Source organism: Acinetobacter sp. (genome assembly GCF_050285345.1).
Classification (GTDB): Bacteria; Pseudomonadota; Gammaproteobacteria; order Pseudomonadales; family Moraxellaceae; genus Acinetobacter.
This window is the reverse complement of record NZ_JBLZXR010000037.1, coordinates 1-48,854: the sequence shown is the minus strand read 5'-3', so window position 1 is coordinate 48,854 and position 48,854 is coordinate 1. Positions and strand designations below refer to the sequence as shown.

The 48,854-nt window shown below is 41.1% G+C and carries 47 protein-coding genes; 30 read left to right on the top strand and 17 right to left on the bottom strand.

Annotation, left to right across the window (positions count from 1 at the left end):
* Positions 1–278 precede the first annotated feature (278 nt).
* Positions 279–1,511, top strand: a complete 1,233-nt coding sequence (locus ACN6OV_RS03780) for a GH3 family domain-containing protein (protein ID WP_427949761.1) — start codon at positions 279–281, stop codon at positions 1,509–1,511.
* Positions 1,512–1,573: 62 nt separating this feature from the next.
* Here the strand turns inward: ACN6OV_RS03780 and rlmKL are convergent, their stop codons facing one another.
* The gene (gene rlmKL, locus ACN6OV_RS03775; protein ID WP_427949759.1) at positions 1,574–3,778 is read right to left on the bottom strand and encodes a bifunctional 23S rRNA (guanine(2069)-N(7))-methyltransferase RlmK/23S rRNA (guanine(2445)-N(2))-methyltransferase RlmL; all 2,205 of its coding nucleotides are present in this window, start codon (positions 3,776–3,778) and stop codon (positions 1,574–1,576) included.
* A gap of 488 nt (positions 3,779–4,266) precedes the next feature.
* Here rlmKL and ACN6OV_RS03770 point away from each other — a divergent pair, with 488 nt between their 5' ends.
* The 4 genes from ACN6OV_RS03770 (at position 4,267) to ACN6OV_RS03755 (ending at position 9,337) form a co-directional block, all read left to right on the top strand.
* Positions 4,267–5,283 (top strand): aspartate carbamoyltransferase catalytic subunit, encoded by a 1,017-nt coding sequence (locus tag ACN6OV_RS03770; protein WP_427949757.1) that lies wholly within the window; start codon positions 4,267–4,269, stop codon positions 5,281–5,283.
* 9 nt (positions 5,284–5,292) lie between these two features.
* A complete protein-coding gene (locus ACN6OV_RS03765) occupies positions 5,293–6,528 on the top strand; it encodes a dihydroorotase (protein WP_427949755.1) in 1,236 nt (411 codons plus the stop codon).
* 189 nt (positions 6,529–6,717) lie between these two features.
* Positions 6,718–8,190: an OmpA family protein gene (locus tag ACN6OV_RS03760; RefSeq protein WP_427949754.1), complete on the top strand. Its 1,473-nt coding sequence runs from the start codon at positions 6,718–6,720 to the stop codon at positions 8,188–8,190.
* A 118-nt stretch (positions 8,191–8,308) separates the two neighbouring features.
* Positions 8,309–9,337 carry a DUF1311 domain-containing protein gene (locus ACN6OV_RS03755; RefSeq protein ID WP_427949752.1) on the top strand — a complete coding sequence of 343 codons (1,029 nt, stop codon included), beginning with the start codon at positions 8,309–8,311 and terminating at the stop codon, positions 9,335–9,337.
* A gap of 77 nt (positions 9,338–9,414) precedes the next feature.
* Here the strand turns inward: ACN6OV_RS03755 and ACN6OV_RS03750 are convergent, their stop codons facing one another.
* From ACN6OV_RS03750 to ACN6OV_RS03730, 5 genes are read right to left on the bottom strand one after another with little or no spacing between them, the layout of a single operon-like run.
* Complete coding sequence (locus ACN6OV_RS03750; protein WP_427949751.1) at positions 9,415–10,317, bottom strand: hydroxymethylglutaryl-CoA lyase; 903 nt, start codon at positions 10,315–10,317, stop codon at positions 9,415–9,417.
* Positions 10,314–12,305 (bottom strand): acetyl/propionyl/methylcrotonyl-CoA carboxylase subunit alpha, encoded by a 1,992-nt coding sequence (locus ACN6OV_RS03745; RefSeq protein ID WP_427949749.1) that lies wholly within the window; start codon positions 12,303–12,305, stop codon positions 10,314–10,316. Before ACN6OV_RS03745 ends, ACN6OV_RS03750 begins: the two co-directional genes overlap by 4 nt.
* Before the next feature lie 20 nt (positions 12,306–12,325).
* Positions 12,326–13,120, bottom strand: coding sequence for an enoyl-CoA hydratase/isomerase family protein (locus tag ACN6OV_RS03740; RefSeq protein WP_427949747.1), 795 nt, complete (start codon positions 13,118–13,120; stop codon positions 12,326–12,328).
* 10 nt (positions 13,121–13,130) lie between these two features.
* Positions 13,131–14,732 (bottom strand): carboxyl transferase domain-containing protein, encoded by a 1,602-nt coding sequence (locus ACN6OV_RS03735; protein ID WP_427949745.1) that lies wholly within the window; start codon positions 14,730–14,732, stop codon positions 13,131–13,133.
* Between the two features lie 36 nt (positions 14,733–14,768).
* A complete protein-coding gene (locus ACN6OV_RS03730; protein ID WP_184118293.1) occupies positions 14,769–15,941 on the bottom strand; it encodes an isovaleryl-CoA dehydrogenase in 1,173 nt (390 codons plus the stop codon).
* A gap of 148 nt (positions 15,942–16,089) precedes the next feature.
* On the opposite strand from ACN6OV_RS03730, the gene ACN6OV_RS03725 reads away from it, so the two are divergent.
* The 5 genes from ACN6OV_RS03725 to ACN6OV_RS03705 all read left to right on the top strand — a co-directional run bounded on the left by ACN6OV_RS03725 (position 16,090) and on the right by ACN6OV_RS03705 (position 21,216).
* Positions 16,090–16,716: a TetR/AcrR family transcriptional regulator gene (locus ACN6OV_RS03725; RefSeq protein WP_004982268.1), complete on the top strand. Its 627-nt coding sequence runs from the start codon at positions 16,090–16,092 to the stop codon at positions 16,714–16,716.
* Between the two features lie 100 nt (positions 16,717–16,816).
* Complete coding sequence (locus tag ACN6OV_RS03720) at positions 16,817–18,505, top strand: AMP-binding protein (RefSeq protein WP_427949742.1); 1,689 nt, start codon at positions 16,817–16,819, stop codon at positions 18,503–18,505.
* 68 nt (positions 18,506–18,573) lie between these two features.
* Positions 18,574–19,566, top strand: a complete 993-nt coding sequence (bioB, locus tag ACN6OV_RS03715; protein ID WP_427949740.1) for a biotin synthase BioB — start codon at positions 18,574–18,576, stop codon at positions 19,564–19,566.
* Between the two features lie 69 nt (positions 19,567–19,635).
* Positions 19,636–20,310 carry a class I SAM-dependent methyltransferase gene (locus ACN6OV_RS03710; RefSeq protein ID WP_427949738.1) on the top strand — a complete coding sequence of 225 codons (675 nt, stop codon included), beginning with the start codon at positions 19,636–19,638 and terminating at the stop codon, positions 20,308–20,310.
* A 132-nt stretch (positions 20,311–20,442) separates the two neighbouring features.
* Positions 20,443–21,216: a Rossmann-like and DUF2520 domain-containing protein gene (locus ACN6OV_RS03705; protein ID WP_427949736.1), complete on the top strand. Its 774-nt coding sequence runs from the start codon at positions 20,443–20,445 to the stop codon at positions 21,214–21,216.
* 73 nt (positions 21,217–21,289) lie between these two features.
* Here ACN6OV_RS03705 and trmB read toward each other — a convergent pair whose 3' ends face one another.
* Positions 21,290–22,006, bottom strand: a complete 717-nt coding sequence (trmB, locus tag ACN6OV_RS03700) for a tRNA (guanosine(46)-N7)-methyltransferase TrmB (protein ID WP_427949766.1) — start codon at positions 22,004–22,006, stop codon at positions 21,290–21,292.
* Positions 22,007–22,397: 391 nt separating this feature from the next.
* Here trmB and ACN6OV_RS03695 point away from each other — a divergent pair, with 391 nt between their 5' ends.
* Complete coding sequence (locus tag ACN6OV_RS03695; RefSeq protein WP_427949735.1) at positions 22,398–23,009, top strand: glutathione binding-like protein; 612 nt, start codon at positions 22,398–22,400, stop codon at positions 23,007–23,009.
* Positions 23,010–23,172: 163 nt separating this feature from the next.
* A complete protein-coding gene (locus ACN6OV_RS03690) occupies positions 23,173–23,754 on the top strand; it encodes an NAD(P)H-dependent oxidoreductase (protein ID WP_427949733.1) in 582 nt (193 codons plus the stop codon).
* Positions 23,755–23,833: 79 nt separating this feature from the next.
* On the opposite strand, the gene ACN6OV_RS03685 is transcribed toward ACN6OV_RS03690, so the two are convergent.
* The 6 genes from ACN6OV_RS03685 to ACN6OV_RS03660 all read right to left on the bottom strand — a co-directional run bounded on the left by ACN6OV_RS03685 (position 23,834) and on the right by ACN6OV_RS03660 (position 27,567).
* The gene (locus ACN6OV_RS03685) at positions 23,834–24,559 is read right to left on the bottom strand and encodes a hypothetical protein (RefSeq protein ID WP_427949732.1); all 726 of its coding nucleotides are present in this window, start codon (positions 24,557–24,559) and stop codon (positions 23,834–23,836) included.
* Between the two features lie 167 nt (positions 24,560–24,726).
* Positions 24,727–25,512 (bottom strand): thiazole synthase, encoded by a 786-nt coding sequence (locus tag ACN6OV_RS03680; protein ID WP_427949731.1) that lies wholly within the window; start codon positions 25,510–25,512, stop codon positions 24,727–24,729.
* A gap of 12 nt (positions 25,513–25,524) precedes the next feature.
* Positions 25,525–25,722 carry a sulfur carrier protein ThiS gene (gene thiS, locus ACN6OV_RS03675; RefSeq protein WP_427949730.1) on the bottom strand — a complete coding sequence of 66 codons (198 nt, stop codon included), beginning with the start codon at positions 25,720–25,722 and terminating at the stop codon, positions 25,525–25,527.
* 80 nt (positions 25,723–25,802) lie between these two features.
* Positions 25,803–26,168, bottom strand: coding sequence for a DUF423 domain-containing protein (locus ACN6OV_RS03670; protein WP_427949728.1), 366 nt, complete (start codon positions 26,166–26,168; stop codon positions 25,803–25,805).
* Positions 26,169–26,320: 152 nt separating this feature from the next.
* On the bottom strand, positions 26,321–27,190 hold the full coding sequence (rpoH, locus tag ACN6OV_RS03665) for an RNA polymerase sigma factor RpoH (protein WP_427949726.1): 870 nt from the start codon (positions 27,188–27,190) through the stop codon (positions 26,321–26,323).
* A gap of 143 nt (positions 27,191–27,333) precedes the next feature.
* Positions 27,334–27,567 carry a sulfurtransferase TusA family protein gene (locus ACN6OV_RS03660; protein WP_427949725.1) on the bottom strand — a complete coding sequence of 78 codons (234 nt, stop codon included), beginning with the start codon at positions 27,565–27,567 and terminating at the stop codon, positions 27,334–27,336.
* Between the two features lie 375 nt (positions 27,568–27,942).
* Here ACN6OV_RS03660 and ACN6OV_RS03655 point away from each other — a divergent pair, with 375 nt between their 5' ends.
* Together ACN6OV_RS03655 and rhlB are read left to right on the top strand one after the other, a co-directional pair.
* On the top strand, positions 27,943–28,155 hold the full coding sequence (locus tag ACN6OV_RS03655) for a cold-shock protein (RefSeq protein ID WP_005014923.1): 213 nt from the start codon (positions 27,943–27,945) through the stop codon (positions 28,153–28,155).
* A gap of 99 nt (positions 28,156–28,254) precedes the next feature.
* Positions 28,255–29,406, top strand: a complete 1,152-nt coding sequence (gene rhlB, locus ACN6OV_RS03650; RefSeq protein ID WP_427949723.1) for an ATP-dependent RNA helicase RhlB — start codon at positions 28,255–28,257, stop codon at positions 29,404–29,406.
* 98 nt (positions 29,407–29,504) lie between these two features.
* On the opposite strand, the gene ACN6OV_RS03645 is transcribed toward rhlB, so the two are convergent.
* Entirely contained in the window at positions 29,505–29,885 is a 381-nt protein-coding gene (locus ACN6OV_RS03645; protein ID WP_427949764.1) for a hypothetical protein, read from the bottom strand.
* 222 nt (positions 29,886–30,107) lie between these two features.
* Here ACN6OV_RS03645 and ACN6OV_RS03640 point away from each other — a divergent pair, with 222 nt between their 5' ends.
* The 13 genes from ACN6OV_RS03640 (at position 30,108) to ACN6OV_RS03580 (ending at position 43,063) form a co-directional block, all read left to right on the top strand.
* Complete coding sequence (locus tag ACN6OV_RS03640) at positions 30,108–30,698, top strand: nitroreductase family protein (RefSeq protein ID WP_427949721.1); 591 nt, start codon at positions 30,108–30,110, stop codon at positions 30,696–30,698.
* Between the two features lie 39 nt (positions 30,699–30,737).
* Complete coding sequence (locus ACN6OV_RS03635) at positions 30,738–31,811, top strand: NAD(P)H-dependent glycerol-3-phosphate dehydrogenase (protein ID WP_427949719.1); 1,074 nt, start codon at positions 30,738–30,740, stop codon at positions 31,809–31,811.
* Positions 31,812–31,888: 77 nt separating this feature from the next.
* On the top strand, positions 31,889–32,344 hold the full coding sequence (locus ACN6OV_RS03630) for a SixA phosphatase family protein (RefSeq protein ID WP_427949718.1): 456 nt from the start codon (positions 31,889–31,891) through the stop codon (positions 32,342–32,344).
* Between the two features lie 29 nt (positions 32,345–32,373).
* Complete coding sequence (gene gspL, locus ACN6OV_RS03625) at positions 32,374–33,513, top strand: type II secretion system protein GspL (protein WP_427949716.1); 1,140 nt, start codon at positions 32,374–32,376, stop codon at positions 33,511–33,513.
* On the top strand, positions 33,513–33,992 hold the full coding sequence (gene gspM / locus ACN6OV_RS03620) for a type II secretion system protein GspM (protein WP_427949714.1): 480 nt from the start codon (positions 33,513–33,515) through the stop codon (positions 33,990–33,992). The genes gspL and gspM overlap by 1 nt, the downstream gene beginning before the upstream one ends.
* Positions 33,993–34,082: 90 nt before the next feature.
* Entirely contained in the window at positions 34,083–35,084 is a 1,002-nt protein-coding gene (locus ACN6OV_RS03615) for a quinone-dependent dihydroorotate dehydrogenase (protein ID WP_427949713.1), read from the top strand.
* A 5-nt stretch (positions 35,085–35,089) separates the two neighbouring features.
* Complete coding sequence (locus ACN6OV_RS03610) at positions 35,090–35,677, top strand: CvpA family protein (protein WP_427949711.1); 588 nt, start codon at positions 35,090–35,092, stop codon at positions 35,675–35,677.
* Between the two features lie 24 nt (positions 35,678–35,701).
* On the top strand, positions 35,702–37,240 hold the full coding sequence (gene purF, locus ACN6OV_RS03605; protein WP_427949710.1) for an amidophosphoribosyltransferase: 1,539 nt from the start codon (positions 35,702–35,704) through the stop codon (positions 37,238–37,240).
* A 91-nt stretch (positions 37,241–37,331) separates the two neighbouring features.
* Positions 37,332–39,221: a M48 family metalloprotease gene (locus ACN6OV_RS03600; protein ID WP_427949708.1), complete on the top strand. Its 1,890-nt coding sequence runs from the start codon at positions 37,332–37,334 to the stop codon at positions 39,219–39,221.
* Between the two features lie 164 nt (positions 39,222–39,385).
* Entirely contained in the window at positions 39,386–40,024 is a 639-nt protein-coding gene (locus ACN6OV_RS03595; protein WP_427949706.1) for a hypothetical protein, read from the top strand.
* Positions 40,025–40,054: 30 nt separating this feature from the next.
* The gene (locus ACN6OV_RS03590; RefSeq protein WP_427949762.1) at positions 40,055–41,026 is read left to right on the top strand and encodes a 2-hydroxyacid dehydrogenase; all 972 of its coding nucleotides are present in this window, start codon (positions 40,055–40,057) and stop codon (positions 41,024–41,026) included.
* A gap of 86 nt (positions 41,027–41,112) precedes the next feature.
* Positions 41,113–42,552, top strand: coding sequence for a M48 family metalloprotease (locus ACN6OV_RS03585; RefSeq protein WP_427949704.1), 1,440 nt, complete (start codon positions 41,113–41,115; stop codon positions 42,550–42,552).
* 151 nt (positions 42,553–42,703) lie between these two features.
* Positions 42,704–43,063 carry a hypothetical protein gene (locus ACN6OV_RS03580; protein ID WP_427949703.1) on the top strand — a complete coding sequence of 120 codons (360 nt, stop codon included), beginning with the start codon at positions 42,704–42,706 and terminating at the stop codon, positions 43,061–43,063.
* A gap of 255 nt (positions 43,064–43,318) precedes the next feature.
* On the opposite strand, the gene ACN6OV_RS03575 is transcribed toward ACN6OV_RS03580, so the two are convergent.
* Entirely contained in the window at positions 43,319–43,765 is a 447-nt protein-coding gene (locus tag ACN6OV_RS03575) for a GatB/YqeY domain-containing protein (protein WP_078193617.1), read from the bottom strand.
* 39 nt (positions 43,766–43,804) lie between these two features.
* Entirely contained in the window at positions 43,805–44,020 is a 216-nt protein-coding gene (gene rpsU, locus ACN6OV_RS03570; protein WP_001136722.1) for a 30S ribosomal protein S21, read from the bottom strand.
* A gap of 146 nt (positions 44,021–44,166) precedes the next feature.
* Here rpsU and tsaD point away from each other — a divergent pair, with 146 nt between their 5' ends.
* Positions 44,167–45,183, top strand: a complete 1,017-nt coding sequence (gene tsaD, locus ACN6OV_RS03565) for a tRNA (adenosine(37)-N6)-threonylcarbamoyltransferase complex transferase subunit TsaD (RefSeq protein WP_427949701.1) — start codon at positions 44,167–44,169, stop codon at positions 45,181–45,183.
* A 110-nt stretch (positions 45,184–45,293) separates the two neighbouring features.
* On the opposite strand, the gene ACN6OV_RS03560 is transcribed toward tsaD, so the two are convergent.
* Complete coding sequence (locus ACN6OV_RS03560; RefSeq protein ID WP_427949700.1) at positions 45,294–46,166, bottom strand: ATP-binding protein; 873 nt, start codon at positions 46,164–46,166, stop codon at positions 45,294–45,296.
* A gap of 190 nt (positions 46,167–46,356) precedes the next feature.
* Here ACN6OV_RS03560 and ACN6OV_RS03555 point away from each other — a divergent pair, with 190 nt between their 5' ends.
* Together ACN6OV_RS03555 and ACN6OV_RS03550 are read left to right on the top strand one after the other, a co-directional pair.
* On the top strand, positions 46,357–47,868 hold the full coding sequence (locus tag ACN6OV_RS03555) for a DUF3336 domain-containing protein (protein ID WP_427949698.1): 1,512 nt from the start codon (positions 46,357–46,359) through the stop codon (positions 47,866–47,868).
* Positions 47,846–48,670 (top strand): protein kinase domain-containing protein, encoded by an 825-nt coding sequence (locus ACN6OV_RS03550; protein WP_427949697.1) that lies wholly within the window; start codon positions 47,846–47,848, stop codon positions 48,668–48,670. The genes ACN6OV_RS03555 and ACN6OV_RS03550 overlap by 23 nt, the downstream gene beginning before the upstream one ends.
* Positions 48,671–48,854: the final 184 nt, after the last annotated feature.

Sequence of the window (48,854 nt, the reverse complement as noted above, 5' to 3'; positions counted from 1 at the left end):
GAGAACCTAATGAGTTAGCAACTGAGTTGTGGAATATCATTAGATAAAATTAAGTATAAATCTGCTAGTCTAGAGCCATAATAAAAATAGGGAATAATAATGATGGAATTTAGATGGCTTAGAAAGATCAAAAAACTAGCTTCTAACCTATATCGGTATACAAATAATGTTACCGTTCAAAAGCTTAACAGCATGTATGTGATCGATCAAACTTATGATGCCAATAATCAGGTATGTATTTCGTACATGACGGCAGATTTTTATTTAAGGGTGGCATCATGAAAATCTTTTTATTATCTGCACATCAAGTGCTTGATTTTACTTGTCATAAAACGTATCAGCGCTACATACAGCAAGCCAATCAACTGGAAAAAGTACAACGAAATAAGTTGAAAGTTTTTTTAGGTCAGCATATTTCACAAAATTTAAGTTATGAGCAATTTACCAAGAAATTTCCTTTAACGCGTTATGGCGATTGGAAAAGTAAAATTGAGCAAGCTCACAGTACAGGTAAAAATACCCTAGGGCCTAGCAAGATTATACGTTTCCAACTGAGCAGTGCTTCCAGTGAAGCGATTCAATTTATTCCCTATACTCAATTATTTTTAGATGAATTAGACGCAGCAATTGGCTTTTGGCTGAGCCATGTATATTGTGAGTATCCACAGCTTAAAAAGTCGACCCACTATTGGGCTGTTCCTTGGTTGGCTGAAAGTCAGTCTAAATTTTTAGAAAATAGTTCCCTGAATGATAAGCGTGGATTACGAAATTTATCTAAAGGAGTTTTGAACAAAATTACCCAGTCAGTTCCATCAGAAATTGCGCTGGCATCTTCAGTCGATGATGCTCTGTTTGCAACGGCGACTTATTTGGTGGCAGATAAGCGTCTTGGGATGATTGCTGTGTGGAGTCCAACGACTGCCTTGCAGTTACTGGATATGATTCAGCAGTTTCAAGATGAAATAGTCCAAGTGCTCAAATCAGGAAAATGGATGCGTGAAGGGCTTAATTTTCTGGACGTGCCAAAATCGTGTGAGCAGTGCTACAAATTACAACAGCTCAATTTAACTGAGCCAAGTGCATGGAAAAAACTTTGGCCTAAATTAAGTCTAATTTCAACTTGGGATACTGCCAGTGCCCCGCAATGGATAGAGCAGTTGCAACAACGTATTGACGGTGTAGCCTTTGCAGAAAAAGGGTTATGGACAACTGAAGGGGTGGTGACGATTCCATTTACAGATCGTTTTCCTTTAAGTTATCAGTCTCACTTCTATGAGTTTTTACTACAAGAAAGCAATCAAGTTGTGCCGTCATGGCAGCTCAAGTTGGGCGATATTGTCAGTCCAGTCATTACTACCGGTTCAGGTCTAATTCGTTATGTGATGGACGATGAACTCGAAGTGACAGATTTTTATCAACAAATTCCATGTTTTCAATTGTTGGAACGGAAAATGACAGTTAATCTTGCAGAAGAAAACTTAATTACAATGCAGCGCTGTGGCCAATTGTAGAAATGAAGCACTGACGTGCTTCATTTCTTTAAAAGGTATGTAAATATCAGTGAATCGCAAAATTACCCTTGTGGATGAGTAATTTTCCATGCACGGTGAATTTTTGTATTGCGTTTGAAATCCAGTCCAATGGTTTCATTACTGATTTCTTCTACATCAAACATCGCCAGAATCACATCATCCATCTCAAAACCACGATAGTTGTTTGAGAAGTATAAAGTACCTTCAGTGGTCAGGCGGTTCATGGCACGTTTAATCAGTGACATATGGTCACGTTGTACATCAAAGGTACCGTAGAACTTTTTCGAGTTAGAGAATGTCGGTGGGTCAATAAAGATCAAGTCATATTGCTCATGACCTTCTTTGAGCCACTCAAAACAGTCGCTTGAAAAGAATTGGTGTTGTTCATCCGCATGATCAACAGTCAAGCCATTCAATACGAAGTTTTCTTTAGACCAGTTTAAATAGGTATTGGATAAATCGACACTGGTTGTACTCGCAGCGCCGCCCAATGCAGCATGTAAGCTAGCAGTTGAGGTATAGCTGTACAAGTTTAGGAAGTGTTTACCACGTGCTTCTTTGGCAATGCGTAAGCGCATTTGGCGATGGTCAAGGAACAAACCAGTATCTAAATAGTCAGTTAAGTTGACTAAAATTTTCGCTTGACCTTCTTGCACGATAAAACGTTTCGACGCAGTACTTTGTTTGGTGTACTGATTTTTACCTTCCTGACGTGCGCGGGTTTTAATGAAAATCGCATCACGGCCTAAGCCTGTTACAGCGCGAATCGCTTGTAAAGCCAAGTTAAAGCGTTTTTTAGCTTTTTCAGGGTCGATTTTTTTCGGTGGTGCATATTCTTGAACGTGTAAACGATCGCCATATAAATCCACAGCAATGTTGAAGTCAGGTAAGTCAGCATCGTAAAGACGTAAGCAGAAAATATTTTCTTTAACTGCCCATTTTTTCAAGTTCTGCATATTCTTTTGCAGACGGTTGGTAAAGTCTTCCGCACCTTCAATTTTTTCAAATTGTTGTGGTTCCCAGTGTTCTAGGAATGGCTTTTGAACGGCAGCAGGTTTGACGGTACCGAAACGGACATAAATTGGCAGTTTACCGTTCATCAAACGTAAAATTTGTGGATCATTAAACGCCAAGACATCGGCTTGTTCAACTTGAGCTGCAATCACAGCGGCAGGTTGGTTCGGGAAATTCTTTTGTAATAATGCCGATAAACCTAGGTATAAAGCACGGTTTGAAGCTTTATCACCTAAACGCTCACCATACGGTGGGTTGGTCACAATAAAGCTTTTTTTACCTGCGGCTTGGAAATCTGGCCAATCTGCAAGTGTACGTTCTTCAATTTTAATTTGATCTAAAACCGATTCAAAACCTGCGGCAATAATATTTTGTTTGGTCGCTTTAACCGCTTCCCAATCCGCATCGAAGGCATAGAATTGTGGAAGGGGCTGTTCTAATGCTGCTTTATGACGTTCAGCCGCTTCACCTTTAATCGACATCCACAGTTCATGATCATGACCATTCCAACCGTTAAAACCAAAACGGCGAACGAGGCCTGGCGCACGATCAGTTAAAATCATTAAGGATTCAATAATAAAGGTTCCTGAACCACACATTGGGTCAAGAATAATGTCTGGGTTATATTGTTTGAGTTTGCCTTTTTGCAAAATAGCCGCTGCCAAATTTTCTTTAATTGGCGCATCGGTCATATAACGACGGTAACCGCGTTTATGCAGGGAATCGCCCGATAAATCTAAGCAATAAGTATGTTTAGTTTTGCCAGCTAACACATACAAGGTAATTTCAGGCTGTTTAATATCAATACTTGGGCGTTTGCCGACAGCCTCCATAAAGGAGTCGACCACACCATCTTTAACACGTAAAGTTGCAAACTGGGTATTGACCTTAATATCACGTTCTACATGCAAACGAATGGCAAAGGTACTTTGCGGTGCAAAAATAAGCGACCAATCAAAGTTCATTGCTCCTTCATAGAGCTCTTCCGCCACATCTCGAGCATCGTGAGTGAACTCAAGTTCATGAGTATGAATTGGCGTGAGAACACGAGAGGCCAGACGTGACCACATACAAATACGGTACGCATCTTCTAGTGTGCCTTTGAATACAAGACGACCCGGGAATTGTTCAATATTTTGAACACCTAAACCTTCAATTTCCTCGCGGAGTAAGGTTTCAAGTCCATCTGCACAGGTAACCCAATATGTAGAGAGACGCGGTTTCGAATTCATGTAAATTTCCAAAGGCAAAAAAGCAATCGCGTATTTTAACGTATTTTCGAGTATTTGGGCGGATGATATTTGCTAGTTGTTTGAGAAATATTGACCAGTCTTCACAGCTTTATATCTTTTGATCCGATCATTTCAAGGGAGTAATCACACGAATGGTATAAAAATCACTCATTCACTCACGGACGCATTAAAAACTTTCATAAATTTCTAATTATTTGAGGTGTATAGCATGTCAGGATTCACCATGTGAGTTGCGACGTAACATGATAATTAAATACAGTCCAAGTTTTAAAAGTTTGGTGCAGGGAATTTGTATTTTGAAGTCTTTTAAGTGATTCCTGTTTAATTTATCTTATTGAAATGGCAGATCGAAATTGGGAAATGGATGTTGATGAAGATTATCATTTTGCTTTGAGTGTTGAAAACTTCAACTGCTATTTCCTGTGATTCTCTGTATAATGCGTTGACTTAACGATTAGGAATCTCTCATGCACTTAGCGGCATTGCATACTCCGAGCCAGATTCAACTTAACCAAGATGGTAACCTAAAACATTTCCTCACCATCGAAGGCCTTTCTAAAGAAACTCTCACAAAAATATTGGACACTGCGCAGTCCTTTTTTAATGACCAAAATCAGCTCATTACCAATAACCTGCTTGAAGGTCGTACGGTAATGAACCTGTTTTTTGAGAATTCTACCCGTACCCGTACCACTTTTGAAGCGGCAGCAAAGCGTCTGTCTGCAAACGTATTGAACATTGATATTGCACGTTCAAGTACATCAAAAGGCGAGACTTTACGTGATACGTTGTGGAACTTAGAGGCCATGGCAACGGATATTTTTGTGGTACGTCATTCATCTTCTGGTGCTCCGCATTTTATTGCCAAAGACGTCTGTCCACATGTGGCGATTATTAATGCAGGGGATGGCCGTCATGCGCACCCGACTCAAGCCATGTTGGATATGTTGACAATTCGTCGCGAAACCAAAAAGAATTTTGAAGATATTTCCATTGCAATTATTGGCGATATCAAACATTCACGCGTAGCACGTTCAGATGTTGCGGCTTTACAAACTTTGGGCTGTAAAGATATTCGTGTGGTTGCACCAAATACCTTACTGCCTTGTGGTTTCGATGATTATGACGAAAGCATTCGTCTATTCAATAACATGGAAGACGGCATTAAAGACTGTGATGTGATCATTACTTTACGTATTCAAAACGAACGTATTGATTCACCAGCACTATCTTCACAAGCTGAGTTCTACAAAATGTATGGTCTCAACAAAGAGCGTTTAGCGTTGGCAAAACCAGATTGTATTGTGATGCATCCGGGGCCAATGAACCGTGGTGTTGAAATTGATTCCAGTATTGCTGATGGCAAACAATCAGTGATTTTGCATCAAGTGACCAATGGTATTGCCGTGCGTATGGCAGTATTGGCTTTGGCCATGCAAGGTCAGTTGCAAGAAAAAGGTTTGTTAGAAGCGATTGCGGGATAAGGGAAAGTCATGAGTATTGTAAAAATTGAAAATGTACGTGTCTTAGACCCAATCAATCAATCGGATCGCGTACAAACAGTATTTATTAAAAATGGTCAATTGGTTGCTGAAAGCACTAATATTGCCGAAACTATTGATGGTCAAGGCAAATGGTTGATGCCAAGTATGGTGGATTTATGCGCACGACTGCGTGAACCGGGGCAGCAACAGCACGGAACATTAAAGTCTGAAGGTAAAGCCGCACGTGCCAATGGTATTTCGCATGTGTTTACGCCGCCAGATTCAAAACCAATTGTGCAAGACAATGGCGCTTTAATCCACGGCTTAGTTGAAAAAGCCATGCTGGATGGTGGTATTTATCTGCAAGTGATTGGCGCGCAGACTCAAGGTCTTTTGGGTAAACAACCTGCTAATATGGCTGGTTTGAAAAAAGGCGGTTGTACTGCAGTTTCAAATGCCAATGCAACATTTATGGATGACGATGTTGTGATCCGTACCTTGGAATATGCAGCCGGTTTAGACATGACCGTGGTGTTCTATGCAGAAGAACATCAAATTGCCAAAGATGGCTGCGTGCATGAAGGCTTTGTCGCTTCCCGCCAAGGTCTGCCGATGATTCCAGCCCTAGCTGAAACTGTGGCCATTGCAAAATACTTGCTCATGATTGAAGCTACAAAAGTACGTGCACATTTTGGTTTATTGTCTTCAGGTGCTTCGGTCGAACTAATTAAAAATGCCAAAGCCAAAGGTTTGCCTGTGACCTGTGACGTTGCAATGCATCAATTGCATTTAACCGATCAATTGATTGATGGTTTTAACTCGCTTGCGCATGTACGTCCACCATTACGTTCAGAACAAGACAAAGACGTGCTTCGTCAGGGCTTAAAAGAAGGCGTGATTGATGCGATTTGTACTCATCACGAGCCTTTAAGTAGCTCTGCGAAAATGGCACCTTTTGCTGAAACACAACCGGGCTTTACTGCATTTGATACTTATATTCCTTTCGGCGTGCAACTGATTGCAGAAGGTTTATTAACACCACTGGAATGGGTTGAAAAAGTAACATTGGCACCTGCGAAAGTTGCTCAAATGCAAGAGCGTTGGGCGAATGAAGCGGGTTGGGTACTGGTCGATCCAGAATTGGAATGGACAGTTAATAAAGACAGCATCGTTTCAAATGGTAAAAACACCCCATTAATCAATCAAGTGGTTAAAGGTAAAGTGGTTCAGTCTTTTTATGCTTAATGGGCAATTAAACTGAAAATTCCAGCTTTAAAATCAAAGTCAGCTTCGGCTGGCTTTTTTTATACAGACTAAAAATGCAACATGAAATTTAATGTTGGGAAGTAGGAACAAATTATTACATTTGATTAAAAAATAAGCATATAAACTGAAGTACACATGAGAATAATGAGAACAGCATGGAGTAAAAACATGAGTATAGATTTAGTCGAACTTGTGAAACAGCAAGTTTCCACAATTGCGCTAAGCGGTGACACTGAACATTTATTCGAAAAAAATGCAGCCATTAACCAATTTATTCCATTTCTGCTAAATATTTTCCGTTCCAAACCTGAACTGATCGATAGCTTTCAAAAACAGTTAAATCCACGTCTAAGTGATATTTTTACGACCAATCCCAGTTTAAAAGAGCAATTTTTACAAAATCTTAGTGGTGGTGCACCTGTATCTCAAATTGAACATGCTTTAAATCAGTCAATTGCACCGACGCTTGGCGTATTGGAAGATGAAGCAGGTTCTTCAGATCCCGCAGCCATTAGTTATTTGCTCAATCTACATGCAGCTCGTATTTTGGCGGCAGCACCTGAATGGGTATTACCTTTACTTGCGGGCTTAGGGGTGAATACTGCGGCTGGACAGACCCTGCATAAAACCCCTGTACTTGAGTCAACACCTGTTACCGAAGAAGATAAGCGAGTGAATTGGCTGTTACCGATTCTTGCTTTATTAATTTTATTTGGGCTGATTGCATTTTGGTTTAAAGCCTGTAGTAAAAAAGAAGACCCTTTGACATCCGCGACGACTATTTCTCAGCCCGCAGCATCTCAACCGGCACGACTGCAATTGACGACAGGAGCAGATGGTTTGTTGACCTATTGCCAAATTAAAACCGGTGATGCGACTTATATGGATATTTTACAACAACAAGTGAAGCAAATTTTTAACTATGCCCTAGGCTGTGGAGGAATTTCTGACACCAGTTACCATACCCAATTTATTGATCAAGACACGATTCCAAGCGTCTTGCAAAAACTAAAAGGCGTACCGAACACTACACTAACGTGGACTGAAAATCAGTTATCGATTCTTTCGGAAAATCCAGCAGATGCACAGAATTTGGCAAATCAACTCAAGCCATTGGCAAGAAATATGACCGTTATGGTGCAAGAAGCTGTCAATGAACAATCGGCTGTGGAGAACAGTATTACTGATGCACAAAAAGCATTGGCCAGTATCAACCCAGATCAAATACGCGCATTGGATGTTGCAACTGCACTGAATTTACAGATTATTAACTTTGCAACTGGTTCATCGGATATTCCAAAGCTGAATAAATCGATTCTGGATCAGGCTGCTGCGCTGCTTCAACGTGCTTCGCAAGTTCATTTAATCGTACAAGGCCATACCGATGCTGTGGGCGATGCAAATGCCAATAAGCAATTGTCACAAAAACGTGCACAGGCCGTTGTGGATTATTTGATTGCCAAAGGTGTCGATCCTGCGCAGTTGCAGGCTGTGGGTTATGGTCAAGAAAAACCAATCGCCAGTAACAGCAGCAAAGAAGGTCAATTTAAAAACCGCCGTATCGAGTTTGAAGTACGTAATAGTGAGACTGGCAAAGTGCGTGAGGTGAATGAAGAAGGCGTAACTGAAATTCGCAATTAATGGTCATTATTTTCGAAAAATCAGCAAAAACCCTGTAAATCACGGGGTTTTCCTCGTCAAAGTGTTTAATTTTTGAGTAGAATACGCCCGAATAATAAAAACCTGAATAATTCAAAAGATGAAAAAAATAATGTTAACGAGCTTGATGATGTCTATGGCATTGATATCAGGTTGTGATTATTTTAAAAATAAAAAAGAGACTGAAGTGAAAGCAGAAGCACCGGTCTTGGATGATTGGAGTTGTACTGCTCAAGCTAATGTTGAACAGATTCAAGGACATTTGAAGGCTGAATATTTAAAAGCTTTAGAGCGTCGTTTACGTGACAGTCGTGAATACGAAGCTGATGAAAAATTATTGGCACAGATTAATAAGGGGATTCGTTTTGAAATTAAAGGGATTTCAACCACGACAGAAAAACCTGAAACGGCAAAGCAATTAGACTGTGAAAGTCAATTGCTGGTGACTTTCCCGAAAGGCTTACAAAAGCGTGCTGAAAATGCGTATCTTGCGCACCCATGTGAGGAGTGTGAAGGAGAATATCAAAGTACCTTAGCTGATGCGATAGACGATGGTAACGGCTCACTTCGTTTGGATAATGATCAGTTACAAGGCGCATTTAGTTATAACATCATCAAAACGGACAAAGAAGGCATTAGCCTCAATGTGCTTAACCCCAATAGTGTGATTAATGGGGTAGTTTTGGTCACACAAAATGCAGTGCAATTTACCGCGTATGAAAAAACCAATGCAGAAAGACAAGTGAATATGGAGCAGTATAATCAGCAAGAAGCTGCGCAAATGGAATTAGCGCAAAAAGCCATGAATATTCGTAAAAAGGAATTGGATGCAGACCAAGTCAAAGTGGTGGAACGACTGAACCAAACTTGGGATAATTTTACCGAGGAACAAAAACAGCAATTACAACAAGACCAAACCGAGTGGTTTGAAAAACGTGATGTTGATTGTAAAGTGATTTCTCAAAAAAGCGTCTATCAAATGACAGATAGTGAAAAAGAAACCTATCAAAAGCATTCGCAATATTGGGATGACGGATTGCGCGCGCAAGACCAGCAATTGCAATTTACCAAGTGCTTTAATCAAAAGACCACTGAGCGGATTGTGTATTTAAATAATGTATTTAATTAATTGAATTATCTGGAAAATACTTAATTTTATGCAGTAAAAAAAGGACGAAGATGATTCGTCCTTTTTTGTTGTATAGCTTAGGCGCAGTGTTTTTGCCAATAGGCATTGGCATAGTTAGATGGATTACTGCGTTGTAGTACTTGACTGATATTTTGACTGGCAAGCATCAGCGCATCCAGATCAACTCCAGTGTCAAAGCCCATGTTGGAGAGTAGGTAGTAAAGGTCTTCGGTTGAAACATTACCTGAAGCACCTTTGGCATAAGGACAGCCGCCTAAACCTGCAATGGAAGAATCAAATACGCGAATGCCTTGCTCTAAAGACTGGTAGATATTGGCAATGGCCATGCCATAGGTATTATGAAAATGTCCTGCCAGACGGGAGGTCTCCATTTCAGCTAAACACGCTTGCCAGACTTTTTTCACACGGTCTGGAGTTGCTGTGCCAATGGTTTCACCCAAAGATACTTCATAGCAGCCCATGTCCAGCAAACGTTGACTAACCTCTGCAACTTTGCTCGGTGCAATTGCGCCTTCATAGGGACAATCGACAATACAGGATACATAACCACGAACTTTGATGTTGTTTGCCTTTGCTGCCGTCATGATGTCTGCAAATTTTTCAAAGCTTTCATCAATAGAGCAATTAATGTTCTTTTGCGTGAAACTTTCAGATGCTGCGGTAAAAACCGCAACCTCCTGACAGCCCACAGCCAAAGCAGACTCAAAGCCTTTTAAGTTCGGGGTTAGTAAACTAAAACTGATATTTGGATCTTTGGGCAAGCTGGCAAAGAGTTCGTCACTCTGAGCCATTTGTGGAACCCATTTTGCCGAGACACAGGAACCGACTTCAATTGCACTGAGTCCTGTTTGCATTAAATCTAGAATCAGTTTGCGACGGTCGTCCAAGGTGAGCGGGGTCTTTTCATTTTGCAGACCATCTCGTGGGCCGACCTCGACAATTTTGACAAATTCACTCATGCAGCACCTTCCAAGCTTGAAAACTCAACCAATTCATCACCGGCTTTAACTTGATCACCGACTTGGAAGTAAGAAGCTGAGACAATGCCGTCATGTGGTGCACGAATTGAATATTCAATTTTCATCGCTTCAAGGGTGAGTAGCACATCATCTTTTTTCACGGTGCTGTTGTTTTGCACTAAGACTTGTGTGATCACACCCGGCATCGGTGCTTTTAAGTTATTGGCATCTGATGCATCATCTTCGCTATTGAAGTTTGGTTTGATATGAGCAAATTTATAAGTTTGACCATTTGCATAAAGGGTTAAACCTTGTGCATTTGAACTGAATGCGTAAGTCTTTTTACCTGTTGCCAATTCAATTTTAGCCAAATGTGTGTCTAGTAATTCACCCTGAATGAAAATGCTATTGCCATTGTATTTTGCGGTGAAGCCTTCTGCTGTTGGGCTGAAATGAACTTTATGTTCTTCATCGTTCAGCGTCAATTTAATGGCATAGCTGGCATTAATATTTAAACGCCATAGAGACTTAGCTTGCCATACAGGATTGGCTGCTGCTTTATTGTCAGCAAAGCGAGACAAGAGTTCAATCAATGCCGCTGTAATGATGAGTTCTGAAGAAGCGGTTTCATTGTGTTGTAGTAAAAATGCGTCTTCACGTTGAATTAAGTTGGTATCTAAGTTCGCAGTTTTAAATGACTCAGAACGCACCAAGCGATCTAAGAATGCAATGTTATTGCCCAAGCCATCGACATGAAATTGACTCAGTGCATGATGCATCTGCGTGAGTGCTGCTTCACGGTTTTTCGCCCAGACAATTAATTTGGCAATCATTGGGTCGTAGAAGGTGGTGATTTCATCACCTTCAACAATGCCACTGTCGACACGTACATGTTCATTTTGCTGTGGGTAGTGCAGGTAGTGAATTTTACCAATCGCAGGTAAGAAGCCCTTTTCAGGTTCTTCAGCATAGACACGTGCTTCAAGTGCATGACCATGAATACTGAGTTCGTGTTGTTGTTTAGGCAACGGTTCACCAAAAGCTACACGCAGTTGCCATTCTACCAAGTCTTGGCCTGTGATCATTTCAGTAACAGGGTGCTCAACTTGCAGACGAGTATTCATTTCCATGAAATACGCTGTACCGTCTTGCTCTACAATAAACTCAACCGTACCAGCACCAACATAGTCTACGGCACGTGCCGCATCAATAGCGGCTTGGCGCATAGCCTCAAGTTTTGGCTCTGCCATTTTTGGTGCAGGTGCTTCTTCTAAGACTTTTTGATGGCGGCGTTGTACCGAACAATCACGTTCAAATAGATGTACGTAGTTACCATGCGTATCGCCAAAAACTTGTACTTCAATGTGGCGCGGTTGTACCACATAGCGCTCAACCAAAACATCGTCATTGCCAAAGCTTGAACGTGCTTCACTTTTACATGAAGCCAAATGACTTAAAAAGTCTTCGCTGCGCTCAACCAAGCGCATACCTTTACCGCCGCCACCAGCACTGGCTTTAATTAACACGGGGTAGCCAATCTCATCAGCCTGTTGTTTTAAAAAGTCAGGATCTTGGTTAGCACCATGATAGCCCGGTGTCAGCGGTACGCCTGCTTTTTCCATTAATGCTTTCGATGTGGCTTTTAGACCCATGGCCAAAATGGCAGCTACCGGTGGGCCAATAAAGACGATGTTGTTTTTCTGGCAAGCATTGGCAAATTGGTCATTTTCAGACAAAAAGCCATAACCCGGATGAATTGCTTCTGCACCCGTGTCCAAAGCTGCTTGAATGATACGATCAATTTGCAAATAACTTTGTGCAGCAGGGGATTCTCCAATATAAATGGCTTCATCTGCTTGTTGCACGTGTTGTGCCTGTGCGTCAGCATCTGAATAAACAGCAACGGTTGCGATGCCCATTTTTTTTGCAGTTCGGATCACACGGCAAGCAATTTCACCACGGTTTGCAATTAAGATTTTATTAAACATATCGATATCCTTTCTTGTTGTTATGCTGTTGTCTTGATCCAGACCGGATGGTGTTTATTTAAAAAAGCATTTAAGCCATTTTTTGCCTCTGATCCTTGGCGTACATGGGCAATGTGCTGTGCAGTTTGTAGCAACAATGTTTCGGTTAATACTTGTTGATCGACCATGTTAATGAGTTGCTTTGAAGCCGTTTGTGCTTCAGGTCCGCCCAACAGGAGAGCATCGACGATTTCTGTGACTTTTTCATCTAAGCGTTCAGTATCAGCAACTACATGTGCCAGACCAATGTGCAGGGCCTGTTCTGCAGGAATGCGTTCTGCGGTTAAGAAGTAACGTGACGCTTGGCGTGCACCAATGGCACGAATCACATAAGGACTAATGGTTGACGGTGCTAAACCTAAACGGACTTCTGAAGTTGCAAATTTAGCATCGGTGCTTGCGACACAAATATCACAGGCAGAAGCCAGTCCCATCCCACCACCAAAGGCAATGCCATGCACGCGAGCAATCGTCGGCTGTTTTAATGTCGCTAAACTTTGCAACATTTTCGCCAGTTTTAACGCATCGGCTTCATTGTCAGCTTGCGAAGCTTGGCCTGCTTCTTTCATCCAGTTCAAGTCAGCGCCTGCCGAAAAGCTTTTGCCTCGTCCCGCTAAAATCACCACACGCACATCATCACGGTTATTAAGTTCAGTAAAGCAGCGGTGCAGTTCTTCAATCACTTGGGTATTGAAGGCATTATGCATTTCTGCACGATTAATCCAGACCGTTGCCACTTGGTCGCGTTGTTCAAGTTGTAAATATTGAAAGCTCATCGCTCATCTCCTACATACGGAACACGCCGAATTTGGTTGGTTGAATTGGAGCATTTAAAGCTGCTGCTAAACTGAGACCGAGCACCTGACGGCTTTGCGCAGGGTCAATTACACCGTCATCCCATAAACGCGCCGATGCATAATACGGATGGCCTTGACGTTCAAATTGATCACGGAAAGGTTGTTTAAATTCGTCTTCTTCTGCCGCAGACCACGACTCACCACGTTTTTCGATTTGATCGCGTTTCAAAGTCGACAATACGCTTGCCGCTTGTTCACCGCCCATTACCGAAATACGTGAGTTCGGCCAAGTCCACATGAAACGTGGTGAATAAGCACGACCACACATACCGTAGTTGCCTGCACCAAATGAACCACCAATCACCAGGGTGAGTTTTGGCACATTCGCGGTTGCAACAGCCATCACCAGTTTGGCCCCATTTTTGGCGATGCCTTCATTTTCGTATTGACGGCCCACCATAAAGCCGGTGATGTTTTGCAGGAACAATAGGGGAATATTACGCTGCGTACAGAGCTCGATGAAGTGAGCACCTTTTTGCGCAGACTCTGAAAATAAAATACCGTTGTTGGCAATAATACCGACTGGCATACCATAGATTCTGGCAAAACCTGTGACTAAGGTTGTACCAAAACGTGCTTTAAACTCGTCAAAACGTGAACCGTCGACAATACGCGCAATGACTTCACGAATATCAAAAGGTTTACGTGCATCACTTGGTACAACACCATATAGTTCTGTTGCGTCAAATAATGGTTCTTCAATTTCTGTTGCAGGTTTATTAGGTGCTTTGTTTAAGTTCGCCACGATGTTACGGGCAATGGCAATTGCATGTTCATCATTTTCAGCCAAATGATCGGCTACACCTGAAAGACGCGTATGCACATCGCCACCGCCTAAATCTTCGCTGCTAACCACTTCACCTGTTGCAGCTTTTACCAAAGGTGGACCACCTAGGAAAATCGTTCCTTGATTACGTACGATGATGGTTTCATCTGACATTGCAGGTACATACGCACCACCGGCGGTACAGCTACCCATCACTACCGCAATTTGGGCAATACCCATGCTCGACATGCGTGCTTGATTATAGAAAATGCGGCCAAAGTGATCACGGTCAGGGAAAACTTCGTCTTGCATCGGCAAATATGCACCACCTGAATCGACCAAATAAATACATGGCAGATGGTTTTGCTCTGCAATCTCTTGGGCACGTAAATGTTTTTTTACCGTCAGCGGGTAGTAAGTTCCGCCTTTTACGGTCGCATCATTGGCGACGATCATGCAGCTCACACCATTAACCTGACCGACACCAGCCACTACACCCGCAGCCGGAACGTCGTCGGTATAGACATTTTGTGCAGCCAACTGACCAATTTCAAGGAATGCCGTACCTGCGTCCACTAACTGATCAATACGATCACGTGCTAAAAGTTTTCCGCGTGCCAAATGCTTTTGTCGAGCAGCTTCACCGCCACCTAAAGCAATTTGTTCAGCTTTTTGCTTAAGGTCATTGACCAAGTTTTGCATTGCAGCTTGGTTGGTTTTGAAGTCTTCACTTCGAATATTGATCTTGCTATGTAATTGATTCATCACGAACATCCTTGTCATTTTTATTGTTGTGGAGGGTTAAGCTGTTTCATTAAACAGTTCACGGCCAATCAACATACGGCGAATTTCAGAAGTTCCCGCGCCAATTTCATAGAGTTTTGCATCGCGCCATAGACGGCCTGCAGAAAATTCATTGATATAACCATTTCCACCTAAGGTCTGAATGGTTTCACCCGCCATCCACGTGGCTTTTTCCGCAGCATATAAAATTGCACTTGCTGCATCTTTACGTAGGCTACGGCTATGGCCAGCCTTGTCGCACTCAGCACCCACGGCATAAACCAACGCTTTACATGCCAACCAAGTCGAATACATATCGGCAATTTTACCTTGCATCAACTGGAATTCACCGAGCGCTTGTCCGAATTGTTTACGGTCATGGATATAGGGAATCACGGTGTCCATGCAGGCATCCATAATGCCTAAAGGACCTGCGCTTAAAACCGCACGCTCATAGTCCAAACCACTCATGAGCACTTTCGTGCCGTTTCCTACACCGCCCATTACGTTTTCTTTTGGCACTTTCACGTTGTCAAAGAACAGCGGGTAAGTGTTCGAACCACGCATACCCAACTTGTCTAAATGTGTGCCATGGCTAAAACCTTCCATGCCTTTTTCTACAAGGAAAGCGGTCATGCCTTTAGCGCCTGCATGCAAATCAGTTTTGGCATACACCACAAGCACATCAGCATCACCACCATTGGTGATCCACATTTTTGAACCATTCAACAGGAAGTGATCGCCACAATCTTCAGCTTTGAGTTTCATGCTGACTACGTCTGAGCCTGCGTTTGGTTCAGACATGGCAAGTGCACCGACGTATTCACCTGAAATCAGCTTAGGTAGATAGCGCTGCTTTTGTTCCTCGCTGCCATTTCGGTTAATTTGATTCACACATAGGTTAGAATGTGCACCATAAGAAAGACCTATCGAAGCTGAAGCACGTGAGATTTCTTGCATGGCAATGATATGCGCTAAATAACCTAGGCCTGTACCGCCATATTCTTCACTGACGGTCAGACCGAGTAAGCCCATATCGCCAAATTTTTTCCACAACTGAGCTGGAAATTCGTTGTTCTGATCGACTTGTTGCGCAATAGGAGTAATTTCCTTGGCACAAAAAGCCGCAACGGAATCACGCAGTGCAATGAGTGTTTCATCTAAACCGAAATTTAAGCTTTGTAGGGTCATTTCTTCATTCGTCCTATGAGTGTATTTATTGTTCCTGATAAAGCATTTTTGTTGTGCTTGATTTTTACAATACATCGAATTTTTAAAAAAGTGAACTAAAATTCACAAATTGATTTACAATTCATTTTATCTGGTTGAGAATAGAATTATGAGTTATAAAAGATCATCGTTGATGCAAGAACGAATGGAACAAAATCGTGAAGCGATTTTGCAATCCGCTCGTGAACTTATTGCTCAAGGGGGGATTAAAGACGCGCAAATTCAAGCAATTGCTGAACGCGCGGGTGTTTCGAGTGGTTTGGTGTATCGATACTTCGATAACAAAAGCCAAGTGTTAATTGAGGTTTTGTCTGAGGCCATTCAGCATGAGGTGAAAATTTTAAATCACATTGCTGAAAGTGAGCTCTCGTCAAAACAGAAATTGGACAAGGCGGTAACCACGTTTGTGAAACGTGCCATGAATAGCCCCCAACTTGCGTATTCACTCATGTTTGAGCCAGTCGATGCTGAGTTAGAACATGAACGTTTTCGCAGTAAACAGCTGATTAAACAGAGCATCAAAGAAATACTGGCCGCAGGGAAAATTAACGGTGAGTTTGGATTTGAAGATTTAAATACCGCAGCACTTTGTGTGGTCGGTGCCATGACTTTTGTGGTGATTGAGCCTTTAAATCCGTCTCGAAATGTGATGTTTGATCAAAACTATAAAGACTACTTTGTGAAACAAATTGCCGAATTTTGTGTCAATGCAGTTCAGGTTCAGGAGGAAAAATAGTAGCAGGTGTGAACACAGAGGCTTGGTGTTTGAAGGGAAGTAGTCATAGAACAATTAAAGTTGAATAACAAGATTACAATGAATCAAGGAGATCGATTCGATGACACAAGAACGGTTAAGTTATGCCTATGGAACGAGCAGTCAGCCCCTATTAGGCATGACGATTGGTGAGAAATTTGATCAGGCTTGTCAGCAGTATGCGGAACAAGATGCTGTTGTCAGCCTGCATCAAAATGTCAGACTCACGTATAAGGAATTACAAGCTCAGGTCAATGCGTTTGCCTGTAGTTTACTAAAACTGGGCTTGAAGAAAGGCGATCGACTTGCGATTTGGTCACCGAACTGTGTGGAATGGACGATTACCCAGTTTGCTGCGTTTAAAGCAGGTATCATTTTAGTCAACTTGAACCCTGCCTATAAGAGTAATGAACTTGAATATGTATTGAATAAAGTTTCATGCAAGGGTTTGGTCATTGCATCGCAGTTTAAAAGCACCAATTACCAAGAAATTTTGACCAAGATTGCCCCTGAAATTCAACATGCAGAAAACAAAACCTTAAAGGCCGAGCGCCTGCCGCATTTGAAACATATTATTAAAATTGATGAACAAGAACATACCGGTCTACATCGTTTTAGTGATTTACTGACTGCTCCGACCAAGCGCCAGTTGACTCAATTAGAACAACTGGCCGCTGAATCACAGTTTGATGAAACCATCAATATCCAGTTTACTTCGGGCACCACAGGTAACCCGAAAGGCACGATGCTGACGCATAATAATATTTTAAATAACGGTTATTTTGTTGGTGAAGCTATTCACCTCGGCCCTACTGACCGCGTGTGTATTTCTGTACCGCTGTTTCACTGTTTCGGCATGGTGATGGGCAATTTGGCTTGCATTACCCATGGTTCAACCATGGTTTATCCATCAGCTGTGTTTAATCCGCTCGAAACTTTAAAAGCCATTCAGCAAGAAAAATGTACTGCTGCCTATGGTGTTCCGACCATGTTCATTGCCATTTTAGAGCATGAACAGTTTGATGACTTTGATCTTTCAAGCTTACGTACAGGCATTATGGCGGGTAGTCCTTGTCCGCGTGAAATTATGCAACGTGTGATTGACCGTATGCACATGTCTGAAATTACCATTTGCTATGGTATGACCGAAACAGCGCCAGTGAGTGCACAAAGTTCAACCACCGATTCAGTTGAACAGCGGGTTGGAACGGTCGGGCGCGTTCATCCACATCTCGAACTTAAAATTGTGAATGAACAAGGCCAAGTGGTGCCACGCGGTCAACTGGGCGAACTGTGTGTTCGTGGTTATTCGGTCATGTTGGGTTATTGGGAAGACCAAGAAAAATCACAAGAAGTGATAGATTCCGCACGTTGGATGCATACCGGTGATATCGCTGAAATGGACGAAGCAGGCTTTGTGAAAATCAAAGGCCGCATTAAAGATGTGGTGATTCGTGGCGGTGAAAACCTGTTCCCGAAAGAAATTGAAGACTTTTTATATACCCATCCAGATGTGAGTGATGTGCAAGTCATTGGCTTACCTGATGCACGTTATGGTGAGGAGCTGTGTGCCTGCATTATTTTGCATGACCATCATAAAATCACTGAAGAATCGATCCGCCAGTACTGTGCAGAGCATATTTCACACAATAAAGTTCCGCGCTATGTACGGTTTTTTAACGAATTCCCAATGACGGCTTCAGGCAAAGCGCAGAAGTTTAAATTACAGGAATTTATGCGTAATGAACTTGATTTAAAAGAAATTGCGTAAGATTGAATACGGACTTTCCTTTGCTGTTGCAAGTGAAAGGAAAGTCCGAGGTACAAGGAAAAGGAATTATGCAGATACGAAATGATTGGACTCGGGCTGAAATACAGGCACTTTATGAACAACCTTTTTTAGATTTGGTCTTTCAAGCACAGCAAATTCACCGTCAGTATTTTGAGGCCAATACGATTCAAGTCAGTACATTACTGTCGATTAAAACAGGCAAATGTCCTGAAGATTGTAAATACTGTTCTCAGTCTGCACGCTATGATTCAAAGCTTGAAGCTGAAAAAAGAATTGCAGTTGAAAAAGTGATCCGTGAAGCCGAGCAGGCGAAGGCTTCAGGTTCTACACGCTTTTGTATGGGCGCGGCATGGCGCAATCCACATGAGCGTGATATGCCTTATGTACTGGATATGGTTCGTGAAGTCAAAGCTTTAGGTTTAGAAACCTGTATGACTTTGGGCATGTTGAATGCTTCGCAAGCCGAACGTTTAAAAGGTGCAGGGCTAGATTATTACAATCACAACCTAGATACATCGCGTGAGTATTATCCGAATGTGATCAGTACCCGTAGTTTTGATGACCGTTTAGATACATTAAATCATGTTCGTGATGCAGGTTTAAAAGTTTGTAGTGGCGGTATTGTTGGTCTAGGTGAAGAGACTAAAGATCGAATTGGCTTATTGTTTGAATTGGCCACTTTACCAATACATCCTGAATCTGTGCCAATTAATATGCTGGTTCCGATGCAAGGTACGCCATTGGCAGAAGTTGCAAAGTTGGAGGTGACCGAGTGGATTCGCACCATTGCGGTAGCACGGATTATTATGCCGAAAAGTTATATCCGTTTGTCTGCGGGACGAGAGTCATTGTCCGATGCAGATCAAGCGTTGGCTTTTATGGCAGGTGCAAACTCTTTATTTTCAGGTGAAAAACTACTGACCACACCGAATACGGCCGAAGGAAAAGATCAGCAACTGTTTCAAAAGTTGGGTCTACAGGCAGAAAAAGCCAAACCACAACTGGCGGAGTTAACAGTCGATGCCATGGCTATGGCGTGAGTTATCGATCAGATTTTTAATTTTGTTGTAGATAGCGTGAATAGTTAACCGAGAAGGGTGTGTAATAACATGGCAAAAGACTTTCAGAGTCAAACCGTAGTCGATGGTTATGATGATCATATTCGTAAACTGATACCGGGCTATGAGTTGGTTCATCTGCAAATACAAGCCATTTTAAAGACCTATTTACCTGAACAGGCGCATGTGTTGATTGTGGGCTGTGGTACGGGTTATGAGCTTTCTTATTTGTTAGAACAGCATCCAACATGGACTTTTACTGCGGTTGACCCATCTCGAACCATGATTGAGAAGGCGCAGCAGTTATTAAGTGCCACAAACTGTGATTTAACACGGGTTCGTTTTGTCCATGGTGATACCACAGCATTGCAAGAAAATGCGCAGTTTGATGCCGCTTTAGTTATATTGGTGGCGCATTTTATTCCATTAGAGACAAAGCCATTCTTCTTTGCTGATATTTTCAGGTGTCTCAAAGCGCAAGCGATTTTACTCAGTTATGACCTCATGACTTCAGCCGATAAAACGGAACTTCAAGTGCTACAAAACTTATGTCAGAGTAATGGTTTGACGGTAGTACAAAGTGAAAAAATGCTTGAGCGTCTACAACAAGACTTTTGCTTAATCTCTGCCAGTCAGATGCAAGAACTACTAACTGAATCTGGATTTCATCAGGTACGAATTTATAGTCAACTATTGAATTATTATGGCTTTTTGGCACAAAAATAAAAATCAGCCGCAGTAAATAGGTTTTGATATCGACTAATTTAGTCGAGAGCTATCAATATAATAAAAAAGGATGAATTGCGTCGTCCTTTTTTTATTGGCATGCTGTAGGCACTTTAAAATAGTGAAATTAACATGCGTATCAGTTTAATCGGAGCAGGGCGAGTGGCGCATCATTTGGCCAAAGCGCTGATGCCCGATCATCAAATCATGAATATTTATAGTCGAAATTTTGATAAAGCCGTAGATTTGGCGCAAGCTGTAGATGCAAAAGCGGTAAGTCATTTTAGTCAGTTAAGTGCTGATGCTGATTTGGTCATTATTGCCGTGAGTGATCAGTCTATTTCGAGCGTGATTTCAGCATTGACTGAATATTTGCCAAATGTGTTGATTGTGCATACTTCAGGCAGTACATCGCTTTCAGTTTTGTCGACTCAGCATGCACGTGCAGGGGTGTTTTATCCCTTACAAACCTTTAGTTTGGAGCGCGAAATTGATTGGTTAACTACACCGCTGTTTGTCGAAGCAGTTGAACAGACAGATCTTCAGCTATTACAAAGATTGGCAGAAAGCCTGAGTCAGCGCGTGTATAGTTATAGTTCTGCACAACGTCTTAGTTTGCATCTAGCAGCAGTGTTTGCTTGTAATTTTAGTAATTATTGTTATGACATGGCGAAACAAGTGGTGGATGCAGAGCAGGTTGATTTTAGTTTGCTGTACCCTTTGATTTTAGAAACTGCGCAGAAAGCCACGCAGAATGACCCGAAGCAGATGCAAACAGGCCCTGCAATGCGTCAGGATCAGAATATTTTACAGATGCATCAACAGATGCTTAAGCAAGCCCAACGAGCAGATCTTGCAGAAGTGTATACTTTGCTGAGTCAGCAGATCAGCCAACGAAACAGCTAAAATTTGGCATGTGCTTTAAAGTCTCAGACATAAAAAATAGGGCACGAAGCCCTATTTTTTAAATAACTCAAATTTATTTAATTTTCTTAAATAAGAAGTCATTGATCTTATGACCTTCTTCAAGTCCACGACGTTCAAATTTAGTTTGTGGACGCCAGTCAGGACGTGGATAGCTGTTGCCTTTACCGGCCATATTTTCAAGATTTGGACGGTTGTCTAGCACATCAAGCATCCACTCTGCATACGGTTCCCAGTCTGTTGCTGAGTGGAATGTTCCGCCCATTTCCAACTTTTGCTCAACCAGTGGCATACGGTCATGTGATACAAAACGACGTTTGAAGTGGCGTTTTTTCTGCCACGGGTCTGGGAAGTAAAGCTGCACAGCATTGATACTGTTGTCTGGCATTTCACGTAATACTTGAATTGCATCGGCATCTAAAAGACGAAGGTTGGTTAAACCTGCCATCCCAGCTTCATATACACACTGCGCAATACCCGGCACATGTACTTCAATCCCGACATAGTTACGTTCAGGGTTGGCTTTTGCCATGAGCACCAATGAACGGCCCATACCAAAACCAATTTCAACTGTCAAAGGGCGTTCAGGATGTTCAAACTGCTGACGTAAATCACCAACAGGATATTCCAAAATCATGTGACCATATTGTTCAAGCGCAGTACGTTGCGAGGTGTTCAGCGGAGATGAACGACGCATAAATGTCACAATTTCTCGGTGTTCATTTAAGTTGTCCAGCTCAACGACTTGCTGGTCTAATTGATCATTGGTCATAATTTTGGCAGATGTAGAAATTCGAAAGCGGTATTGTAAGTCCTGAGCAGGACAAGTCAAATTTTTTACTCAGAATTTATCGAATTAACCATCAGCTACTTTGCTTCGCCTAAAACTGTCATGATTTATTTATCCTGATGTCATGAATAAAAAACTCACTTGCCATCTCGTTATTAAAGCCGACAAAGGAAAATCAGACTGTCAGTTTTTTAAAAATATCTAGGTATAAAAATGCATCACAGTTTCACTTGAAATCTTTGTAAATATGGACAATAGTCAATGGACGTATATGTTTCTGCATTTACGCTTTTTTGCAATTTAGAGCTTTGATCGCTTGAAAGTTTGACAGAAGAGATTTAAAACATTGGATAGTACATAACAAGGATCAGATATGAAGCTTTATTATTCTCCAGGTGCATGTTCTTTAGCATCTCACATAATTTTAAATGAAATTAATGTAGATTTTGATTTGGTCCGTGTAGACCTTAAAACGCATAAAATAGAAAAAGGGGCAGACTATTACGAGATCAACCCTAAAGGTTATGTACCTGCTTTGGAAATTAACCCGGGCTTAATTTTAACGGAAAATGTCGCTATTCTACCGTTTTTGGCGCAGCATGACCCTAAGCAAGACCTAATTCCACCTTCAGGGCTTGGACGTGCCAAAGTGCTTGAATGGCTTGGTTATTTGAACTCAGAATTACACGATGCCTATGCAGTATTCTTTGGTGCGCCGCTAGATGCAGCAGCGAAAGAAAAAGCTTATGCAGAAATCGACCGCCTACTTAGTTATATCGATAAACGAATTGCGGAGTCGGATCACGATTATTTGGTTGATGATAACTTTGGCCCTGCAGATGCTTATCTATTCGTTCTCACCAATTGGTCCAATGGTATTGAACATGACTTAACACCGTATAAAAATATTATTGCACTTCGTAATAAAGTGGCTGAACGTCAGTCGGTACAAATTGCAATGCGTGATGAAGGTTTGATTCCTTAATCTTTACATTTTGAAGAAGCGCCTCACGGCGCTTTTTTTATGACTATAAAAATATAAAAATTATTATTGATATTTAGTCGATAATATTTTGCAGATTCACTGCTTTTTAGTAATAAACAGCATCGTTATAGTGCCTGCATCGTTTTAGCTTTTAGGTTTTTTAATGCAAAATATTTTATTAGTGAATGGCGCGAAAACCTTTGCACACTCAAATGGTCTGTTAAATGATAGTTTGACGCAGCTTGCGCAAGAGGTATTGTCCGGATTGGGACATCAGGTGCAAGTCACCCGTGCTGACAGTGAATATGAGGCAAAAGTGGAAGTTGAAAAATTTCTTTGGGCTGACATGGTGATTTACCAAATGTCGGGTTGGTGGAAGGGTGTGCCATGGACTGTGAAAAAGTATATTGATGATGTCTTTACCGAAGGGCATGGCAGTTTGTACGCAAATGATGGTCGCTCGTGTTCTGATGCCTCAAAAAAGTATGGCTCAGGTGGTCTGATTCACGATAAAAACTATATGTTGTCGCTGACATGGAATGCGCCGATGGATGCATTTACCGACTCAGACCAGTTTTTCCACGGGGTGGGTGTAGATGGGGTTTACTTGCTGTTTCACAAAGCCAATCAGTTTTTGGGGATGCAAACTTTACTGACCTTTATTGTCAATGATGTGATTAAAGCACCTGAAGTTGAAGCTTATATGACGCAGTATCGTAAGCATTTAATGCAAATTTTTGCTTAATAGTGTGAGTACGCAAATCTGCATTTGAGAAGCGCTTTAAACGGCATTTAATAAGCTGTGAAGTCTTAGATAATGTTATTTATTTAAACTCATGATACTCATTAAATTGTACCTGTTCCAATTTTAATGTGTAGCGCTTTTTGAGTGTAGACCATTGAACTTTGGTAGGTTGCGCGCTCTCAGAAAATTCATTTTCACCTGTCGTACTTTTTACTTTTCCCGTTATAAAGTTGATACTTTGCGCCGTGATATCGCCCGATGCGCGGTGGAAATCATTGACATCATAACCAATTAGCTTAAAGGCGTGGTCTTGGTCGCGAAATGTATAGATGTGATTGGTCACATACCACGAACCACAACTGAGCCAATAGTGCAGATGAACTTTAAGCAGACCTTTTTGAATGCTGAGTGCTTCTGTTTCACCGAGTGGGTCAGCGAGGCAAGGGGACTCTGCATCACCTTCAGTCGGCAAAGTACTATTACTGGCTGCGAGTTGATAACCCTGAGCTTGCTTGAATAAAACCAAAAGCCTGCGTTCATTTAAGTTCAGTACATCACTGCCTAAGCCTGCGTTTGCAACGAAATTATCGGGATTGGTGTCTGCAATAATCAGGGCAATATCTGCTTGACCATCTTGGTTTAAGTCACCTTGGGCTTTTTCTAAAATCTTCCAGTTCTTTGGAATAAAAGATTGGTAGTTTGCTTTGAGAGCAGGTTTTGTTTCTGTGTTGGCCCACGCATTATTGGTCAATACCATGAAAAATAGGGTGTTGAGTATCAGTAACTGTTTAATTTGTTTGAGCATGAATTACATTCCTTTGATTTTTTATCTTGTTATAGGAGTTTGAAGGTAAATGTTGCTGAGTTTATTTTCAATGTATTTATGAAACGCAATGATACAGCGTTGTTTGAGCTTTAAATATAAAAAGGACTCCGAAGAATCCTTTCTATTGTTTATTACAAATCAGTTGATTATTTAAAGAAATAACCCGTTTCAGGTGAGCTGGCATTGGCCATACGTTTACGTGGCATACGACCCGCAAGGAAAGCTTCACGGCCCGCTTCCACGGCTTTTTTCATTGCAGATGCCATTAAAATTGGGTTTTGCGCTGCCGCAATTGCCGTATTCATCAGCACACCATCACAACCGAGTTCCATTGCAATGGCTGCATCACTGGCTGTACCGACACCAGCATCCACCAAGACAGGTACTTTAGCATTTTCTTTAATAATCGAAATCGTGTGCGGGTTTAAAATCCCGAGACCTGAACCAATCAAGCTACCCAAAGGCATGATGGCAACACAGCCCATACTTTCAAGCTCTTGCGCCACAATTGGGTCATCCGAAGTATAGACCATGATTTCAAAACCATCGTCAATCAGTGTACGCGCAGCTTTTAACGTTTCGGTAATATTTGGGTACAAGGTTTTTTCATCGCCTAATACTTCAAGTTTTACCAAATTATGACCATCTAATAATTCACGTGCCAACATGCAGGTGCGCACTGCACTATTGGCATCAAAACAGCCTGCGGTATTTGGTAGAATCGTGTATTTTTCAGGTGGTATAACCGACAATAAGTTGGGTTGATCAGGATGCTGACCAATATTGACACGACGAATCGCAACAGTCACGATCTCTGCACCACTGGCTTGAATCGCTAAATCGGTTTCTTGCAGGTCTTTGTATTTACCTGTGCCCACCAACAAACGTGAATTAAATGTACGTGAACCAATGATTAGGGGTGTATCTTCCATGGGAGCTCCATTTTAGCCGCCACCTACGGCATGAATAATTTCAATATGATCTTGCTCGGAAATAAGAGTTTGCTCTAACTTACTTTTTGAGATGATCATTTCATTCTTTTCGACAGCGAAACGCTTACCTTCCAACTGTAATTGTTGAATCAGTTGCAGCAAATTTTCACATTCAGTTTGCTGAGCTTCACCATTTAAATAAATTTGCATCGGTGCTGAAATCCATTTTTCATAGAGGGTGTTAAAGGGGTAAATGAACCTTTTGGGTCAAATCCTTGAACAGATCAAGATTATTTTGCGTATTTAAAAGCGTTCCAAGCCAACATCAACCAGCCAGCAATCATGAATGCACCGCCAATTGGGGTAATGGCACCCAATCCGCGAGGTAAGCCCAATGCCATGATATATAAAGAGCCACAGAAGAAAAAAATCCCAATTTGGATGAGCAAAAAGCTGGCTTTAATCGGAAGTTGTGGAATTACTTTGGCAATGATTGCAAGTGCCAACAGGCCCAAGGCGTGATAGAAAAAGTAATCTGTTGCGGTTTGCCACCAAGCCAATTGAGCTTCGGTTGCTCGAGCTTTGAGTCCATGCGCGCCAAATGCGCCTAGCATAACTGCAAAAGCTAAGTTAAGTGCAGAGATTGCAATCCACATGTGCATTCACCTCAACAAAATTTGCGCATAACCATAGCATATTTTCGGGTTGGGATTAAAGCGAAACTGCTGTTCTGTAAGCTGATTCATCACAAAAAAAGAGCATCGAAATGCTCTTTTTATCGGTGTCAAAATCATTAGAAATACAGACTTTAATTGGATGACATTGCGACTTTAATTTTTTCCATCGCATTTTTTTCTAATTGACGAATACGTTCTGCAGAAACATTATATTCAGCCGCGAGCTCATGCAATGTTGATTTTTCATCATCTAACCAGCGGCGCTGTAAAATATTACGTGAACGATCATCAAGTTGATCCATCGCTTCATGCAAAGCCGAGTTACTTTGCTCTTCGTAATCTTCTTCTTCCGCTAAACGGGCAGGGTCATAACGGTTGTCTTCAAGGTACAATGCAGGTGCAACATGGGTTGAGCCTTCATCATCGTCATCACCTTGTGCTTCAAATGCAGCATCATAGGCGGTTAAGCGACCTTCCATTTCAAGCACTTGTTCTGCTGTAACATTTAAATCATTGGCGATCGATTGCGCTTCAGCAAGGGTTAATTTTTTTGAAGATTTTTTTAAGCTACGTAAGTTAAAGAACAATTTACGCTGTGCTTTGGTGGTTGCAATTTTGACAATACGCCAGTTGCGAATCACATATTCGTGAATTTCAGCTTTAATCCAGTGCACGGCAAAAGACACCAAACGCACGCCCATGTTGGGGTCAAAACGTTTCACGGCTTTCATTAAACCGAGGTTACCTTCTTGAATCAGGTCACCTTGTGGTAAGCCATAGCCTGCATAGCTACGAGCAATATGTACCACAAAACGTAGATGCGACATCACCAACATTTTGGCTGCGTCTAAATCTTGGTCATAGTAATAGCGTTCGGCCAGCTCTTTTTCTTGTTCGGCCGTTAAAATCGGAATCTGGTTAACGGTACTAATATAAGCACCAAGATTTACCCCAGGTGCCGATAATGACAGGGGCATCAATTGATTGCTGCTGTCACTCATGTTTTCTCCTTGAGAACTAAAAAATGGCTAAGCCAATAACTAAGATTCATCTTAATCCAATAATCCAGCAAATAATGGAAGTTTGGGTATAGAAATGTAAAGTTTTATGCATTTATGAAGTGAATAAGTTTAACTTAATTTTATTAAGATTCAATTAAGTAATGATATTCAGAATCTGAAATTTTACTCATCTGACAGTTTAATTGATGAATCTGACAGTAACGAGATACATCTTGTTGGCTGTGCGGATCGGATGATTTCAACAGTAATAATTGCTCAGGACTATTTTTCAGTGCTTTTTTCAGCATTAGTAACGGCATCGGGCAGGGTTTACCCATCGCATCAACAGTTATTGCGGTCTTTTCTCCAACACTCACAGCATGATTCCGACATATTTACCAATCGAGTGGAAATATTAGCAAATAAGGTGCCAAATCCCAACCCAAAATAGGCAAAAATGTATATGATTTATTACTCAAAAGTATGTGAAATAAATAAGATTATTCAAAAGGAAAATAGATCAAAAAAATCTATTATTTGACGTTAACCCGTGTTAAGCTCATTGCGTTATTAAGATTTTTTAGGCTGTGAAGCCTTCTATCTCTTGATATATTTGGATGTAACCGGGATTTTGTTGATAGTTTTACAGAATGATTACAAGCTTAGAAATAAAAATATTTTTTAACCTTGTTTGGTCTGCTGTTTGCAACACCGGGTGGTCCTTCTTTTTTAAATACGATAAGGATTAACTTATGACAGCTCGTGAACAAGGCGTTGTTAAATGGTTCAACGACACTAAAGGCTTTGGCTTTATTCAACGTAACGGCGGCGACGACGTATTCGTTCATTTCCGCGCAATTATGGGCGAAGGCCACCGTTCACTTCGTGACGGCCAACGCGTAGAATTCAGCGTTGTTAAAGGTCAAAAAGGCTTCCAAGCTGAAGAAGTACAACCTTTAGACTAATCGTCTGAATGTACTCAAAAACGCTCCAATGTAAATTGGGGCGTTTTTTGTTTATAATGCTTCAGCAATTTTGTGATTATTCAATTAGGGCACATCTATATGTCATCAGGTTTTGAAACCTTAAATTTACATCCGAACCTTAAAAAAGCCATTGATGCTTTGGGTTTTAAGGATATGACGCCTATTCAGCAAAAGGTTTTAAAATTTACATTGGCGGGCCATGATGCGATTGGTCGTGCTCAAACAGGTACGGGTAAAACGGCTGCGTTCTTGGTCAGTGTGATTAACGACTTGTTGAATAATCCAATTAAAGAACAGCGCTATCGTGGTGAACCGCGTGCTTTAATTTTGGCACCGACACGTGAACTTGCGTTGCAAATTGAAAGTGATGCCAAAGAGTTGGTGAAATATACTGACCTTAATGTCATGACTTTATTGGGTGGTGTGGATTTTGATAAGCAAAAAAATCTCTTAAACCGTAATTTTGTTGACATTATGGTGGCAACACCAGGCCGTCTGATCGACTTTGTTGAACAAAAAGAAGTTTGGTTAGATCAAATTGAATTCTTAGTGATTGATGAAGCTGACCGTTTACTGGATATGGGCTTTATCCCATCAGTGAAACGTATTGTGCGTTTCTCTCCACGCAAAGAACAACGTCAAACTTTGATGTTCTCTGCGACCTTTAGCTATGACGTCTTAAACTTGGCTCAGCAATGGTTGTTTGAACCTGTAACGGTTGAGATTGAACCTGAAAAGAAAACCAATGCGGACGTTGAACAGCGCGTATATATGGTGGCAAAGTCTGACAAATATAAATTGTTAGAAGATATCCTGCGGGATGAGCCAATTGAAAAAGTCATGATTTTTGCTAATCGTCGTGATCAGGTCCGCCGATTGTATGATCATTTGAAAAAAGATGGCTATAAAGTGGTAATGTTGTCAGGTGAAATCGCACAAGACAAACGCCTGAAAATGCTTGATCAATTTAAAAATGGTCAACATAACATCATGATTGCAACAGATGTTGCAGGTCGTGGTATTCATGTAGACGGTGTATCACATGTGGTGAACTTTACATTACCTGAACAGTCGGATGATTATGTACATCGTATTGGTCGTACGGGTCGCGCCGGAACACGTGGTGTTAGTATTAGTTTCTTGTCTGAAGATGATGCATTCTCTTTACCTGAAATTGAAAAGGCCATTGGGCAGAAATTACCACTCACTCGTTTGGATGGTTATTGCTAATCAGACGCTGTGTTTAAAGTAATGTAATAAAAAAGCCACCATTTCGGTGGCTTTTTGCTTTTAGGCTAAATCAGCATAGAGAGAGTAAACTCTCTAAACTATTTAGCTTGGCAACTAAAGGTCAGCACCGTTTGATAATCGTCATCTTTGCTGATGTTGCCATTATTGCCTGTGATTGAGCCAAGTACACCAGCAGCAGCTTGAATCATTTGTCCAGTTTTTTCATCAACAACCCCTTTTAATATGCCATTGTATTCTTGTTTTTCATCAACAACGATAGGGGTGGCATTTTTACCACAGGTGCTATTTGCTGCCGAAATTGCATTGTTTTTTGCAGCTAGGCTAGTTTTACCCACAGCAGTCACTTCATATTGATTATTGGGTTTTTGAATCGCCAATGATTTTGAGGGTGTGCTAGCACATGCAGAGAGTAAAATTGCTGCACTCATAGAAGTCACAATTGCTGCTGTTTTTTTCATATTTTTCATGGATAAAACCCCGAACAAGAAATATTTTGAATCATTGGAACATAAAAAGACTTATACAACAGGGATATGCTGTACAAGTTATGCAGTTTTTTATAGTGAAACTGTGAATGCTCGTGTTTGAATGGATTTACACTTTTTCAAATCGAAACATTCTAGAGTAAGTCCTTGAGAATATGCTAATCTTGAGTCAAAGTTTTAAAGTACAGTAGATAAATGTCAATTCTAAAATCAGCGGTTGATACAGTTCATCAAAATATTCATCAGCGTCAGTCGATTGGGCATTTAATTGAGCCTGCGCCGAATGCTGAACAATTGGAAAAAGCATTTCAGGCAGCCCTAACAGCACCAGATCATCATCGTTTAAAACCGACGCGTTTTGTGGTGGTTCCTGAGGTTGAGCGAGAAGCTTTTGGTGAGCTATTATCGCGAGCTTTAGCCGATACTGGACAAACCGAAGAAGCACAGTTAGAACGTGTGAAACATCATCCATTTCGTGCACCGTTATTGGTACTTGCATTAACGCAATTACAAGATCATCCGAAAGTTCCACATTTTGAACAAATCTTAAGTTCGGGTGCGGCGGTACAAAACTTTTTACTTTCATTGCAAGTGCAAGGTTTTTCGACTATGTGGCGTAGTGGGGTGGTGGTTGAGTCAAAATTATTTAAACAAGCATTGGGCTTGTCTGAGCAAGATTTGATTTCAGGCATTATTTATATTGGTACAGCTGTGAAAGCGATTCCACCTCGTGCAGAAATTGTTTCTGCTGATTTTGTCAGTCAGTGGCACAAATCTAACCAATAATGCTGAAACGATAGAAATAGAGATTAGGATAAAATAACAATGTCAGAACTTGATTTTTCAAGCCTTGTACAGCCTGTATCCATCGACCAAAAGACTGCACTGCGTGTCACGGTTTTAGGTGGTGGTAGTTTTGGTACGGCCATGGCGAATACGGCGGTACGCAATGGCTGTGACACCATGATTTGGATCCGTGATGAAGCGGTTGCAACTGATATCAATGCCACTCATATCAATAAACGCTATTTACCAGATTTTCAATTAGAAGCAGGTTTGTTGGCTGTTTCTAACTTGGAAGAAGCAGTTCGTGATCGCGATATTATTTTTGTGGCAATTCCGAGTCATTCTTTCCGCAGTGTATTGCAGCAAATTAAACCTTTTATCACTTCACAAGCGATTGTGTCATTGACCAAAGGGATTGAGGCCAAAACATTTAGTTTCATGAGCGATATTATTCGTGAAGAACTGCCTGAAGTGCCTTATGGTGTACTTTCAGGGCCGAACTTGGCCAAGGAAATTGTCGCGGGTCAACCTGCAGGAACAGTAATTGCCAGCCAATCTGAATTGGTCCGTTATGCTGTACAGCAAGCTTTACACAGTGCGCTATTCCGTGTCTTTGCCAGTGATGATGTACATGGCGTTGAATTGGGCGGTGCTTTAAAAAATATCTATGCCGTGGCGATGGGTTTAGCTGCCGCTTATGGTGTGGGGGAAAATACCAAAAGTATGATTTTGACCCGTGCTTTGGCGGAAATGAGTCGTTTTGCGGTAAAGTTGGGTGCCAATCCTTTAACGTTCTTAGGACTTTCAGGTGTTGGTGATTTATTCGCAACCTGTAGTAGTCCACTCAGTCGTAACTATCAAGTCGGCTTTGCTTTAGGTAGTGGTAAAACTTTAGAGCAAGCGACAACTGAGTTAGGGCAAACGGCGGAAGGGATTAATACCATTGTGCAGGTACGTGCGCGTTCAGAAGAATTAGGCGTTTATATGCCAATTACCAGTGCATTGTATGAAGTCATTTTTGAAGGTGCGCCGGCATTAAATATTGCATTGTCACTCATGAAAAATGGTCATCGGAGTGATGTTGAATTTGTGTTGCCACATCAGCAAGTTTGATGTGATTTTACATGAGTAATACTCATCACATTGTCATATGAGCTGTATATAATGTGCTGGATAGAATAGGGGATTTTATGCAACTGACTTTAGTGCGACATGGTGAAGCGGCACCACCGGTGATGGGAAATGATGTTAAACGTCCCTTAACCGAACGGGGTGAAACTCAAGCCGCTCAAACAGCAGCTTATTTAAAAGATCTGATTCGACCTGAAGTTTTTGTGGTGAGTCCCTTACTGCGTGCTCAGCAAACCTTGGCACATCTGCAAGCATATTTTCCTGATGTACCCGTAGTGGTGTGCAATACGATTAAGCCTGAAGATGATGCTAAGGTTGCAGTCGAGTGGTTATCACATTTGCCCTATGAATCAATCGTGGTGGTTTGCCACATGAATGTGGTGGCACATATGGCGGCTTTGCTGGTGTCTGAGTTTTTTAATCCATATGCTTTGGCTGAAGCCCGCATTTACGATCAGGCGGTTATTGCGCCGGGATTGTCTACACAAATTAAAACGTTTATACCATCTATATAAAAATCAATTAAAACGGCAGAAAATAATCAATGTTGTATTTATGGATGCCAGAAGCCAATGGGGTTTGGCAATGGTCTGAGGGGGATTTCTGGAAGCAGTCATCCACACTTGAACAGCTGATTCAGGAAATTCAGCCACATGCAGGGAAAGATGCCGTGGTGTTTTTTCCAAGTCGTGCTGTGCAGATTGTTCAACAAAATTTTCCCAAAGCACAATATAAAAAACTGGGTCCAGAAGGAGTCAAATACCTCCTCGAAGAGTATGTGATTCTGCCACTGGATGCGATGAAAGTTTTACATCATTTTGAGAATCCTGATCATCTTACGGTGATGGGGATTGCTAATAGTGCTGTTGAAACCATGCAGCATGCGCTGACTTTGATTCCTGTGAAAGTGGTTTCATTGTTGCCTGACTTTTTGACTTTGCCACAACCTGAAGAAAATCAATGTGTATTGGCCAATGTGAGTGGTCACCTGTTGCTACGAGACGGTGAATATTCAGGGCAATCTGTTGATGATTTGGCACTTTATCTCGATTACCGAACTACACAGTCGCAGTATAGGATTTCAAATCTGAGTGCGGATCAGACGCATTGTTTAGAATCTGCAATCACACGTGATCAAATTGAGTCATTTCATTACGAACTGCCAATAATCAAAAAGCCAAAACAACATCCACTGAATGTATTGCCGAAGGCAAAAACTGATCGTGGTATTTCAGGTTATTGGAAAGCTTGTGCAGCTGTTTTGGTGGCGGCACTGATTACCCAGTTTAGTTATGATGCGGTTCGTTGGTATCAATATAAAAAAGTCGCCAATATTACCGCCGGTCAAGCGATTGATCAGTTTAAATATTGGTTTGGACAGAATTATCCGGTGGCGGAGCAAACTTTAAAAAGTCAATTTGAAGCACAGCTGCGTCAAAGCCAAACAGGTAATGCTCAAGCTCTAGCTTTACTGAGTCGTGTTGGTCCAGTCTTAATGCAAAATCAAATCGTTGCCAATCGAGTCAATTATGATGCATCGATGTTGAATATGGAACTGAAAGCTAACTCTGCAGAAGTGTTGCAAAATCTAACGCATCAACTCAAGCAACAAGGCTTTAAGGTGGAGTTAGGTAATATTCAACCCGGTGCAAATGGTGCCATTGGACTGGTGAGAGTACAATAATGACAAAAATAGAACAGTTTCAGCAGCGTATTGACCTGCAAGTTGAACGGATCACAGATTATTTAGACAGTCTAAGCTTGCGTGAACGCATCATGGTGATTTTTACTGCCGTTTTTGTGATGGTCGCTGCGATTGGGGCAGCTTTATTTTATATGAATAAGGCTGCAAATTTTCAGCAAAAACGAGTGGATGAGTTAAAAGACACCGTGGTCTGGATGCAAAGTAATGCCGTTCGGATGAAAGCTGCCAGTGATACTCAAATGAGTGCTTTGGAAAAAGTCCAACGTGTTGCACAACAGCAAGGTTTGTCGGTGGCTTCACAACAAATGGGTGAGCAGATTCAGATTGCCGTTATGCATGAAAATTATGCAATCTTGGCAAACTTCCTGACTCAAATGGTACAAATGGGCTTAAGTGTTGAAAAGATGGAATTAAGTTCTGAAGCAGGACAGGTTAAATTAACGGCGACTGTACAATAATGAGTAAAAATAAAGATCTGCTAAGCATGGCGTTTTTGTGATGCTGTGCCTATAATATGCCGACTTAAAAAGCAGTAGACTTTTATAGATATGTTGTATTCTCTAGCTCGCCCTTTGTTGTTTACTTTAGCACCAGAGCGTGCACATGAGCTGACACTGTCGCTGTTAAAATCATCGCATAAAATGGGCGTGATGCAGCAGAAGGTGGCATCTAAACCCGTAACCTGCATGGGAATTGAATTCCCTAATCCAGTTGGTTTGGCCGCAGGTCTTGATAAAAATGGTGCTTATATTGATGCGCTAGCGAGTCAAGGCTTTGGTTTTATTGAAATTGGTACAATTACACCACTTCCTCAGTCGGGCAATCCTGAGCCTCGTTTATTCCGTTTACCTAAAGCAAAAGCCATTATTAACCGGATGGGTTTTAATAATGATGGGGTAGATCAACTGATTGAGAATGTCAAAGCAGCAAAATTCAAAGGTGTATTGGGCATTAATATTGGTAAAAATGCTGTTACGCCTGTAGAAAAAGCTGTTGACGATTATCTAATTTGTCTAGAAAAAGTTTATAACTACGCTTCATATATTACAGTTAATATCTCATCTCCTAATACCAAGAATCTTCGTAGTTTACAAAGCGGCGATGCATTGACTGAACTGTTGGAAACTTTGAAAAAGCGTCAGCTTGAACTTGCTGATGAATATCAACATTACGTTCCATTGGTATTAAAAGTTGCACCAGACTTAGAACCTGAAGATGTGAATTTTATTGCACAGCAATTGTTAAAATTCAAAATTGATGGTTTGATTGTGACTAATACCACCTTGTCACGTGAAGGCGTTGAAGGACTTCCTTTTGGTGACGAGGCAGGTGGTTTATCTGGCGCACCTGTATTTGAAAAAAGTACCGCGTGTTTAGCTACATTTTCTAAAATCTTAAATGGTCGTATTCCATTAATTGGTGTCGGTGGTATTTTGTCGGGTGCGGATGCAGTAGCGAAAAAAGAAGCGGGTGCAACCCTTGTACAAGTGTATAGTGGCCTCATATATACAGGACCGAAACTTGTAAAAGACTGTGTAGACGCATTCTAAGTATCATGAATACCATTGATATCTTTATACTGATTATTTTGCTCATTGGAGGGCTGAACGGTTTGCGTCAAGGATTTATTAAAGCCTTTGCGAACTTGATAGGATGGATCCTTGCACTTGTCATTGCGGCAAAATATGCAGCCGTTCTCGCACCTTCGATGTCGGCACTCAGTACAGATCCAGTGGTACAAAAAATCGCAGCATTTGCATTCATTGTATTGCTGATTGTAGTACTGACTTGGATTGTCACTTGGTTGTTAAACAGTATTCTAAAAACTTTAAAGCTTGGGCCCCTAAACCGTTTGGCTGGTGGTGCTTTTGGTGGTTTGAAAGGTTTGCTGGTGGTACTGATTACGATGCAAGGCATTGGGCCTTGGGTCGAAAGTTCACCACACTGGAAACAATCTAAAGTTGTGCAGTCATTACTACCGTATGCACCTTGGGCAACAGAAATGTCCAAAGATGCTGCAAATCAAGCTCTTCATCATATTCAGTCCGAAGATGCACCGAAATCTTCCGACCTTTCATCTGATACACAGAACAAGCACGGACGTTCTGCAACAGATGAGTCAACAAATAATCCTTTTTATTAATCCTAGCTTGTCTGCGAGGTTGCTATGTGTGGAGTAGTTGGTATAGCTGGTAAATCACCTGTTAACCAAATGTTGTTTGATGCGTTAACGATGTTACAACATCGTGGACAGGATGCAGCCGGGATCGTAACTTGTCAGGATGGTCGTTTATTCCTGCGTAAAGATACGGGTATGGTGCGTGATGTGTTCCACACACGTCACATGCGCGCATTACAAGGTAACTATGGTATTGGCCATGTACGTTACCCAACAGCGGGTTCTTCAAGCAGTGCTGAAGCCCAACCATTCTATGTAAACTCACCTTATGGCATCACGCTTGCGCATAACGGTAATTTAACCAATGCTGCTGAAATTCATGAAGATTTGTTCAAAACTGACTTGCGTCACATGAATACAGATTCAGATTCGGAAGTATTATTAAACGTGTTTGCACATGAATTGCAAAAACGTGCCAAATTGACTCCATCTGCAGATGATATTTTTCATGTCGTTTCACGTGTACATGAGCGCTGTAAAGGTGGTTATGCTGTTGTTGCCATGATTACCGGTCAAGGCTTAGTCGGTTTCCGTGATCCAAATGGTATTCGTCCATTAATTTACGGTTCTCGTGAAACTGAAAATGGTATGGAATATATCATTGCTTCAGAGTCTGTTGCGATTACAGCACTTGGCTTTAAGGTTGAGCGTGATATTGCACCGGGCGAAGCAATCTATATTAGCTCGACGGGCGAAATGCATACTAAGCAATGTGCAGCAGCACCTGAATATCGTCCATGTATCTTTGAGTATGTTTACTTTGCTCGTCCGGATGCAACAATTGATGGTATTTCAGTTTACAAAGCACGTTTGAAAATGGGCGAAAAACTTGCTCAGAAAATTCAACGCGAATGGGGTGAAGAACACGACATTGATGTGGTGATTCCAATTCCTGATACCTCACGTACTTCTGCGCTTGAGCTTGCCAATACTTTGGGTGTGAAGTTCCGTGAAGGCTTTATGAAGAACCGTTATATCGGTCGTACCTTCATTATGCCAGGTCAACAATTGCGTAAAAAATCAGTTCGCCAAAAACTCAACCCTGTAGAACTTGAGTTCCAAGGTAAAAACGTTCTGTTGGTAGACGACTCGATTGTACGTGGTACAACGTGTAATGAAATTATTCAGATGGCACGTGATGCGGGTGCGAAAAAAGTATTCTTTGCTTCTGCTGCGCCAATGGTGAAATATCCAAACGTGTACGGCATTGATATGCCAGCAAAAGCTGAATTGATTGCATCTGAACGTAGTGTTGAAGAAATTCGTGAAATTATTGGTGCAGATCGTTTAGTGTTCCAAGATTTAGAAGATCTTAAAGCTGCAGTACGTACCAAGAAAGTTCCAGAGCTGCAAGAATTTGATTGTTCAGTATTTGACGGTAAATATGTTGCTGGCGGTATTGATGATGAATACTTGGCGGCATTAGAGCAGAAACGCAATGACTCTGCGAAGAATGACAATCCTGCATATATTGATGTTAACATCGATGCTGCATCTGTAGATTTGACCGGTGTCCGTGAAGGATAATCTGTTCAAAACATATTGAAAAAGCGGGAATTTCCCGCTTTTTTCATTTATGATGAGTGCATAGAAGACAATGTAGCTTAAGGGTATTACATTGAAGCGTGTGAATTATGATTTTATAAAAAACAAAAATATGTTTTGGCCGGCCACCATGTGCATGGCCGCTATGATTTTGACTTTGGCCATTATCAATCTGATTGGTGGATTGATTGTTAATTATTATGATTCAACTCAATCCATTTATTGGCATGTGCTCAGTCCATATTTGATTGCCACCATTTTGTTGATCATGTTGGTTTCAGTGGTTTATGAATTTTATACCTTTCGTTTCGGTGGGCATTCACTTGCCAAGCAGCTTGGCGCGCGTCGCTTAAGTTTAATTGAAAGTATCCCTGAAGAAAGTGTTGCATTACGAATGGCGGAGCAACTTGCAGATACTTTTTTGATTGATATCCCAGCCTTGTATGTCTTGCCAGATGAAGTTGGCGTAAACGCGTTAACAGCTGGTTTTAACCCGCGAGATACATCGATTATTCTTACATGGGGTGCATTACAAACGTTAGATGAAATGGAAATGTATGGCTTATTAAGCCATGAATTTAATAAAATTTTATCTGGAGAAACCGCCAAAAATACCCGACTTAAAATTCTCTATAGTGGTTTAACCACGTTTAGTCAGTGGGGTAGTAAAATTGCGAAACGTGGTTTTTATCGGAATGGTCAAGCGCGTGAAAATAAATTTGAAACGGTGTATGTGGCAATTGGGGCGATCATTTGGCTGATTGGTAGCCTTGGGGTGCTCATTTCACGTTTTATTAAATATCTTTCATTGGGTGCACGAACTTATAAAAACGACAAAAAAACCAATCGTTTAATTCAAAATGATGCCAATATTCAAACTTTATTGCGCATCTATGTGCATCATTCAGGTTCGCAAATTTATAGTGAATATGCGGAATCGATTTCCCATATGTGTTTTGCCAATTCGTTAAGCCCACAAAATTGGATGAATATTCACCCAAGTATTGAACAGCGTATATTTGAATTAAACCCAGCCTTGATTCAGGACCTACAATTAGAGAATCTCAAAAAACTTAAAAATCAGCCGCTATTTAATTTATTTCGCTCACTTGAGGAGGCGAGCCCTGATGTGGCAACACCGTGGTGTTCTCCACAGCCTTTACCATTATTGCGCTTATCACCGATTAGTTTTGCAATTAAAGATGCAATTAAGCCTTTAAATCCAGAGATTCGTGATAATTGGCAACGGCCAGAATTGATTCAACGTGCTTTACAAACTGCCACAGGTTCACGTGAGGTGATGGTCGCGATTTTGATGATTCGACAATACCGCGAATTTATTCCAACAGAAGCAGAGGTGAGTCGTGCCATTGTCGATGCGTTGTTACATCTGGATGGGCGAGTACATATCTCAATTTTTCATGAAGCGTGTAAAAATATTGGCATGATGCCGGCAACGGTTTCTCGTCAATTTCTTACCAAGTTGGCAAAAATCATTCAGGAAGATGGGGAAATTGGCTTATTAGATGCTTTGCTGCTCGAAACCGTAAAGCATGAGTTGAATTTGTTACCAGTCCATACGCCAACATCACTTGAGGATGTTAAACCGAGTATTGTACGGCTGATTGATGCGTTACTACACGTACAGCAAATTAACAGTGATAGCCAGTTGGAAGTACGTGAGAAAATTCTTAGCCGAATTCTGTCGAAGGAAGAGTTGGAATTTTATCGTGATATTTCGGATGAGCCGATTGATTTGGCTGAAATATTAAATGATATTTCTGGTTTGTTGCTGCGAGAGCGTTTAAGTATGTTGGGCGTAGCTGAGGTTTGTTTGTGGAATGATCGGATCATTACTCAAGATGAACTGGATGTATTGCAATTGCTATATTGGCGCATTGGCTTTGAAGCAGATGAAATGATTGAATTGATGCAAAAGAAAAATAGTTTAATGATTATTTAAGACCGTGTATTTAAATATCATCTTAGTTAGTTAATTGAAGATTTATAGGTTTGGCACAGATGAGTTGACAAGTTTGGCGTATCAATCAAGTGATTTATAAAAGTTCAGCAAAGTATGAGGAATCTCGTTAGAATAGCAGGCCAAATATAGGTGATGATGAAAGCATGATTGGGCATCAGCGAAGCATAATGGCAGCAATGGGAATCGACCTTTGGGTTCCTAAGGTGGCACCGTGTCAGCAGCATAGCCCAACGATTTGGCGTGATCAGTCCGCGCCAGAAGTCATTTCCGAAATTATTTTAAAAAATAAGCCTGAACAGCCTGTTGCAGTAACACCACAGCTTAAACAAGCTGTAGATGTTCCCTCAAATCCTGTTGTTGAGGCAAAAGCTGAACCAGTAGAGCCAGTTGTCCTACCAACAGAAATTCGACCTGCACTTAATATTCCTGCATTTAATTTAGAAGCTATTTGTTTGGCGCATTGTGTAGTGTTGATTGATTCGACTGAACTCACCGCAGATCAACAGTTATTGTGGTCGAATATTCAGCGTGCTGTTCGCTCGGACTTCTTTGCCTTGCAATGGCCTTTTGGTTGGATCAATCTACAAGATGGGCGTGGAGCAGAATCCTATGTACAAGGCTTTCTGGATGCGATGAGCTTAGATAAAAATGTGATTTGTCTGGGCGATATTCCGCATTTAAATAGTTCTAAGGTTTATCCGCTTGCTTCATTGCAACAAATGATTGAGCAGCCATTACTTAAAAAACGGCTTTGGCAGTTCATGCAAAACAAGGCAGAATAAACGTTAAAAATTGCACAATAGGGAAGAATGATGCAAAAAAAAGTTGTTGTTTTTAGTCAAATTGATTCAGAAATCCTACAGCGTTTAGAACAACAATTTCATGTGGTTCAAATCAATCCCAAGTTAGGCGATATCAATCAACAATTATTAGAGCAGACTCAAGATGCCGATGGTTTAATTGGTGCGGGTCGCTTATTAAATGGATCTAATTTGGCACATGCAAAAAAATTGAAAGTCATTTCGAGTGTCAGTGTCGGCTATGATAATTACGATTTAGCCTACTTAAATCAACAAAAAATTTGGTTGAGCCATACACCACATGTGCTGACGGAAACCACCGCAGATTTAGCATTTACCTTGTTGATGAGTGCAGCACGTAAAGTGCCATCTTTGGATTGTTGGACGAAACAGGGTCAGTGGTTACGTACAGTTGGCCCACAGCAATTTGGTATGGATATTTTTGGGAAAACACTCGGTATTATTGGGCTTGGACATATTGGTGCAGCAATTGCGCGACGTGGTCTGCATGGCTTTAATATGAATGTGTTGTACCATAATCGTCGTGAAAAAATTGAATTGGCCGAATCCTTGAGCGCTGAATATTGTCCATTAGATGACTTGTTGCAACGCTCAGACTTTGTTGTCGTGGCTGTGGATTTAAATGCAGATTCGAAGGCTTTAATTGGGCAACGAGAACTTGAATTAATGCAGTCGCATGCAGTTTTGGTGAATATTTCTCGTGGTTCAGTCATTGATGAGCAAGCTCTGATTCAAGCGTTAAAGAATAACCGTATTTTTGCAGCAGGTCTCGATGTGTATGAAAAAGAACCTTTACAAAGCTCTGAACTCTTTACGTTGGATAATGTTGTGACCTTGCCACATGTCGGGTCGGCAACTGCTGCAACACGCAAGCGAATGGTTGAGTTGGCTTACCAGAATCTAGTTGATGTTTTGTTATTAGATAAAAAACCAAGATATGTGGTGAATCCGAATTATCAATAAACGATTCTACACATTTCTCCATAAATTGATCAGTTTTCAGTGCTATATTTAATTTAAGTTTTCATCATATTTTTTGAGATTTTACTTTGAAAAAGATTTTACTGGCATGTGGCCTCGGCCTTTGTTCGAGTTTGGCTCAGACGCAGTCCGTAGATTTTAATTCAACCCCTCAATTTAATGTCCCTGAAATTGGCAGTGGGGTGGGCTTGCTTGATCAACAAAAAGAACGTGCCATTGGTGAAAAAGTTTATCGAGAAGTGCATCGGCAGTTACCTGTTACACAAAATCCTTGGCTCGAAGATCGTCTCACTTCCGCATTTAGTCATATTTTAAGTCAAACGCAGTTGAGCCAACCTGTTGGTTTATTGTTGATCAATGATGCTCAAATTAATGCCTTTGCGGTGCCGGGTGGTCTATTTGCATTGAATGCAGGCTTGATCAATTCTGCGCGCAATATGGATGAAGTAGCAGGGGTAATGGCACATGAAATTGCACATGTATCACAACGTCATTACAGTCGGTCACAAGAAGCATTTAAAGGCCAAGGTCTGCTGTCTTTAGCGGGTATTTTGGTTGGAGCCTTGGTTGCCTCACAAGCTGATGGCGATGTTGGTGCAGCCGTGATGATGGGGTCACAAGCAGCCCTGATGGATAAGCAATTAACCTATAGCCGAAATCAAGAGCGTGAAGCGGACCGTATTGGTATGCAGTATATGTACCGCGCGGGTTATAACCCTCAAAGTATGGCGGATTTTTTTGAAGTGATGCATCGTTCGACTAGCCGTGTTAGCTTTCTGCCAGATTTTTGGTTAACGCATCCTTTGAGCACAGAACGTATGAGCGAGGCGCGTTTGCGTGCCAATCAATTGCCACCAGTTAAAACCAGTTTACAAGATCAGGACTTTGAAATTTTGCGTTGGTATAGTCGGGTATTATCTGGTCAAGCCACTGAATTGCAGTTAAATACCATGGTTGCACAAAAAAATTATGCAGCAATGTTGGCTTTGGTGAGTTTACATATACAGCAAGGTGATTTTGGTGCTGCGCAGAAATTACTAGATGAAGCACGTAAGCAAAATGCAACGCATGCATTGTTTATTATTTTACAGACCGATGTTTTACTGGGACAAAATAAAATCACAGATGCGGTCAATGCCGTGCGCAGTTCGGCGACTGTGATGCCAGAAAATCGAGCATTGAATTATAAATATGCAGAAGCGTTGATTCGTAATAAGGACTATGCACGGGCACAGATAATTTTGCAGCGCTTTTTAAAGGCTAATCCTCGAGATGTCAGTGGTTGGGGGTTAATGTTACAATTGGCTAATGCAGATAAGGATGCAGCATTTCGTTCTATTAATGTTTTGCGTTATCGCGCAGAACTTGAATATTGGACAGGGAAGGAAGAGCGCGCGATTAAGTCTTTGTTGCAAGCACAGCGAATTGCAAAAGATTCGAAAAGTCTTTCATCGGCCATTAAGCAGCGTTTAGATCAAATGCAAAAAGAGCGGATGCTCAAAATTTAGAAAATTAAATCCTGATTTTTCATAATATTGGGTAAGTTTGTGATTAAATTATCTTTGTGAGTACAATATTGAGAACTTGGGTTTTAGACGCTTTAAATATTCAATGTTAAACTGTATTTAGTTTGATCACCCTATCACAAAGACACTTTTGATGAAAAAAATTATTTTAGCAATTTTATTTTTAGTTACGGCTTCGAATCTTTATGCGGCTAGTGCAGAACAATATGTCTTGGCTGTAGATGATATTAATGCAAAATATAAAAGCAATACGCGTCAATTTTTTATGGGTTTAAACCCACAGCAGCAAGGTTTTACTGTAAGTCAGCAATCGCAATATTGTGGTATTGTCCAGACTTATGTAAATGACCTCTATCGTGCGGCAGATGAAAATCGTGCTTTTATCGATAAAGAATATAGAAATATAAATAAGCAAGATGTGATTCAACAAGTCATGGCAGCCAAAGAGATGCAATTACTCAAAAAATATAATGTGCAATGTGCGTTGAATTAATCACTGTCGATCTTTTTGTATGAACTAAATTTAAAAATATTGGTTTGCAGTGAATCTAGAGAATTTTTTATATCATTTGAAAAGTGTGGTTAAAACTTTTGGGCACAGAAGTTGTGTGAAAGGTGATTTTTAATAGAAGAATTAAGAATTGAAAAAATAGATTTAATGGGAGGTTTTTGTGAGGGTGGATAATTTGGCTATTTAAGTCTAAAGAGTACTTAAATAGACCAAATCAAACAATTTACTGATGAAAGATTAAGAGAGTTTCGCTTTGATTTTAGCTGAAACTTGTGCAGGATCGGCACGTCCGGCTATGAGCGGACGTAGAGAGTTCATCACCTTACCCATATCTTTCATGCTAGTAGCTTCTTGCGCAGTAATTGTTTGCGCAATGATGGAATCAAGTTCTTCCTCAGTCATAGCTTCTGGTAGAAATTGAGATAACACCTCAATTTCGGCTTGTTCCTTACTAGCTAAATCATCTCGGTTTGCACCTAAAAAGGCTTTAACCGATTCTTTGCGTTGTTTGATTTGCTTTTCAATGACCGCAAGAACTTGCTTATCGTCAAGCTCTATGCGCTCATCGACTTCGATTTGCTTGATTGCTGCCTGTAGACTACGTATTACCGTTAACTTGTCCATTTCTTTAGCACGCATAGCGGCTTTTAAAACTTCAGTTATTTGGTTTTTTAAAGTAGTCATTTATCTTGTCCAGGTTAGTCAATCAATCACAAATTAATCTTAGTAAAGGCGAGTCGTACGTACTGATTCACGCGCCAATTTCTTTTGGTAGCGTTTAACAGCAGCAGCTTTTTTACGTTTACGTTCTTGAGTAGGTTTTTCGTAGAATTCACGTTTACGAACGTCAGCAAGAACACCCGCTTTTTCGCATGAACGTTTGAAACGACGGATAGCTACGTCTACTGGTTCGCCTTCTTTCAATTTAACTTGTGGCATGAAGAATCCTCATTAAGTTATGGATAAGATCGCAGGCTTTATTGCCCTTGATCACAAGTGAAGGTCAGTATTTTACTCATTTACATCTCATATCACAAGTCTATAATAGGTTTCGCAATATTTTGAAATGGGTAATAGGCAGTTTAATGATCGTTTTAGGCTTGGAAACTTCGTGTGATGAAACAGGACTCGCACTTTACGATAGCGAGCAAGGATTACGCGGACAAGTATTGTATAGCCAAATCAAACTGCATGCAGAATATGGCGGCGTTGTACCTGAATTGGCATCGCGGGACCACGTACGTAAACTCATTCCTTTGATTAAACAATTGCTTGAAGAAAGTAAAATCGATAAATCAGAGATTGATGCGATTGTCTATACACGTGGACCGGGCTTGATGGGTGCGCTGATGACGGGTGCATTATTTGGCCGTACCTTGGCTTTTGCACTCAATAAACCAGCAATTGGTGTGCATCATATGGAAGGTCATATGTTGGCGCCCTTGTTGTCTAAAACGCCGCCAGAATTTCCATTTGTTGCGTTATTGGTTTCAGGTGGACATACCCAACTCATGGCTGCCCATGGCATTGGTCAGTATGAATTACTCGGTGAGTCGATTGATGATGCGGCAGGTGAAGCCTTTGATAAAGTTGCCAAAATGATGGGTCTACCTTATCCAGGGGGACCAAACATTTCAAAATTGGCAATGGACGGCGATATGAATGCCTTTGAATTTCCGCGCCCCATGTTGCATCAAGGTTTAGATTTTTCATTCAGTGGTTTAAAAACTGCGGTATCGGTACAATTGAAAAAATTGGGCGATGAAAACCGTGATGCTGATATTGCGGCATCATTCCAAGAAGCGTTGGTTGATACCTTGGTTAAAAAATCAGTCAAAGCCTTAAAACAAACTGGTTTAAAACGTTTGGTGATTGCCGGTGGTGTGAGTGCCAATAAACGCCTACGCGAGCGCCTAGAAGCGGACTTAACCAAGATTCGTGCACAGGTTTATTATGCTGAACCGGCGCTATGTACCGATAATGGTGCCATGATTGCTTTTGCGGGTTATCAGCGTTTAAAAGCGGGGCAGCATGATGGATTGTCTGTTACGACGACACCGCGTTGGCCGATGACCGAGTTGACCAATCCGAATGAAGCATAAGACATTGAGAATTTAAAGAATCTAAGAATTTTAAAAGCCCAATATTAAGTTGGGCTTTTTATAAGTGAATAAAAATAATATTTTTTGTTAACTTATCTGGGATGAGAAAATTATAATTGTTGTAGCTTTTGTGACCCAATCCAATGCTTAGAAAACTGATATGCAGCACGACCTGAACGTTGTCCACGACCTTGACACCATCTTAAGGCTTCAGCACGTACTTCTTCATTCATTGACATATCTGCTTTTGCTAAATAGTGCTCGACAATTTCCAAATACAGCTTTTGATCCATCGGATAGAAAGACAGCCACATACCGAAACGATCAGATAGTGAAATTTTTTCTTCAATCGCTTCCTGCGGATGTAACTCGGTATATTGTGGGACATCGACTTTGGTAACAGGTGTATTTTCATGCATAAATTCAGGCAGTAAATGACGACGATTACTGGTTGCATAAATAATAAAATTACTTGAACCTGATTGTAATGAGCCATCAAGCACACTTTTGAGGCTACGGTAATTTTCGTCTTCTGCGTTAAATGCAAGATCGTCACAATAGACGATGAACTTTTCAGGTCGGTCGGCAATGAGTTCCTGAATTAAAGGTAAATCAGATAAATCATCACGTTCAATTTCAATTAATCGTAATCCTTTTTCGGCATACTGAGTCAACAGGGCACGGACAATCGATGATTTTCCGGTTCCGCGTGAGCCTGTCAGTAAGACATCATTGGCCGGTAAATCACTGAGAAATTGTAGGGTATTTTGGATGACTTTTTCTTTCTGACGTTCGATACCTTTTAAATCATCCAAATACATGATTTTAGGTTGATGAATGGCTTTGAGTTGTTTGTCTTGCCATTTGTATGCCGTACTGGAAAAGTCGGGTGCCTGCTGTAAAGCGGGAAGGCTTTGCTGTAGTTGTAAGAGTACAGTAGAAAGTGATTGAAGAATGTTGTCAGGTAAGTCAATTGTTGCCATGATGGTTCAGCTTATCGAGTCTTGTTGTTGGTTCGTGTATGTGGCTCAGTGTACATCAAATATGCTGTTATATTGGGCAAAATATGTCAGAGTTAAGTGATTTTTCGGTCATCTCTACGCTATTCGTACAGCAAAAAAGTTGTTATAACGCTAGCGTAGTAAATACATAAGAATGTGCTGAGGGATAGTCATGTTGTTTAAAGATTTTTCAAAAAATATCAATCCACATCAGGCATATCGTATAAAAAAATTAAAACGTCAGCTTGAACATGCTGATTGCTATGAGGAATGGAAAAGTATTGCGCTGAAAATTGATGAGCAATCTGGTGCACAGGAATGGAAGCTGGACAATAGTTCTCCTTATTTTGACGCGGAAATCATTTCCCATCGCCTAGGTCTGCTGAAACGTTATCGTTCACAAAAACGTACACGCGATCTTATGTACATTTTAAGTGAAGGTTTAACTTATGATGTCGGAAATATTGCACATCCTTTGCTGTTTACAGAAGCCTATGTCGGCACAAAAAAGATCATTGAAGATTATGTTGAAGAAGTCAGTCAGAGTTTGGCATTTATTGCTTCGGAAGAATGTACCTGTTTAGATGCAACCCAAAAAATTGAATTTTTTGAACAAAGCCAAAAAGCTTATGGTCAACCAGTCCTGATGTTTTCAGGTGGTTCAACGCTAGGGTTGTTCCATACAGGCGTATGCAAGGCGCTAATGGAACAAGATTTATTGCCAAAAGTTTTGTCAGGTTCAAGTGCTGGAGCAATCATGACAGGTATGCTCGGTGTATCTAAGCCTTCAGAATTTATCAACCTGCTGGATGGGCAAAATTTCTTTAGTGAAGCTTTTCATTTTCGAAAACTAAGTGAGCTGATACAAGGTAATGGCGGTTTGGCCGATGTGAAATATCTGAAAAAATTCTTGGTAGAGAATTTAGGTGATTTAACTTTTTCTGAAGCTTATAAACGGTCAGGCTTACATATTAATGTCGCGGTAGCGCCGTACGATGCATCACAAGATGCGCGAATTATGAATGCCTATACATCTCCTGATTTATTGGTGTGGAGTGCAGTGCTTGCGTCTTGTGCGGTACCAATTTTATTTCCACCTGTACGTTTGACCAGTAAACGTTATGACGGGCAATTTACTCCGTATATGTCTGCAACGCGTTGGGTCGATGGTAGTGTACGCAGTGACTTCCCGCAGCAAAAAATGGCACGCTTGTATAATATTAATTACAGCATTGCCAGTCAGGTCAATCCACACATTGTGCCGTTTATGCAAGATGATGCAGCGCGTTTACGTAAAAGTATGCTGAGCTGGCCTGAGCGAATCGTACGCCGCCAAGGGAAAGTGATTAGTAAAGGCGTGATGGACTTTGCACGTGAGCGTGCCGGAAGTATTCCGCCTATACGTCGTTTACTGGATCATGGTTATGGTGTGGTCGATCAGCGTTACTATGGTGATGTGAATATCGTGGGTAAATATGGTTTACGCCATTATAGTTATATGTTGCAAAATCCACGCCCATATTTATTTAAAGTCCTTCAGCGTGAAGGGGAACGAGCAACGTGGCCAAAAATTGCATTAATCGAAACTCAGGCAAGGATTGGTAAGACCATTCAACATTGTCTTGAACTGTTAAATTATCAAAATGAACCTGATCAGAGACATGCCGAGTTTATTGCAGTTTAACCCGCAAGATTTACAACAATATGTTTTGAATCTAAAAGCGAAGCCACAAAGCTTGGTTTTTGGTCGGCGGCAATATCAATTTCAAGTTGACGATCAACTGTATTGGCTTAAAACCCAAGTGCAGGGGCCGAGCCAAGCGCATTCAGCCAGTTTTGCTCATGAACTCAATGTTTATCGACAACTCGAAATAGCATCAGAAAAAAATCGAGTGGTTTTGCCTTTTCAAATGTTTGAACAAAATCAGTTGAACCTTAAAGGTGAGGCCGTATCTGATGTATTGATTCTGCCTCATGCACAAGGGTGGTTTGAAACGCCAGTTAATACATTCACTTTGCCGCAAATAAAAAAAATTCTTTGGCAGGCGATAGATGCTGTAGAGCAACTTTGGCGACAAGCTTGGATTCATGCAGATTTAAAACGTGAGCATTTTGTTGTTTGGCAAGGGCAGTGCAAGCTGATTGATTTTGAGCAAGCATTGCCATTGGAATCAAGCTTAGCGTCTTCTTTAACGGCAACACCGCGTTATATGGCGCCTGAATTATTTCATGGACAGGCTAAATCACTACAGAGCGAAATCTATGCATTAGGGATTATTTTTCTAGAATGGTTGACGGCCGAACGTTTACACGCCAAAAGTTATGAAGATTGGGCATATTTACATTGCCAGCGCTTAAAAGTTGAACTTCCAAACCAATACCTTGCATTTAAAGACTTAGTCACGGGCATGCTGAGCAAACAAAAAGAGCCAAGATTGGTGGATTTTTATCACTTAAAAAGCTGCTTAATGACTGAATTTGTTTAAGAAAAATACAAAAAAAGCACTATTGTTTTTTATTTAAACAAATAAGACGCTTTTTTATAAAAAAGGCTTGTCATGTACAGGTGATCTCTATAATATACACAGACATCGGGGACGTGGCGAAATTGGTAGACGCACTGGATTTAGGTTCCAGCGCCGCGAGGTGTGAGAGTTCGAGTCTCTCCGT

Coding starts and splice junctions, on each gene's coding strand:
- ACN6OV_RS03760 (WP_427949754.1), top strand. CDS start 6,718: ATGAGTATAGATTTAGTCGAACTTGTGAAACAGCAAGTTTCCACAATT.
- ACN6OV_RS03685 (WP_427949732.1), bottom strand. CDS start 24,559: ATGCTCAAACAAATTAAACAGTTACTGATACTCAACACCCTATTTTTC.
- ACN6OV_RS03695 (WP_427949735.1), top strand. CDS start 22,398: ATGAAGCTTTATTATTCTCCAGGTGCATGTTCTTTAGCATCTCACATA.
- ACN6OV_RS03655 (WP_005014923.1), top strand. CDS start 27,943: ATGACAGCTCGTGAACAAGGCGTTGTTAAATGGTTCAACGACACTAAA.
- ACN6OV_RS03590 (WP_427949762.1), top strand. CDS start 40,055: ATGCAAAAAAAAGTTGTTGTTTTTAGTCAAATTGATTCAGAAATCCTA.
- ACN6OV_RS03770 (WP_427949757.1), top strand. CDS start 4,267: ATGCACTTAGCGGCATTGCATACTCCGAGCCAGATTCAACTTAACCAA.
- ACN6OV_RS03740 (WP_427949747.1), bottom strand. CDS start 13,120: ATGAGCTTTCAATATTTACAACTTGAACAACGCGACCAAGTGGCAACG.
- ACN6OV_RS03680 (WP_427949731.1), bottom strand. CDS start 25,512: ATGGAAGATACACCCCTAATCATTGGTTCACGTACATTTAATTCACGT.
- ACN6OV_RS03630 (WP_427949718.1), top strand. CDS start 31,889: ATGCAACTGACTTTAGTGCGACATGGTGAAGCGGCACCACCGGTGATG.
- purF (WP_427949710.1), top strand. CDS start 35,702: ATGTGTGGAGTAGTTGGTATAGCTGGTAAATCACCTGTTAACCAAATG.
- ACN6OV_RS03550 (WP_427949697.1), top strand. CDS start 47,846: ATGCCGAGTTTATTGCAGTTTAACCCGCAAGATTTACAACAATATGTT.
- ACN6OV_RS03670 (WP_427949728.1), bottom strand. CDS start 26,168: ATGTGGATTGCAATCTCTGCACTTAACTTAGCTTTTGCAGTTATGCTA.
- ACN6OV_RS03735 (WP_427949745.1), bottom strand. CDS start 14,732: ATGAATCAATTACATAGCAAGATCAATATTCGAAGTGAAGACTTCAAA.
- ACN6OV_RS03555 (WP_427949698.1), top strand. CDS start 46,357: ATGTTGTTTAAAGATTTTTCAAAAAATATCAATCCACATCAGGCATAT.
- rpsU (WP_001136722.1), bottom strand. CDS start 44,020: ATGCCACAAGTTAAATTGAAAGAAGGCGAACCAGTAGACGTAGCTATC.
- rlmKL (WP_427949759.1), bottom strand. CDS start 3,778: ATGAATTCGAAACCGCGTCTCTCTACATATTGGGTTACCTGTGCAGAT.
- gspL (WP_427949716.1), top strand. CDS start 32,374: ATGTTGTATTTATGGATGCCAGAAGCCAATGGGGTTTGGCAATGGTCT.
- ACN6OV_RS03730 (WP_184118293.1), bottom strand. CDS start 15,941: ATGACCCTACAAAGCTTAAATTTCGGTTTAGATGAAACACTCATTGCA.
- ACN6OV_RS03575 (WP_078193617.1), bottom strand. CDS start 43,765: ATGACTACTTTAAAAAACCAAATAACTGAAGTTTTAAAAGCCGCTATG.
- ACN6OV_RS03705 (WP_427949736.1), top strand. CDS start 20,443: ATGCGTATCAGTTTAATCGGAGCAGGGCGAGTGGCGCATCATTTGGCC.
- rpoH (WP_427949726.1), bottom strand. CDS start 27,190: ATGAGTGACAGCAGCAATCAATTGATGCCCCTGTCATTATCGGCACCT.
- ACN6OV_RS03615 (WP_427949713.1), top strand. CDS start 34,083: ATGTTGTATTCTCTAGCTCGCCCTTTGTTGTTTACTTTAGCACCAGAG.
- ACN6OV_RS03765 (WP_427949755.1), top strand. CDS start 5,293: ATGAGTATTGTAAAAATTGAAAATGTACGTGTCTTAGACCCAATCAAT.
- ACN6OV_RS03725 (WP_004982268.1), top strand. CDS start 16,090: ATGAGTTATAAAAGATCATCGTTGATGCAAGAACGAATGGAACAAAAT.
- ACN6OV_RS03640 (WP_427949721.1), top strand. CDS start 30,108: ATGTCAATTCTAAAATCAGCGGTTGATACAGTTCATCAAAATATTCAT.
- ACN6OV_RS03560 (WP_427949700.1), bottom strand. CDS start 46,166: ATGGCAACAATTGACTTACCTGACAACATTCTTCAATCACTTTCTACT.
- ACN6OV_RS03755 (WP_427949752.1), top strand. CDS start 8,309: ATGAAAAAAATAATGTTAACGAGCTTGATGATGTCTATGGCATTGATA.
- ACN6OV_RS03690 (WP_427949733.1), top strand. CDS start 23,173: ATGCAAAATATTTTATTAGTGAATGGCGCGAAAACCTTTGCACACTCA.
- thiS (WP_427949730.1), bottom strand. CDS start 25,722: ATGCAAATTTATTTAAATGGTGAAGCTCAGCAAACTGAATGTGAAAAT.
- trmB (WP_427949766.1), bottom strand. CDS start 22,006: ATGACCAATGATCAATTAGACCAGCAAGTCGTTGAGCTGGACAACTTA.
- ACN6OV_RS03645 (WP_427949764.1), bottom strand. CDS start 29,885: ATGAAAAAAACAGCAGCAATTGTGACTTCTATGAGTGCAGCAATTTTA.
- tsaD (WP_427949701.1), top strand. CDS start 44,167: ATGATCGTTTTAGGCTTGGAAACTTCGTGTGATGAAACAGGACTCGCA.
- ACN6OV_RS03635 (WP_427949719.1), top strand. CDS start 30,738: ATGTCAGAACTTGATTTTTCAAGCCTTGTACAGCCTGTATCCATCGAC.
- ACN6OV_RS03780 (WP_427949761.1), top strand. CDS start 279: ATGAAAATCTTTTTATTATCTGCACATCAAGTGCTTGATTTTACTTGT.
- ACN6OV_RS03610 (WP_427949711.1), top strand. CDS start 35,090: ATGAATACCATTGATATCTTTATACTGATTATTTTGCTCATTGGAGGG.
- bioB (WP_427949740.1), top strand. CDS start 18,574: ATGCAGATACGAAATGATTGGACTCGGGCTGAAATACAGGCACTTTAT.
- gspM (WP_427949714.1), top strand. CDS start 33,513: ATGACAAAAATAGAACAGTTTCAGCAGCGTATTGACCTGCAAGTTGAA.
- ACN6OV_RS03750 (WP_427949751.1), bottom strand. CDS start 10,317: ATGAGTGAATTTGTCAAAATTGTCGAGGTCGGCCCACGAGATGGTCTG.
- ACN6OV_RS03580 (WP_427949703.1), top strand. CDS start 42,704: ATGAAAAAAATTATTTTAGCAATTTTATTTTTAGTTACGGCTTCGAAT.
- ACN6OV_RS03745 (WP_427949749.1), bottom strand. CDS start 12,305: ATGTTTAATAAAATCTTAATTGCAAACCGTGGTGAAATTGCTTGCCGT.
- rhlB (WP_427949723.1), top strand. CDS start 28,255: ATGTCATCAGGTTTTGAAACCTTAAATTTACATCCGAACCTTAAAAAA.
- ACN6OV_RS03595 (WP_427949706.1), top strand. CDS start 39,386: ATGATTGGGCATCAGCGAAGCATAATGGCAGCAATGGGAATCGACCTT.
- ACN6OV_RS03710 (WP_427949738.1), top strand. CDS start 19,636: ATGGCAAAAGACTTTCAGAGTCAAACCGTAGTCGATGGTTATGATGAT.
- ACN6OV_RS03720 (WP_427949742.1), top strand. CDS start 16,817: ATGACACAAGAACGGTTAAGTTATGCCTATGGAACGAGCAGTCAGCCC.